The organism is Enterobacter sp. Lyrl_3, assembly GCF_051948675.1.
Lineage (GTDB): Bacteria > Pseudomonadota > Gammaproteobacteria > Enterobacterales > Enterobacteriaceae > Enterobacter > Enterobacter cloacae.
In genome coordinates this window covers 171,022-228,692 of record NZ_JAYJLI010000001.1, presented here as the reverse complement: position 1 = coordinate 228,692, position 57,671 = coordinate 171,022, and the positions used below count along the sequence as shown (strand labels likewise).

At 56.1% G+C, this 57,671-nt stretch carries 49 protein-coding genes (2 of these 49 only partly in view); 39 read left to right on the top strand and 10 right to left on the bottom strand.

Going from position 1 to position 57,671, the window contains the following annotated elements; all coding sequences use genetic code 11:
* A protein-coding gene (nhaB, locus tag VF709_RS01160) for a Na(+)/H(+) antiporter NhaB (protein ID WP_045903159.1) crosses the window boundary here: on the bottom strand, positions 1-55 show its 5' portion. It extends 1,484 nt beyond the left edge of the window; 55 of the gene's 1,539 nt are visible here — the first part of the coding sequence; it begins with the start codon at positions 53-55; the stop codon falls past the left edge of the window.
* Between the two features lie 201 nt (positions 56-256).
* Here nhaB and fadR point away from each other — a divergent pair, with 201 nt between their 5' ends.
* The gene (fadR, locus tag VF709_RS01155) at positions 257-976 is read left to right on the top strand and encodes a fatty acid metabolism transcriptional regulator FadR (protein WP_013096152.1); all 720 of its coding nucleotides are present in this window, start codon (positions 257-259) and stop codon (positions 974-976) included.
* An 81-nt stretch (positions 977-1,057) separates the two neighbouring features.
* On the opposite strand, the gene VF709_RS01150 is transcribed toward fadR, so the two are convergent.
* The gene (locus VF709_RS01150; protein WP_149896324.1) at positions 1,058-2,590 is read right to left on the bottom strand and encodes a SpoVR family protein; all 1,533 of its coding nucleotides are present in this window, start codon (positions 2,588-2,590) and stop codon (positions 1,058-1,060) included.
* 320 nt (positions 2,591-2,910) lie between these two features.
* On the opposite strand from VF709_RS01150, the gene VF709_RS01145 reads away from it, so the two are divergent.
* Together VF709_RS01145 and dadX are read left to right on the top strand one after the other, a co-directional pair.
* Positions 2,911-4,209, top strand: coding sequence for a D-amino acid dehydrogenase (locus VF709_RS01145; protein WP_014832348.1), 1,299 nt, complete (start codon positions 2,911-2,913; stop codon positions 4,207-4,209).
* 9 nt (positions 4,210-4,218) lie between these two features.
* Positions 4,219-5,289, top strand: a complete 1,071-nt coding sequence (gene dadX, locus VF709_RS01140) for a catabolic alanine racemase DadX (RefSeq protein WP_013096156.1) — start codon at positions 4,219-4,221, stop codon at positions 5,287-5,289.
* Between the two features lie 47 nt (positions 5,290-5,336).
* On the opposite strand, the gene VF709_RS01135 is transcribed toward dadX, so the two are convergent.
* Together VF709_RS01135 and ldcA are read right to left on the bottom strand one after the other, a co-directional pair.
* On the bottom strand, positions 5,337-7,070 hold the full coding sequence (locus tag VF709_RS01135) for a potassium/proton antiporter (RefSeq protein ID WP_013096157.1): 1,734 nt from the start codon (positions 7,068-7,070) through the stop codon (positions 5,337-5,339).
* Between the two features lie 97 nt (positions 7,071-7,167).
* A complete protein-coding gene (ldcA, locus tag VF709_RS01130) occupies positions 7,168-8,082 on the bottom strand; it encodes a muramoyltetrapeptide carboxypeptidase (protein WP_013096158.1) in 915 nt (304 codons plus the stop codon).
* Positions 8,083-8,178: 96 nt separating this feature from the next.
* On the opposite strand from ldcA, the gene emtA reads away from it, so the two are divergent.
* Entirely contained in the window at positions 8,179-8,790 is a 612-nt protein-coding gene (gene emtA / locus VF709_RS01125; RefSeq protein ID WP_023621731.1) for a membrane-bound lytic murein transglycosylase EmtA, read from the top strand.
* A 38-nt stretch (positions 8,791-8,828) separates the two neighbouring features.
* Here emtA and ycgR read toward each other — a convergent pair whose 3' ends face one another.
* On the bottom strand, positions 8,829-9,560 hold the full coding sequence (gene ycgR / locus VF709_RS01120) for a flagellar brake protein YcgR (protein ID WP_023621730.1): 732 nt from the start codon (positions 9,558-9,560) through the stop codon (positions 8,829-8,831).
* 206 nt (positions 9,561-9,766) lie between these two features.
* On the opposite strand from ycgR, the gene VF709_RS01115 reads away from it, so the two are divergent.
* Complete coding sequence (locus tag VF709_RS01115) at positions 9,767-10,021, top strand: GlsB/YeaQ/YmgE family stress response membrane protein (protein ID WP_013096161.1); 255 nt, start codon at positions 9,767-9,769, stop codon at positions 10,019-10,021.
* Between the two features lie 113 nt (positions 10,022-10,134).
* On the top strand, positions 10,135-12,237 hold the full coding sequence (locus VF709_RS01110) for a TonB-dependent siderophore receptor (RefSeq protein WP_038419884.1): 2,103 nt from the start codon (positions 10,135-10,137) through the stop codon (positions 12,235-12,237).
* Positions 12,238-12,304: 67 nt separating this feature from the next.
* Here the strand turns inward: VF709_RS01110 and VF709_RS01105 are convergent, their stop codons facing one another.
* Complete coding sequence (locus VF709_RS01105) at positions 12,305-13,990, bottom strand: alpha,alpha-trehalase (RefSeq protein WP_038419882.1); 1,686 nt, start codon at positions 13,988-13,990, stop codon at positions 12,305-12,307.
* A 365-nt stretch (positions 13,991-14,355) separates the two neighbouring features.
* Between VF709_RS01105 and VF709_RS01100 the strand changes: the two genes are divergently transcribed.
* Both VF709_RS01100 and VF709_RS01095 read left to right on the top strand, forming a co-directional pair.
* Entirely contained in the window at positions 14,356-15,714 is a 1,359-nt protein-coding gene (locus VF709_RS01100) for a glycoside-pentoside-hexuronide (GPH):cation symporter (RefSeq protein ID WP_440230686.1), read from the top strand.
* 94 nt (positions 15,715-15,808) lie between these two features.
* Positions 15,809-17,188, top strand: a complete 1,380-nt coding sequence (locus VF709_RS01095) for a carbohydrate porin (RefSeq protein ID WP_013096165.1) — start codon at positions 15,809-15,811, stop codon at positions 17,186-17,188.
* Positions 17,189-17,201: 13 nt separating this feature from the next.
* Here VF709_RS01095 and VF709_RS01090 read toward each other — a convergent pair whose 3' ends face one another.
* Positions 17,202-18,158 carry an AraC family transcriptional regulator gene (locus VF709_RS01090; RefSeq protein ID WP_013096166.1) on the bottom strand — a complete coding sequence of 319 codons (957 nt, stop codon included), beginning with the start codon at positions 18,156-18,158 and terminating at the stop codon, positions 17,202-17,204.
* Between the two features lie 115 nt (positions 18,159-18,273).
* Between VF709_RS01090 and VF709_RS01085 the strand changes: the two genes are divergently transcribed.
* Positions 18,274-19,461 (top strand): MFS transporter, encoded by a 1,188-nt coding sequence (locus VF709_RS01085; protein WP_013096167.1) that lies wholly within the window; start codon positions 18,274-18,276, stop codon positions 19,459-19,461.
* A gap of 41 nt (positions 19,462-19,502) precedes the next feature.
* Here VF709_RS01085 and gap read toward each other — a convergent pair whose 3' ends face one another.
* Together gap and VF709_RS01075 are read right to left on the bottom strand one after the other, a co-directional pair.
* Positions 19,503-20,513: a type I glyceraldehyde-3-phosphate dehydrogenase gene (gene gap / locus VF709_RS01080; protein WP_062728709.1), complete on the bottom strand. Its 1,011-nt coding sequence runs from the start codon at positions 20,511-20,513 to the stop codon at positions 19,503-19,505.
* 78 nt (positions 20,514-20,591) lie between these two features.
* The gene (locus tag VF709_RS01075) at positions 20,592-21,572 is read right to left on the bottom strand and encodes a GlxA family transcriptional regulator (RefSeq protein ID WP_013096169.1); all 981 of its coding nucleotides are present in this window, start codon (positions 21,570-21,572) and stop codon (positions 20,592-20,594) included.
* Between the two features lie 164 nt (positions 21,573-21,736).
* On the opposite strand from VF709_RS01075, the gene VF709_RS01070 reads away from it, so the two are divergent.
* Together VF709_RS01070 and VF709_RS01065 are read left to right on the top strand one after the other, a co-directional pair.
* A complete protein-coding gene (locus tag VF709_RS01070) occupies positions 21,737-22,708 on the top strand; it encodes a fatty acid desaturase (protein WP_149896325.1) in 972 nt (323 codons plus the stop codon).
* Positions 22,701-23,492, top strand: a complete 792-nt coding sequence (locus VF709_RS01065; protein ID WP_149896326.1) for a phosphate/phosphite/phosphonate ABC transporter substrate-binding protein — start codon at positions 22,701-22,703, stop codon at positions 23,490-23,492. Before VF709_RS01070 ends, VF709_RS01065 begins: the two co-directional genes overlap by 8 nt.
* Here the strand turns inward: VF709_RS01065 and VF709_RS01060 are convergent.
* A complete protein-coding gene (locus VF709_RS01060) occupies positions 23,458-25,746 on the bottom strand; it encodes an FdhF/YdeP family oxidoreductase (protein WP_149896327.1) in 2,289 nt (762 codons plus the stop codon). The genes VF709_RS01065 and VF709_RS01060 overlap by 35 nt on opposite strands.
* 861 nt (positions 25,747-26,607) lie before the next feature.
* On the opposite strand from VF709_RS01060, the gene VF709_RS01055 reads away from it, so the two are divergent.
* The 28 genes from VF709_RS01055 to VF709_RS00920 all read left to right on the top strand — a co-directional run.
* Complete coding sequence (locus VF709_RS01055; protein WP_013096174.1) at positions 26,608-27,102, top strand: hypothetical protein; 495 nt, start codon at positions 26,608-26,610, stop codon at positions 27,100-27,102.
* A 23-nt stretch (positions 27,103-27,125) separates the two neighbouring features.
* Positions 27,126-27,629, top strand: a complete 504-nt coding sequence (tssJ, locus tag VF709_RS01050) for a type VI secretion system lipoprotein TssJ (RefSeq protein WP_013096175.1) — start codon at positions 27,126-27,128, stop codon at positions 27,627-27,629.
* 25 nt (positions 27,630-27,654) lie between these two features.
* On the top strand, positions 27,655-28,998 hold the full coding sequence (gene tssK / locus VF709_RS01045; RefSeq protein ID WP_013096176.1) for a type VI secretion system baseplate subunit TssK: 1,344 nt from the start codon (positions 27,655-27,657) through the stop codon (positions 28,996-28,998).
* 17 nt (positions 28,999-29,015) lie between these two features.
* Positions 29,016-30,254 carry a DotU family type VI secretion system protein gene (locus tag VF709_RS01040; protein WP_013096177.1) on the top strand — a complete coding sequence of 413 codons (1,239 nt, stop codon included), beginning with the start codon at positions 29,016-29,018 and terminating at the stop codon, positions 30,252-30,254.
* A 2-nt stretch (positions 30,255-30,256) separates the two neighbouring features.
* Positions 30,257-33,877: a type VI secretion system membrane subunit TssM gene (tssM, locus tag VF709_RS01035; protein WP_149896328.1), complete on the top strand. Its 3,621-nt coding sequence runs from the start codon at positions 30,257-30,259 to the stop codon at positions 33,875-33,877.
* 16 nt (positions 33,878-33,893) lie between these two features.
* Positions 33,894-34,610: a type VI secretion system-associated protein TagF gene (gene tagF, locus VF709_RS01030; RefSeq protein ID WP_013096179.1), complete on the top strand. Its 717-nt coding sequence runs from the start codon at positions 33,894-33,896 to the stop codon at positions 34,608-34,610.
* A gap of 11 nt (positions 34,611-34,621) precedes the next feature.
* Positions 34,622-35,638 (top strand): type VI secretion system protein TssA, encoded by a 1,017-nt coding sequence (gene tssA, locus VF709_RS01025; protein ID WP_058661891.1) that lies wholly within the window; start codon positions 34,622-34,624, stop codon positions 35,636-35,638.
* Positions 35,639-35,713: 75 nt separating this feature from the next.
* Positions 35,714-36,238: a type VI secretion system contractile sheath small subunit gene (tssB, locus tag VF709_RS01020; RefSeq protein ID WP_008502644.1), complete on the top strand. Its 525-nt coding sequence runs from the start codon at positions 35,714-35,716 to the stop codon at positions 36,236-36,238.
* A gap of 3 nt (positions 36,239-36,241) precedes the next feature.
* A complete protein-coding gene (gene tssC / locus VF709_RS01015; RefSeq protein WP_013096181.1) occupies positions 36,242-37,741 on the top strand; it encodes a type VI secretion system contractile sheath large subunit in 1,500 nt (499 codons plus the stop codon).
* A gap of 335 nt (positions 37,742-38,076) precedes the next feature.
* Positions 38,077-38,559: an Hcp family type VI secretion system effector gene (locus VF709_RS01010; protein WP_008502640.1), complete on the top strand. Its 483-nt coding sequence runs from the start codon at positions 38,077-38,079 to the stop codon at positions 38,557-38,559.
* Between the two features lie 58 nt (positions 38,560-38,617).
* Entirely contained in the window at positions 38,618-39,109 is a 492-nt protein-coding gene (locus tag VF709_RS01005) for a type VI secretion system amidase effector protein Tae4 (protein ID WP_013096182.1), read from the top strand.
* Positions 39,106-39,459 (top strand): T6SS amidase immunity protein Tai4 family protein, encoded by a 354-nt coding sequence (locus tag VF709_RS01000; RefSeq protein WP_013096183.1) that lies wholly within the window; start codon positions 39,106-39,108, stop codon positions 39,457-39,459. The genes VF709_RS01005 and VF709_RS01000 overlap by 4 nt, the downstream gene beginning before the upstream one ends.
* 87 nt (positions 39,460-39,546) lie before the next feature.
* Entirely contained in the window at positions 39,547-41,316 is a 1,770-nt protein-coding gene (tagH, locus tag VF709_RS00995; protein WP_013096184.1) for a type VI secretion system-associated FHA domain protein TagH, read from the top strand.
* Entirely contained in the window at positions 41,313-42,110 is a 798-nt protein-coding gene (locus VF709_RS00990) for a PP2C family protein-serine/threonine phosphatase (RefSeq protein WP_013096185.1), read from the top strand. Before tagH ends, VF709_RS00990 begins: the two co-directional genes overlap by 4 nt.
* Positions 42,111-42,126: 16 nt before the next feature.
* Positions 42,127-43,113, top strand: a complete 987-nt coding sequence (locus tag VF709_RS00985; RefSeq protein ID WP_038419867.1) for a hypothetical protein — start codon at positions 42,127-42,129, stop codon at positions 43,111-43,113.
* A 9-nt stretch (positions 43,114-43,122) separates the two neighbouring features.
* Entirely contained in the window at positions 43,123-43,935 is an 813-nt protein-coding gene (locus VF709_RS00980) for a type VI secretion system accessory protein TagJ (protein WP_013096187.1), read from the top strand.
* Complete coding sequence (tssE, locus tag VF709_RS00975) at positions 43,928-44,491, top strand: type VI secretion system baseplate subunit TssE (protein ID WP_013096188.1); 564 nt, start codon at positions 43,928-43,930, stop codon at positions 44,489-44,491. The genes VF709_RS00980 and tssE overlap by 8 nt, the downstream gene beginning before the upstream one ends.
* Before the next feature lie 2 nt (positions 44,492-44,493).
* Complete coding sequence (gene tssF, locus VF709_RS00970) at positions 44,494-46,365, top strand: type VI secretion system baseplate subunit TssF (protein ID WP_038420938.1); 1,872 nt, start codon at positions 44,494-44,496, stop codon at positions 46,363-46,365.
* Positions 46,362-47,405 (top strand): type VI secretion system baseplate subunit TssG, encoded by a 1,044-nt coding sequence (gene tssG / locus VF709_RS00965; protein ID WP_440230671.1) that lies wholly within the window; start codon positions 46,362-46,364, stop codon positions 47,403-47,405. The genes tssF and tssG overlap by 4 nt, the downstream gene beginning before the upstream one ends.
* Positions 47,406-47,443: 38 nt before the next feature.
* Positions 47,444-50,059 carry a type VI secretion system ATPase TssH gene (gene tssH, locus VF709_RS00960; RefSeq protein WP_187170755.1) on the top strand — a complete coding sequence of 872 codons (2,616 nt, stop codon included), beginning with the start codon at positions 47,444-47,446 and terminating at the stop codon, positions 50,057-50,059.
* Positions 50,060-50,083: 24 nt separating this feature from the next.
* Positions 50,084-51,517, top strand: a complete 1,434-nt coding sequence (locus VF709_RS00955; RefSeq protein WP_149896329.1) for a serine/threonine protein kinase — start codon at positions 50,084-50,086, stop codon at positions 51,515-51,517.
* A 20-nt stretch (positions 51,518-51,537) separates the two neighbouring features.
* Positions 51,538-52,341 (top strand): hypothetical protein, encoded by an 804-nt coding sequence (locus VF709_RS00950; protein WP_052123637.1) that lies wholly within the window; start codon positions 51,538-51,540, stop codon positions 52,339-52,341.
* The gene (locus VF709_RS00945; RefSeq protein WP_038419861.1) at positions 52,325-52,789 is read left to right on the top strand and encodes a hypothetical protein; all 465 of its coding nucleotides are present in this window, start codon (positions 52,325-52,327) and stop codon (positions 52,787-52,789) included. The genes VF709_RS00950 and VF709_RS00945 overlap by 17 nt, the downstream gene beginning before the upstream one ends.
* 51 nt (positions 52,790-52,840) lie before the next feature.
* Positions 52,841-53,308, top strand: a complete 468-nt coding sequence (locus VF709_RS00940; RefSeq protein ID WP_045903138.1) for a hypothetical protein — start codon at positions 52,841-52,843, stop codon at positions 53,306-53,308.
* A gap of 65 nt (positions 53,309-53,373) precedes the next feature.
* Positions 53,374-55,302, top strand: a complete 1,929-nt coding sequence (locus VF709_RS00935; protein WP_038419859.1) for a type VI secretion system Vgr family protein — start codon at positions 53,374-53,376, stop codon at positions 55,300-55,302.
* Between the two features lie 11 nt (positions 55,303-55,313).
* Positions 55,314-56,108: a DcrB-related protein gene (locus VF709_RS00930; RefSeq protein ID WP_062857075.1), complete on the top strand. Its 795-nt coding sequence runs from the start codon at positions 55,314-55,316 to the stop codon at positions 56,106-56,108.
* A 2-nt stretch (positions 56,109-56,110) separates the two neighbouring features.
* On the top strand, positions 56,111-57,373 hold the full coding sequence (locus VF709_RS00925) for a polymorphic toxin type 46 domain-containing protein (RefSeq protein ID WP_038419855.1): 1,263 nt from the start codon (positions 56,111-56,113) through the stop codon (positions 57,371-57,373).
* Positions 57,366-57,671 carry the 5' portion of an immunity protein Tsi6 family protein gene (locus tag VF709_RS00920; protein WP_023620604.1) on the top strand. The gene runs 42 nt beyond the window's last position, so only the first 306 of its 348 coding nucleotides appear in the window; its start codon is at positions 57,366-57,368; the stop codon falls past the right edge of the window. The genes VF709_RS00925 and VF709_RS00920 overlap by 8 nt, the downstream gene beginning before the upstream one ends.

The following is a 57,671-nucleotide window of genomic DNA, read 5'->3' as shown; positions in this document are numbered from 1 at the left end:
CAGGAGACTGGCCTAAAAAATTGCGCCACAGCGCGCGCCCAAAAGAAATTTCCACAACAGACGTCCTTCCCCGTCAGGTAAAACAAAACATCAGTATACGCAAAAAATGCGTGGCGGAGGCGGATAAGCGTGTATTGTAAATTTCACGAAAATAAAACAGCGATCCCTCTTTTCTCTCTTTCACGCGCTACCTGCCACAGCATGCCTCTGGTATGATGAGTGCAATTTGCAAAAGCTGTGTAATGGAAATCTCACTATGGTCATTAAGGCGCAGAGCCCGGCGGGTTTCGCGGAAGAGTACATCATTGAAAGCATCTGGAATAATCGCTTCCCTGCGGGATCCATTCTTCCGGCTGAACGCGAACTCTCTGAACTGATTGGCGTCACTCGCACCACGCTGCGTGAAGTGCTCCAGCGACTGGCGCGCGATGGCTGGTTGACGATCCAGCACGGTAAGCCAACGAAAGTAAACAACTTCTGGGAAACTTCCGGGCTGAACATTCTTGAAACGCTGGCGCGCCTCGATCACGAAAGCGTGCCACAGCTGATTGATAATCTGCTCTCGGTGCGTACCAACATTGCGACAATCTTTATTCGTACCGCTTTTCGTCAGCATCCGGAAGACGCGCTGCAGGTGCTTGCCAGCGCGAACGAAGTGGAAGATCACGCGGATGCCTTTGCCACGCTCGATTACAACGTTTTCCGCGGACTGGCGTTTGCCTCCGGTAACCCGGTGTACGGTCTGATCCTGAACGGCATGAAAGGGCTGTATACCCGTATCGGTCGCCACTACTTTGCCAACCCTGAGGCGCGCAGCCTGGCGCTGGGCTTCTACCATAAGCTCAGCAAGCTCTGTACTGAAGGCCTGCACGATCAGGTGTATGAAACGGTGCGCCGCTACGGCCACGATTCCGGTGAAATCTGGCACCGGATGCAGAAAACTCTGCCGGGTGATTTAGCCATTCAGGGCCGCTGAAATAAAAAACCTCTCAAGTGAGAGGTTTTTTTCGCCCGGTGGCGCTTCGCTTACCGGGCCTACAAAACCCGGCAAAAACCATTACAACGTATTCAACCGCGCCGGGCAACGATCCAGCAGCTCCACGCTGCCATCTTCATTCTGCTGCTCCAGTAGCACATCAAAGCCCCACAGGCGATGCACATGCTTCAGCACCTCTTTGCGTCCTTTATCCAGCGGCGCCCGGTTGTGCGGAATATAGCGCAGCGTCAGGGAGCGATCGCCGCGTAAATCCACGTTCCATACCTGAATGTTGGGTTCAAGGTTGCTCAGGTTGTACTGGGAGGAGAGGCGAGAGCGGATCTCTCGGTAACCTTCCTCGTTATGGATCGCCGAAATCTCCAGGTAGTTATTGCGGTCGTCATCCAGCACGGTGAAGAAGCGGAAATCACGCATGATCTTCGGCGACATAAACTGGCTGATGAAGCTCTCATCCTTAAAGTCACGCATCGCGAAATGCAGCGTTTCCAGCCAGTCAGAGCCGGCGATATCCGGGAACCAGTATTTATCTTCTTCCGTTGGCGACTGGCAGATGCGTTTAATGTCCTGGAACATCGCAAAGCCGAGTGCGTACGGGTTAATGCCGCTATACCACGGGCTGTTGTAAGGCGGCTGGAACACCACGTTTGTATGGCTGTGCAGGAACTCCATCATGAACCGCTCGGTGACTTTCCCTTCGTCGTATAGATGGTTAAGGATGGTGTAATGCCAGAAGGTGGCCCAGCCTTCGTTCATCACCTGGGTCTGTTTCTGCGGATAGAAATACTGGCTGACCTTACGCACGATGCGCAGGATCTCACGCTGCCACGGCTCCAGCAGCGGCGCGTTTTTCTCCATAAAATAGAGCAGGTTTTCCTGCGGCTCAGACGGGTAGCGACGCGCTTCGGCAACCGCTTTCTCTTCTTCACGTTTCGGCAGGGTGCGCCACAGCATATTCACCTGGCTTTGCAGATACTCTTCGCGGCTTTTCTGCCGCGCTTTCTCCTCCTGGAGGGAGATTTTCTGTGGACGTTTGTAACGATCAACGCCGTAGTTCATCAGCGCGTGACAGGAGTCGAGCAGTTTCTCCACTTCGTCCACGCCGTAGCGCTCTTCGCAGTCGGTAATGTACTTACGCGCGAAGATCAGGTAATCGACAATCGAGCTGGCATCCGTCCAGCTGCGGAACAGGTAGTTATTCTTGAAGAACGAGTTATGCCCGTAGCAGGCATGCGCCATCACCAGCGCCTGCATGGTAATGGTGTTCTCTTCCATCAGGTAGGCGATACACGGATTGGAGTTGATCACGATCTCATACGCCAGCCCCTGCTGGCCGTGCTTATATAAGCGCTCCGTTTCAATGAATTTTTTACCAAACGACCAGTGCGGATAATTGATCGGCATCCCGACGCTGGAGTAGGCGTCCATCATCTGCTCGGACGTAATGACTTCAATCTGATGGGGATAAGTATCCAGACGATACAGTTTTGCCACCCGGTCGATTTCGGCGAGATAGACATCCAGCAACTCGAAGGTCCAGTCGGGTCCATCGCTCAGACGTGTGCTGTCCTTATTCAGGGAATCAATAGTAGCCATTAGCGCGCCCTCGTTGTGGGAGCTCTCTCTGTCTGGAGAGCCTCCTGATAAGCATAGATCACCGTGTTAAAAAGCGTGCTGGAGCAGAAATTTTTTCTTTGCGATTTCCCGTTTTTGATGCGGCAAAAAAAGCGTTCTTCACAGAATTTTATACTGGTTAAAAATAACGCGCAGCAGGAGATCCCAAATTCGCCTCATCCCCTGATGGTGGGGGATGTGTGAGGTAAGTCACCATAAAAAAGTCGTATGTTGAATAATATTTTCAACTAGGTTATCAATCTGTAATTAGAAGATTGTTCTTTTGCACATATGGAGTGGCTATGCGTGTTGTCATACTGGGAAGTGGTGTCGTTGGCGTAACCAGCGCCTGGTATTTAAGTCAGGCGGGACATGACGTGACCGTTATCGATCGTGAGTCAGGGCCTGCGCTGGAAACCAGTGCGGCGAACGCCGGACAGATCTCTCCGGGCTATGCCGCGCCGTGGGCGGCACCCGGCGTTCCGCTGAAGGCAATTAAGTGGATGTTCCAGCGCCATGCGCCCCTGGCCATCAGCCTCGACGGCACACAGTTCCAGCTGAAGTGGATGTGGCAGATGCTGCGCAACTGCGACACCCGGCACTACATGGAAAACAAAGGTCGGATGGTGCGTCTGGCGGAATACAGCCGTGACTGCCTGAAAGCACTGCGCGCCTCCACCGGTATTGAGTACGAAGGTCGCCAGGGCGGCACGCTGCAACTGTTCCGCACGGCGCAACAGTATGAAAACGCCACCCGTGATATTGCCGTGCTGGAAGATGCGGGCGTACCGTATCAACTGCTCGAAGCCAGCCAGCTTGGGCAGGTTGAACCGGCGCTGGCAGAAGTGTCGCACAAGCTGACGGGCGGCCTGCGTTTGCCGAATGATGAAACTGGCGACTGCCAGCTGTTTACGCAGCGTCTCGCGCAGATGTGCGAGCAGGCGGGAGTAAAATTCCGCTTTAATACCGCGGTCGACAAACTGCTGTCTGAAGGCGGCAGTATCTACGGCGTGAAGTGTGGCGATGAAGTCATTAAAGCGGATGCCTACGTCATGGCGTTTGGCTCCTATTCCACCGCGATGCTGAAGGGCATTCTCGACATTCCGGTTTACCCGCTGAAGGGCTACTCCCTGACCATTCCGGTAAAAGAGGACAGCGGTGCGCCAGTTTCCACCATTCTGGATGAAACCTACAAAATCGCCATTACCCGCTTTGATAACCGCATCCGCGTTGGCGGGATGGCGGAGATTGTCGGCTTTAACACCGAGCTGCTGAAGCCGCGCCGTGAAACGCTGGAGATGGTGGTGGGCGACCTGTTCCCGCGTGGCGGTTTTGTCGAGCAGGCAACCTTCTGGACCGGGCTGCGTCCAATGACGCCAGACGGCACGCCAATTGTTGGCCGTACGCCGTTCAAAAACCTGTGGACCAATACCGGCCACGGTACGCTTGGCTGGACAATGGCCTGCGGCTCTGGCCAGCTGCTTAGCGATTTGATATCCGGGCGCACGCCGGCAATTCCGTTTGACGATTTAAGTGCCGCACGCTATCAATCGGGGTTTACCCCTTCGCGTCCACAGCACCTGCACGGCGCGCATAACTAAGGAGTTGTCATGTCCCGTCCTGTTCTGGCTCAGCTCGATTTGCAGGCCCTGAAGGATAATCTGCAAATTGTTCGCCGGGCGGCGCCAGGTTCACGCGTCTGGTCGGTGGTGAAAGCCAATGCCTACGGCCACGGTATCGATCGTATCTGGAGTGCGCTCAGCGCCACCGACGGTTTTGCGTTACTGAATCTGGAAGAGGCCATTCTGCTGCGCGAGCGCGGCTGGAAAGGGCCCATTCTGTTGCTTGAGGGGTTCTTCCACGCCGACGATCTGCCGCTGCTGGATAAGTACCGGCTGACCACCAGCGTTCACAGCAACTGGCAAATTAAAGCGATTCAGGATGCAAAACTGCATGCACCGCTGGATATTTATCTCAAGGTGAATAGCGGTATGAACCGCCTGGGCTTCCAGCCTGAGCGGGTCCATACGGTATGGCAACAGCTGCGCGCCCTGAAGAACGTGGGCGAAATGACGCTGATGGCGCATTTTGCCGATGCGGAAAAACCGGACGGTATTGCCGATGCGATGGTGCGCATTGAGCAGGCGGCAGAAGGGCTGGATTGCCCACGTTCGCTCTCCAACTCAGCGGCCACGCTGTGGCATCCTGAGGCGCATTATAACTGGGTGCGTCCTGGCATTGTCCTTTATGGCGCCTCTCCCTCAGGCCAGTGGCAGGATATCGCCAACAGTGGCCTTAAGCCGGTGATGACCCTGCGCAGCGAAATCATCGGTGTGCAGACGCTGAAGGCCGGCGACACGGTGGGCTATGGCAGCCGTTACCGGGCGACAGGCGAGCAACGGATTGGTATTGTGGCGGGCGGTTATGCTGACGGCTACCCGCGTATCGCGCCGAGCGGCACGCCAGTCTGGGTAGACGGGGTGCGTACGGGAACGGTGGGCACCGTCTCCATGGATATGCTGGCCGTTGATCTCACGCCATGTCCGCAGGCGGGCATTGGTTCCCCGGTCGAGCTGTGGGGTAACGAAGTCAAAATTGATGACGTGGCTGCCGCGGCGGGGACGGTAGGGTATGAACTGATGTGCGCGCTAGCCCCAAGAGTGCCGGTTGTGACGGTGTAACGTGTCTGTGTGCCGGGTAAGCGTCAGCGCCACCCGGCAAAAAACCACTACTCCACGTCCTCTTCCATCGGCCGCAAACCGACTTTCCGCACTGCGTTATCTTCTTTCTCTGCTACGGTCCAGATCATCCCGGCAAACTCCACCTGGTCACCCACAACCGGGGCCGCACCAAGGCGCTGCTGGATGATTTCGCCCAGCGTTTGCTGGTTATCGTCGCCTTCAGCACCTTCATCCAGCCCATAAATCAGGGCCACATCCGCAAACCTGGCGCTGGCTTCCAGAATAAAATCGCCGAAGAAACGCTGATCCAGCGCCACCGGAGGCGACTGGCTGAACAGTTTACCCAGGGCGGGCAGGTCCCGCTCGCGGCCAATCACACACAGAATATCGCCTTCGCGTAGCCGGGTGCTGCCGGTTGGGTGCAGCAGGACATTATCGCGGAACAGGGCGGCAATTCGCGTTTCCGCAGGCATGTGCAAATCGCGCAGCGATGCCCCCACGCACCATTTATCGGCGCTGAGTTGGTAAACAAATTGTTCCCACGGGTTTTCCGGGTGAATATCCAGCCCCACGCGGGAAACCGGCCAGCCCACAGGAGGAACCACCACTTTGGCTTTTTTCGCCGCCCACCCGAGCGAGGTTCCCTGGAACAGCAGCGAGATCAGCACCACGAAGAAGGCGACGTTAAAGAACAGCCGCGCGTTGTCCAGACCGGCCATCATCGGGAAGACGGCCAGGATAATCGGCACCGCGCCGCGCAGCCCCACCCAGCTGATAAAGACGCGTTCGCGCAGGTTGAAGCCGCGAAACGGCAGCAGACCGGCAAACACCGACAGGGGACGGGCGAAGAAGATCATCCACGCCGATAAAATCAGCGCCGGAACGGCAATCGGCAACAGGTCTGACGGCGTCACCAGCAGGCCCAGCACGAGGAACATCCCGATTTGCGCCAGCCAGGCCAGCCCGTCGAAGTTCTGCAAAATGGCGTGACGGTTGCGAATAGGGCGATTGCCCAGCAGGAAGCCGCAAAGATAAACCGCGAGGATCCCGCTGCCGTTCAGCGCAGTGGTGACGGCAAAAATCAGAATGCCGCCGCTCAGGGCAAGCAGCGGGTAGAGCCCCGAAGGCAGCGATATCCGGTTGATCGTCTGCTGAAGCAGGTAACCCCCGGCCAGGCCGAGCGCAATCCCCAGGCCGAACTGCTGCAGGATATGCAGGACAAACATCCAGCTTAAGCCCGTTTCATGCTGCTGGATCATCTCTATCAGCGTGATGGTGAGAAATACTGCCATCGGATCGTTACTGCCGGATTCAATCTCAAGCGTGGACCCGACGCGTTCGTTCAACCCTTTGCCCCCCAGCAGGGAAAACACCGCCGCCGCGTCGGTTGAGCCGACAATCGCGCCAATCAGTAAACCTTCCATCAGATCGAGATGGAACAGCCACGCCGCCATCATGCCGGTCAGACCGGAGGTAATTAACACCCCGACCGTCGCCAGCGACAGGGCGGGCCCCAGCGCCACGCGAAATGAGCTCGCCTGGGTGCGCATCCCGCCGTCGAGCAGGATCACCGCCAGCGCAAGGTTACTGATCATGTAAGCGAAAGGGTAGTTATCGAAAGGAATACCGCCGATACCATCGACACCCGCCAGCATGCCGATGGCAAGGAAAATAACAAGAATAGGTATGCCGAGACGCGATGAAAATGAACTTAATAAAATACTACAGGTTACGAGCACAGAACCCAGAATGAAAAGACTGATTATCGCTGTGGCATCCAATGTTGTCTTACTCCCACCTCAATGTTAATGCTGTTACTAAAACCCTAACATATTAACGACGGAAACAGCGGTTTATTGAGGGGGATAAACGGCTTTTTTATGCCTTTAAGACCGGATGACCCCCAATCGTTAACCGACTGCCCGTTTCATCATGCTTCAGGATGGCCTGCGCGCCTAACGCCAGGGTGACGGTTTGCTGCTCGTGGCCGAAGTCCAGCCCGGTAATAACAGGAATATCAAGGCGTGAGCGGATGAAATCGACCATCGTTTCCAGCGAGTATCCTGCGTCATAGTCATTCGGCGCGGCACCGGTAAAACTGCCAAGAATAACCGCGGATTGACGTTCCAGAATACCGGCGTAATACAGCTGCAATAACATGCGCTCGACGCGGAACGGATGTTCATTGATATCTTCCAGCACCAGAATGCCGCCGTCAATTTGCGGCAGCCATGGCGTCCCGATGAGCGACACCAGCATTGCCAGATTTCCGCCCCAGAGTTGTCCTTCACACGACCAGTGCGGCCCGTTGCCCTGCCACTCAACGCTGTAGGTCGGGTTTTTCAGGGCGCGCCAGAAGTGTTCCACCGTAAATGGATCAAGCTCGGGTGCCCCGAAATTTCCGGCCAGCATCGGGCCGCTGAAGGTCACCACGTTATGCAGCGCGAGCAACCCCAGCTGGATTACGGTAAAGTCGCTGTGGCCGCAGATAAGCAGCGGATCCTGCTGCTGACGCTTTGCCAGCCCTTGCCAGTCAATACTCTCCAGCAACCGGCTCGCACCATAGCCGCCGCGCACCGCCAGCACGATATTGTTCTCACCCTGCAGGTTCACCAGGCTGTTGATATCATTCAGCCTTTGCGCTTCCGTACCGGCAAAACGCTGCTGGCGGCGGGGGATAATTGTCTGATTTTCTACCGGGTAACCGAGTTCCAGTAAGCGCTCAACGCCCCGCTGTGCCGCCTCCTGGTTGATGCAGTACCCGGACGGCGCGATAAGATGAAACTGAGACATGGCAATTCCTTGCTGAATGAGAATCTAATTGTCTATATCATGCCGCTTATACGTTGCCTGCTTCAAGGGCGATGACCGGCTATAAGGATAGATGACGTGAAATTGAGATGGTTTGCTTTTTTGATTGTGTTGCTGGCTGGCTGTAGTTCAAAACATGACTATCAAAACCCGGCATGGAACCCGGAAGTGCCAGTAAAACGGGCCATGCAGTGGATGCCGATCAGTGAACAGGCAGGCAAGGCCTGGGGCGTCAGCCCGCGACTGATCACGGCGATCATTGCCGTGGAATCCGGCGGTAACCCAACGCTTGTCAGCAAATCTAACGCCGTGGGGCTGATGCAGCTTAAGGCCTCAACCGCAGGGAGAGAGGTCTACCGCTATATGGGCTGGCGTGGTCAGCCGTCAACCAGCGAGCTGAAAAACCCGGAACGCAACATCTCCATGGGCACGGCCTATTTGAGCATTCTGGAACACGGCGTGCTGAAGGGAATCGAGGATCCAGAAGTGATGCAGTATGCGCTGGTGGTCTCTTACGTGAACGGCGCGGGTGCGCTGCTCAGGACGTTCTCATCGGACCGTAAGGAGGCGATAGAAGAGATCAACGACATGGACAAAGACGAGTTCTTTGAACACGTGGTGAAAAATCATCCGGCACCACAGGCTCCGCGTTATATCTGGAAAGTTCAGAAAGCGATGGATGCCATGTAATGCCGTTGTCGGGCGGCCTGTGTGCTGCCCGGCTCCTGTCACAACACTTTATTCGCCCGCTCCCGCGCCTCTCGCTCCAGAGAATAGATAATCCGCTGCAGTTCACGCTCTGCGCCCGGCCCGACGTTCAGGAAGCGGAAGCTCAGACGCGGCGTGACGATCGTTTCATTTTTGCTGTCGACCACCTTACGCTCGCTGATGGCAATCAGCTGCGCATCAAAGTAAAAACGCCCCCAGCCTCCCATATCCAGTTCGATTTGGGTAAATCGCATGCCTTCTACCAGTCCGTCAGGCTTTGGCGTATCCATCAGCGCACCCATGCCGCCCAGGGAGAGGTCAAAAAGGCGAAAGCGGATCTCTTTTTTGTCCGGCATTTTGGCCTTACCAAAATAGGCAGGATGAAGCGGGGCACTGATACGAAAATATTCACGGCGCTGAACAAACCAGAGGTTGGCCGGCAGCGGGGTGACAAACGCCGGAAGACCACCGTATTCGCTCAACTCCAGGCGCGGCAGGACAAACTCCACTTTTGCGCCGTGCGTTTCTGCCATCACCGAGATTTTCTCCGCCCGCAGCGCGGCGCGGTTTTCATGCTCCTGGCTGCCCAGGTCAATGACCAGCCTCTCTGCAGAAGCATCCAGGATCTTGCTGATGAATTGATTGTTTGACCAGCTGATGCGCAGCGGCACCTCGCCTTTTTGCAGGTCGCGCAATACCCCTAATACAGCCAGCGGATTTTGCTTCAGGAACTGCTCACTGTAATTACTCACGCCGGATGGCTCCTTGATAAATGACAGACTGTCTCTGCGTTATCGGCAGCGTGAAACGAAACTTAATACAAACCGGTGAGTTTTTTTCGCAGTACAGAGAAGTTAAGTCGGTGAGATGAAATCGGTTTTACCGTGATGACCTATACTTACGTTACCTGCGCGGAAGGTTTTCTGCGCATGCGTTAAACCTGCAAGAGGGCATCGCTATGGGTATTATCGCGTGGATCATCTTTGGTCTTATTGCCGGGGCTATCGCTAAACTCATCATGCCGGGAAATGATGGCGGCGGCTTTATATTGACCTGTGTTCTTGGGGTTGTTGGTGCGGTTGTCGGCGGCTGGCTGGCGACCATGTTTGGCTTTGGGGGCGACATCAGTGGATTCGACCTGCACAGTTTCCTTGTGGCTGTGGTGGGCGCCATTGTTGTCCTGGGCATATTCAGGTTGCTCCGACGGGCATAGATGACACAAAACGGCTCTCGCGACAGGGCCGTTTTTTTTGTCGTGATATTGATTTGCTAATCGAAATGATAATAATTGTCGTTCCTAGTTACATATAATCACAAGACGACATTATGAACACCTCACGTTTTGCAGTATGCGCGTTGGCAGGAGCCGTGACGCTGGCATTACAGGCACAGGCATTTGCTGAAGAATCCACCATTCTTGTCACCGGCTCTGAGCAGGGCAGCGTTCTCCCCGCATGGACAAACAGCGCAACCAAATCGGCCGTTGCCGAAAGTAAAACGCCGCAGGTGATCGATACCGTCTCTGCGCAGCAGATCGCGCAACGCCATGCCAACTCCGTGAACGAAATCCTGCGCTATGTTCCGGGCGTTTCGACAGAGCTGCGTGGCAATACCACCTACATGAGCGAATATAAAATCCGTGGTTTTTCCGTTGACCAGGAGTTCTACAACGGACTGCAACTGCCGTATAACGTCACCGGAAATACCAAAGCGCGCATCGATCCACTGCTGATTGAAAGCGTTGATATCCTCAAAGGGCCATCTTCTGTGCTCTACGGCGGTGGCTCCCCGGGGGGGCTGGTAAATATTCAGGGTAAAAAGCCACAAAAAACCGCCCATACCGAGTTGGGTTTCAACACCGGCAATCGCAATCTGAAGGAGGGTTATCTCGACTCGACCGGACAAATTGCCGACAGCGACTGGAACTACCGACTGCTGGGCAAAGCCACGGAAAATGACGATCAGCCCCATACCACGCGCTATGAAAATTATCTGGTTGCCCCGTCCGTGACCTGGGAGCCGGACAGCAAAACGCGTCTTACGGTTGATGCACTGGCGCAAAACTCCCCGAGCCTGTCTCCATCCAACCCGTTGCCGCTTGCTTATCTGCACTCGAAATATGCCGACCGCCGGGATTATGCCGGGGATGAGTGGAGCGGTTTCAAACAGCGTCAGTGGATGCTGGGCTACAGCTTTGAACATGAGTTTGACAGTGGCTGGGGCTTTAACCAGAAAGCACGGTACTTTGATGTCGACACCCACCAGCGCAGCGTTTATGCCACGGGGACGGGGAGCGCGGTCTACCAGCTTAACCGGTTTGCTTACACCACGGATGAAGATCTGAAGAGCTTCAACATCGATAACCAGGTCACCAAAACCGTGGCGCTGGGAGAGTGGAAACACCACCTGTTGGCCGGGTTTGACTATCAAAAGATGGACTCTCACTTCTACTACCGTTATGCCTCAACAACGCCTGGCATCGATATGCGAAATCCTGACTATTCGCAGATCAACGAACGCGATCTCGGGTTGTATACGGGGCAGAAAAATCGTCTGAGCTATCAGCAAAACGGCTATTACCTGCAGGATCAGGTGGAGTTTGGCGGTTTAAATCTGCTGGCCAGCCTGCGTTATGACGATTACCGCTCGGTAACCACCAATTATATGCAGAATGGCGACAAGGCGTGGGTCTCGCAGGACCGCGTGACCAAACGCCTGGGCGCGCTTTACGCGTTTGAGAATGGGCTTTCACCGTTCATCAGTTACTCCGAAGGGTTTGCCCCGGTGTCGCCGCAGGGGACGCTTACGGCTAAAGACGTGAAGCCAACCACCAGCAAGCAGGTGGAAGGCGGGGTCAAATACCTGCTGGCGGATTACGCCACAACCTTTACCGCCTCGGTATTTAATATCCGTCAGAAAAATGTCGTCACCTCCGATCCGGGCTTCCTGAATTACAGCCAGACCGGAGAAGTGGAATCTAAAGGGGCTGAGCTCTCAATCGTCAGCCGCCCAGCGGATAACGTGACCCTGATTGCCAACTATGCCTACACCCATCTGATCAATACCGAAGATGACAAATACCAGGGCAAACGGCCAACGCAGGTGCCGGAGAACGCGTTCAACCTGTGGGGGGATTACACCTTTGACAACACGCCGCTGAGAGGGCTGATGCTGGGGGCAGGGGCGCGCTACACCGGACCCATGGAAATTTCACCGAACAACGATGCGGGCAAACTGGGCGGCACCATGCAGTACGATCTGGCGGCCTCCTATCGTATGGGGGAAATCCTGCCGTCGCTGGAGGGATTAACGCTGAAAGCCAGCGCGCAAAACATCACCAACAAAGAGACGCTGACCTGCTACGACGCGACAAACTGCTGGATTGGGCGTGACCGGACGTATCAGTTGGGGGCGAGCTACAGCTTCTGATTATCGTTTCCCTCTCCCGCAGGGAATGCAGGCCGGGTAGGCGTTAGCGCCCCCCGGCATTGTTCACTTACTGCGCCGTACTTTTCACCGGCGCAGCCTCATCATTCGCCGCAGGCTGATTCTGCGGCACGCTGTCACACGGTTTCTCTTTCGGACAGACCAGATCCAGCATCTTCAGCGTCACGCCGTTGCTCCAGCCGAATCCATCCTGTAGCGGATACTCACCGCCGCCGCCGCCCGTACCGGTGGAGGAGACATCATATTTCTCCACCAGTTTCTGCTCGCGATCGTAGGTATGCTGAACATTTTTCAGGAAGCGCCAGGTGACATCCATCGCGACCTTGTCCTGTCCATAATTCTGCAACCCTTCCGTGGCTACCCACTGCAGTGGCGCCCAGCCATTGGGGGCATCCCACTGCTGGCCGCTGTTCACGGTGGTGGTGGTGATGCCGCCCGGTTTCAGCAGACGTGAGGACGTCGCTGCAGCCACTTTATCCGCGCGATCCTGTGCTGCGGCCTTCACATACAGCGGGAAGAGGGTTGCAGCCGTGAGCTGATTACGCACCTTCTTACTCTTCAGGTCGTAATCCGCATACCATCCCTCTTTATCGTTCCACAGATACTTCTCCATCGCCTTCTGGCGCGCCGTGGCCAGGGCTTCATATTTGCTCGCGCTGGCGGCATCGCCGCTCTCCTGGCTTGCCCGGGCGAGCAGTTTTTCCATCTTGAACATCAGGGCGTTCAGATCCACCGGCACAATACTGGTGGTGCGGATGGTGCCCAGCTTTTGTGGATCGTCCATCCAGCGGGAGCTGAAGTCCCAGCCTGAGGCCGCCGCAGAGCGCAAATCGCGGTAGATTTCGGTTGCCGGGCGGTTAGGGTTGCTTTTGGCGGTGGTGATATCGTCAAGCCACGACTCCGGACGCGGCGTGTCGCGGTCATCCCAGTAGCGGTTAAGCAGCGAGCCATCCTCCAGCTTCACCACGCGTTTGTTGGCCTCTCCGGCCTGCAGCGCATCTGCGCCCTCCATCCAGTAGGCGTACTCCTTTTCCATCTGCGGACGGTATTTCTTCAGCGCCTCGCTGTCGTGCGTGGCCAGCAGTTCCACCATCAGCGAGAAAAATGGCGGCTGGGAGCGGCTCAGATAGTAACTGCGGTTGCCGTTCGGAATGTGCCCCCATGTATCCAGCTCGTAGGCAAAGTTGTCCACCATATCGCTGATTTTGTCCCAGTGGCCGCTTTCCGCCAGCCCTAACATGGTGAAATAGCTGTCCCAGTAGTAGACCTCGCGGAAACGCCCGCCCGGCACAACGTAGGATTTTGGTAAGGGCAGGAGTGAATCCCATTTGTTACTGGCTTTATCGGTGGTACGCGTCAGCACAGGCCACAGCCCGTCAATATGCTCACGCAGGCTCTGCCCCGCAGGAGGAACATATTTTTCCCCTTCCGCGGGAAGCGTGAAGTTCATATCAACAAAATGGCGTAAATCAAACCCGGACTGACGACGCTGCATGCGGTAGTCGGCCAGGATCGTCAGGGGATCGCTTTTCGGTACGGCATCGGCAAAGGTTTTTTGATCGGGGAAGAGTTTGGCGCTCTGGACATCGTTGAAAAGAGGGCCGAGCAAGATATCCGGTGAATTTGTCTGGCCAGAGTTCATCTCTTCCGCGTTGCCTGTCGCGGCAACCGCGAGCAGCGCACTGCCCAGAACCAGAGGTAAGAGGCGAGGGCGCAGCTTTTGAGGTGTTATCATTGGTGCTTCTCCTTATTTCGCTGAGCAGCGGTCACGCTGTAATCATTCACCAGAAAACCTTAGTCGAATATTCCGCGCTTCGCGTGTCGAACATCGCACTTTGCACAAATCCAGACAATTTACCGTTGCGTTTAATGCCCCGGTGGCGCGGCTGAAATATTGATATTGTGAATGGCTGTAGGCGAGAAAATAAATTGCGATCCGTTACGCATAATTTTCCGGATAAAGGCTTTCTTTTAATTATCCCGATCACATAAAGCAAAAAACATAACTTCATGGTGAAAAAACATAATGGATCGCCTCGTTGCGCTCAGGCGAAATTATTGCCAAAGCAGAAACCGGTTTCATCAATAAGGAGTAACGTGATGTCAGTGAGTGAAAAAATTCCGGTCCGGGAAAAAATAGGCTACAGCCTTGGAGATGCCGCGAGTCATATTGTTTTTGACTCCTCGGTCGCCATTCTGGCGTATTACTATACGGATATTTATGGCTTACCCCCGGCCGTAATGGGAACCATGTTTCTTTTGGTCCGCTTATTAGATGCCATTACCGACCCCGTTATGGGAGCGATTGCCGATGCAACATCCACTCGCTGGGGACGTTTTCGCCCCTGGCTGCTGGCGATATGCGTTCCTTTTGCGGTGAGTTGCGTGCTGGTATATTCCATACCTGATTTTACTGAAACCGGGAAAATTTATTATGCCGTTGGCGCGTATATATTTATGACCCTGATGTATACCGCCATAAATATCCCGTATTGTTCTCTGGGGGCGGCGCTGACGTCCGATCCGCGTGAAAACCTCTCGTTGCAGTCCTGGCGCTTTGCCATTACGCCAATTGGCGGGGCGCTCGGCACCGCGCTGATTCTGCCCCTGGCGGACTATCTCTACCCCGGCGACAGGGCGACCGGTATCCAGGTGGCGATGGCGCTTTTTGGCGCAATCGGCTGCGTGATGTTTATCATTTGTTTTGTTACCACCAAAGAGCGCGTCCAGCCGATCAAAGAGGAGAATCTGAACATCGCCCGGGACGTTAAAATCCTCTTTCGTAACGATCAGTGGCGCATTCTCTCGATCTACAACTTTATGATGCTGGTGGCGGTGGTGATCCGCGGTGGTGCAGTGGTCTATTACGTGAACACTGTTCTCAACAAGGGGGCTGACGTCATCTCGTTCTTTATGCTGGGCGGGATGCTGGCCTCGATGTTTGGTTCGGTTCTGGCGCAGCCGTTCGGGACCCGTTTTTGCAAGGTTAAACTCTCGTTCTGGATCAAAATTCTCAACGCTGCGTTAGGTGTGGCCTGCTTCTGGCTGCCGCTGGAGTTCTGGGTCATTCCACTGATTGCCCATGTGTTCATTCAGATTGTCCAGGGCGGTAACGGCGCGTTGCAGTGGTCAATGATCACTGATGCAAATAATTACGGTGAATGGAAAACCCAACGTCGTATTACAGGTATGAATGTTGCGGCCAATATTTTCGTGATTAAGTTGGGTGTCGCCGTCGGTGGTGCCATTCTGGGGTGGGTGCTGGCCTGGTTTAATTACCAGTCGAACAGTACAGTACAGTCAGAATCCGCCATTCAGGGCGTTATTTTATTGTTCACGTTAATCCCATCACTCTTTTATTTACTCACCGCATTCTCGATCAAATTTTATAAATTAACTGAAAACGTCATGAATGGCGTGGTGAGTGATTTAAACAAAGGCGAATTCGCTAACTCTTAATAGTTGAAGCAATAAGCCGATAATTCATTTGAATTATCGGTGAGGTTCTCTGTGTCCGTCAGGAAATAATGATTAATTCACGAGGATGGAGTCGATGAAAGTGAAATACCTTGCACTGCTCGTCAGTGCGTTTTGTTCTACCGCAGCAATGGCAGCAAATGATACCCAACGTCTGGAAGATAAACTGGCGCAACTGGAGGCGCGCCTCGAAAAGGCCGAAACAAGGGCAGCAAAGGCAGAAGCACAAATTCAGGTTCTTGAGCAACAGCAGCATCCCGTGGTAGCTGCAAATCCTGTGGTGGTTGAATCCACAGAGCCTGCGACAGCGCAAACGGCACCTAAGCTTACGTTATCCGGCTACGGTGATATTAAATTTTATGGTGACGTTGAATTTAATATGGATGCGGCCAGCAAGACCGGCAGTTTAACGTCCATGAAAACGACAGCCAATAAAGACTGGGCACCCGGTAACCATGAACGCTGGGATATTAACGGGCGTTTGCTGCTGGGGTTTGACGGCTATAAGCGAATGGAAAACGGCAATTTTGCCGGTTTCTCCGTACAGCCGCTGGCGGACTTAACGGGCAAAATGAACCTGGATGACGCGGTCTTCTTCTTTGGCACGGAAAACGACTGGAAGGTAAAAGTTGGCCGCTTTGAAGCCTATGACATGTTCCCGCTAAACCAGGATACCTTCGTTGAATATTCCGGCAACACCGCTAACGATCTCTACGGCGATGGTTACGGCTATATCTATATGATGAAAGAGGGGCGGGGGCGTAGCGACAGCGGCGGTAACTTCCTGCTGAGTAAAACCTTGGGCAACTGGTATCTCGAGGTTAACACGCTGCTGGAAGACGGCAGCTCGCTGTTTGTTGACCAGCAGTATCATGGCATGGACCTGGATAACGATAAAAACGTCGCCTACGTCCGTCCGGTGATTGCCTGGCAGGAAGGAAACTTCTCGACCGCCATCGCGATGGAGAGCAACCTCGTCAACAATGCCTACGGCTACCACGATGCGTCCGGAAGATGGGTCGACCAGTCTGACCGCACCGGCTATGGCTTTACCATGACCTGGAACGGGCAAAAAACCGATCCGGATGACGGTATCGTGGCGAACCTGAATACCGCCTACATGGATGCTACCGACGAGACGGATTTCACCGCGGGCGTGAATGCCTTATGGCGCAATGTTGAGCTGGGCTATATCTACGCGCATAACCAGATCGATAATTTCAACACCGCCAACTTTAATGCGGATTGTGATGGCGACTGCTGGGTGACCGATCCCGGTGATTATGATATTCACACCATTCATGCGTCGTACCTGATCCCGAACGTCATGAAGATGAAGAATTTCAATATCTATCTTGGCGCGTATGCTTCGTGGGTTGAAGCACATCCGAATGACGGCGATGACCGTAACGACGATCGCTATGGCGGGCGCGTGCGCTTCAAATACTACTTCTGATGTCCTGCGCCAGTCAGGCCTCTTCCGGGGTCTGGCTGGTCTCCCGCAGCGTGCCCGGCGCATGGCCGATTATTCGCTTGAACGCCCGGCTAAACGCCGCAAGGGATCCGTACCCCAGGCGCAGTGCGACCGTTTCAATAGGCTGATTTTCATGGCGAATGTACTGAATGGCCAGGCGCATCCTCAATTCGCTGAGGTATTTCGCCGGGGTGGTGCCCGTCGCGGCGAGAAAACGTTCCGCAAACACCGAGCGGGAGGTGCCAGCCTCTTTTGCCAGATCCGCCACGCTCCAGTTCAGACCTGGCTGCTGGTGCATGGCGTAAATGGCCCGGCTCAGACGCGGGTCACGCAGTACCTGCACCCAGCCGGTGGCTTTTCCGCAGCCTCCTTCAACCCAGCCCCGCACGATTAGCGCCGCCACCACGTCCGCCAGCCGCGCGAGGATCCCGGCGAATCCGGCCTGACGCGTCATGGATTCGCGCTCCATCGCCGCCAGCAGCGGGTGGATCTCCGGCCAGGTGGACATCAACCGGCTCACCATCATCACCTCCGGCATCGCTTTAATTAGCGGCTGCATTCCGCCCAGTTCAAAGTCCATGCATCCGCTGAAAATCACGGTGTTCTCGCTGTCCGGGCAGGGTTCGCAGGTGATGGCGCAGACCGAGCCGCAGATAGGCTCGCTGGGAAACGCGCTAACCGGCGTGATGGTTGCTTTCTCGTCAGACAGCAGGGCGTGCGCATTACCGTTCGGAATAAAAAGGGCATCGCCGCCGCTTAAGGTGAACGTTGCGCCACTCTCCATACGCAGCAGGGCGCTGCCGCGGCTGACAAAATGAAACTGTGCTTTGCCCGGCGCCTGGTGGAACGCCACGCCGAAAGGCGCGCTGGCTTCAATGCGGCGGTATTTCACGCCCGACAGGCGCATTCCGCGCAACAGCTCGCTGATCAGATCGGGGGACTGAGCGGTCATGGCAAAACTCCGGACGAATAATCAATAAGTGGAGATTATATGTCATAGATCGTCCAGGGTGAACACTCTATCCTTTTGCGACAGTTGTCACATTTTCATAACGGGAGATCAACAGATGAGTTCATGTGTCGCGGCGAGAGAGGCTGTTGTGCCTGCAAAACCCGCCTGGCGGGCCGTCTATTCACTGGGGCTGGGGGTGTTTGGTTTGATCACGGCGGAGTTCCTGCCCGCCAGTTTGTTAACGCCCATGGCCGCAAGCCTGGGCGTAACGGAAGGGATGGCTGGGCAGGCAGTGACCGCCACCGCGCTGGTCGCGCTGGTCACCGGATTGCTGATCACCCCGGCGACCAAAAGTATCGACCGTCGCTGGGTACTGATGTTTTTCTCGGTGCTGCAAATCGTCTCCAGCCTGCTGGTGGCTTTTGCACCCACGCTGCACGTACTGCTGATGGGACGCCTGCTGTTAGGGATTGCCATCGGGGGATTCTGGGCGATGTCGACCGCCACGGCGATGCGTCTGGTGCCCGCCGATAAAGTGCCGAAAGCGCTGGCGGTGATCTTCTCCAGTGTGTCGATCGCCACGGTGGTCGCGGCCCCGCTGGGCAGCTATCTTGGCAGCCTGATTGGCTGGCGTAACGTCTTTATCCTCTGCATTCTGCCGAGCATGCTGGCGTTGCTGTGGCAGCTCTGGGTACTGCCGTCAATGAAGCCGGAGAGCAGCGGCAGCCTGGGGACACTGTTCCGCGTGCTGCGTCGTCCGGGAATGATCGGTGGAATGCTGGCGACCATTCTGATCTTCAGCGGTCATTTTGCCTTCTTTACCTATCTGCGTCCGTTCCTTGAAACGGTGGGGCAGGCAAGCGTGGAGAGCATCTCGCTGATCCTGCTGGGCTTTGGGATTGCCAACTTTATCGGTACCTCCGTAGCCGGACATCTGCTTGCGCGTAATCTGCGCCTGACGCTGGCGCTGGTACCGTTCGCCATGGGCGTGCTGGCACTCACTATGGTGGCGTTTGGTCATCTGGCGATACTGGATGGATTGCTGGTGGCGATGTGGGGCTTTGCGTTTGGTCTGGTTCCGGTGGGCTGGTCAACCTGGCTTGCCACGACGGTGCCAGATGAAGCCGAAAGCGCAGGTGGTTTGCTGGTAGCCTCTATCCAGCTGGCAATCAGCGCCGGTGCTGCCGTGGGCGGGGCGGTATTTGACCTCAACGGCGCCAGCGGCGTCTTTGCCGGAAGCGGTTTCCTGCTGGTAACGGCGATGGTGATTGTGTTGATGGGCGTGAAGGTTAAGGCGGAGTGAATTATTAGCCGGGTAAGCGCAAGCGCCACCCGGCTTAAACCTTACAACCCTTTCTTATCCATCAGCACCGCCAGATCCACCAGGCGGTTAGAGAAGCCCCACTCGTTGTCATACCACGCCAGAATTTTCACCATCCGACCACCAATCACCAGGGTGGAGAGACCGTCAATAATCGAAGAGCGCGGGTCGCCCTGATAATCGCTGGAGACCAGCGGTTCATCGCTGTATCCCAGAATGCCTTTCAGTGGGCCGCTGGTCGCAGCTTTGCGGAACGCATCGTTCACCTCTTCGGCCGTAACGTCACGGCTCAGCGTCACCGTTAAGTCCACAATCGAGACCACCGGAACCGGTACGCGCAGGGAATAGCCGGTCAGCTTGCCGTCCAGAGACGGGATGACTTTCCCCAGTGCCTTCGCGGCACCGCTGGAGTACGGCACAATCGACAGGGCTGCCGCACGTGCGCCGCGCAGATCTTTTTCCGGCTGGTCGTGTAGCGCCTGACTGTTGGTATAAGCGTGCGTGGTGTTCATCAGGCCATGCTCAATACCAAACTGCTGATGCAGGACCTGAGCGGCCGGGGCCAGGCCGTTCGTGGTGCAACTCCCGTTGCTCACTACCACGTGCTTAGCCGGATCGTACTGCTCGTGGTTAACGCCCATCACCACCGTCAGATCGTCATTTTTACCCGGCGCGGAGATGATGACGCGCTTCGCCCCGCCGTGGGTGATATGCACCAGCGCTTTTTCGCGCTCGGTGAAGAAACCGGTCGCTTCAATCACCACGTCAACGCCCGCATCCCGCCAGGGAATATTCGCTGGATCGCGTTCGCTAAAGACGGTAATGCGCTGGCCGTCAACCTGCAGCGCGCCGTCCGCCGCTTCAACGGGGGCCGGTAGCGTGCCGAGCAGGGAATCATGCTTAAGCAAATGGGCGAGGGTTTTGCTGTCCGTCAGATCGTTAATCGCCACAATCTGCAGGTCCGGATTGCCCAGTGCCGCGCGCAGGAAATTACGTCCGATACGGCCGAAACCGTTAATGCCGACCTTAACCATAATGCACTCCTTATCTCTGTTGTCTGGAGTCACTGTAGGCTTCAGGCCGGATGGCGTAAACGACAAAAAAGGATCACATTACGCCATTTTGCGGCAGTGAAAACGCTGACGGTATTCACCGGGTGTGAGGTGGAGCTGTTTTTCAAATACGCGACGCAGGTTGATGCTGGTGCCAAATCCGCTTTTCTCGGCGATAACGGACAGCGGATCGTCGGTCTGTTCAAGCAACTGTCGGGCTGCGGCAAGGCGCGCTTCGGTCACATAGCGTGCCGGAGACGCCCCCGTGTCGCGGGTGAATACCCGGGTGAAATTGCGCGGGCTCATGGCTACTTTTTCCGCCAGCTTTTCGACGCACAGATCGGCCGTCAGGTTTTGCAGGATCCAGGTTTGCAGCTCGCTGATGGGGCCGGAGGAGCCGGACTGCGACAGGTTATAGCGGCTGAACTGTAGCTGTCCTCCCGGGCGGCGCAGATACATCACCATATCCTGCGCCACGTCGCGCGCGAGGCTGAAGCCATAATCGTCTTCCACCAGCGCCAGGGTCAGATCAAAGCCGGAGCTCACGCCACCGGAGGTCCAGATGGGGCCATCCTGAATATAGAGCGGTCCTCCCTCAACACGGATGGTGGGGTACTGCGCTTGCATGGTTTCCAGCAGCCGCCAGTGGGTGGTTGCCCGACGGCCGTCAAGCAAACCGGTCTGGGCCAGCAGCATTGCACCACCGCAAATGGAGGCGATCCGACGCGCATGGGGGGCTGCAAGATGCAGCCAGTCCACCACGGCGGTGCTCTCCTGCTCGTTCATGCCGCGCCCGGTAATGATGATGGTATCAAGCGGCTCACGGGGATCCAGCTCCGGCAGGCGATAATCTGCCAGCAGATTGAGACCAGACTGGCCGTGGATCACCTGGTGCGGCTGGGTCGTGGCGATGATGATGCGATAGCAGGGCTGCGCAAGGCCTCCCGGATGCAGGCGGTTGGCTTGCATCAGAATGTCGGCGATGCCAGCGGCTTCAAACAACATGCCGCCGTCAGGAACAATAATCAGGATCTTCTTCATGTCCTGGAAAGTACCTTTATTGCAAAATAAGTCAAGCGGAGGGCAAGGGAGTTAACGGGCGCTACGCGCCTTTCTGGCAAAGCAAAGTGATTTAAGTTCTTTGTTATTTCAGGCGTTATCCCGGATCGTCAGCATATTATCTTTGGCGAAACGGCTCTGAAGGAATGGGTAAACGAAGCTCCCTCTATTTACATCCGCAGCAACGCGACCAAATTCACCATCTCGCCTCGGGGTTTCTCTGGCGAACCGAACTGCCCACGTGGCTATTGATCGCCACCATTTATGGCGGCTGGTTCTCGACGCTGGCGTTCTGGCACACCCTCGGTCTGCTGCCTGCCACGCTGTTGCTGATTGGGTTTACCGCCTGGTATATGTCCCTCCAGCATGAATTGATCCACGGCCATCCCACGCGTTTCGTGTGGCTGAACCAGCTCTTTGGCACGCTGCCGCTGGCGGTCTGGTATCCGTATGGCCTGTACCGGGATTCTCATCTGGCCCACCATCGTCACGACCATCTCACCATTCCGGTGGATGACCCGGAGTCATACTACTTTACGCAGGCGAGCTGGGCGCGATTGTCGCCCTGGCAGAAGCGGGTGATCCACGCCCGAAACACCTTTACCGGGCGACTGTTGCTGGCGCCGCTGCTGGATATTCTCCAGACGCTGGGCAGCGCGGTGGCGGCGTTTCGCCATCTGCAACTGCGGGCGATGGTGATGTGGCTTGTGCATATAGCGTTATTGGCGCTGCTTTTTACCTGGATGATGCACAACGGTTTCTCTCCGCTCTGGTTTGTGCTGGCGGTAAGCTACCCGGCGCTGGCGCTTACAAAAGTACGCTCTTTTCTCGAACATCGCGCGGCGGACGACCCGCTGGCGCGTTCGGTGATTAACGAAGCAGGCTTGTTCTGGCGCGTGCTGTTTTTAAATCTTAACTACCATTCAATACATCACGATTTACCCGGCGTGCCCTGGTACGGGCTGAAGACGATCTATCTGCAAAACCAGCAGGCGTACCGGGAGCGTAACCACGGGTTTCTGGTGAGAGGGTATGGCGAATGGATGCGGCGGTTCTGGAAAACGTCGGTGGACGTCACCGTACATCCCTTGCGTCAACAGGAGGAAGGAGATGAGTAACCGGCTGGCGTTTCCGATGTATGCGGTGGATAGTACAGATACTCTTGCCCTGTGGCGGGCCGTCCAGCGTCTGCTGGTGGCGCGTGGTCTGCCGGTGGATAAGTTTATTCCCGGCAGGCCTGAGCCTGACCTGCTGGCACACTGGCAGCAGCCTAATCTTATCCTGAGCCAGACCTGCGGCTACCCGCTGATGACACAACTGCCGGAGGTGCAGGTCGTCGGCTGTTTTCACTACCGGGTACCGGGCTGCGAAGGCATTCACTACCGCAGTTTTCTGGTGGTACGTGATGAGGATAAACACCGCACGCTGGCTGATTTTCGCGGACGGCGGGTGGTATGTAACGCGCCCGATTCCCAGTCTGGCTACAATGCGCTGCGCAACCGCGTGCCGTCACGTGCGTTAAACACCTGGTTCTCAGAGGTTATCTTTAGCGGCAGCCATCGCCAGTCGCTGATCGAGGTAAAACGTGGGGGAGGGGATATCGCAGCGATCGACTGCGTGACGTATGCGCTGTTGCAGCGGCATGAACCGACCCTGCTGGCGGGGCTAACTGTGATTGACCAGACACCCCTCACGCCAGGACTGCCGCTGATCACTGCGTCCGGCACCACCCCCGAAACGCTTCATGCCATCCGTGATGCGCTAACCACGCTGGTGAGCGCCCCGGAATACCGGGGCGTGTGTGATGCGCTGTTTATCGGCGGGTTTAGCGTCGTGGCGCGTGAGGCCTGGTCTGTGTTAACCGGGATTACAGCGGACGGATCTCTTTCGAGCGCAGGGTGAGGCGGACGGGCACCGATTTATACGACGGCGTGCCGCTCTCTTTATCCAGATAGTCGAGCGGAACCAGCACGTTAGCCTCAGGATAGTAGGCCCCGACCGAGCCCGGAGCGATGGCATACGCCACCACAGTGATATCCTCCAGACGCTGAGCGCTGCCTGGCAGGGCGGTTTCGATATCCACCCGGTCGCCGTGCTCCAGTCCTGACTGCGCCATATCCGCTTCATTCATAAACAGCACGTCGCGACGGCCAAAGACGCCCCGGTAGCGGTCGTCGAGAGCGTAAATCGTGGTGTTGTACTGGTCGTGACTGCGCAGCGTGATCAGACGCAGGACGTTATCGCCTTCACCGCTGGCATCCTCATTGACCCCTTCAAATACCGAGAACATCGCTTTGCCTGTCGCCGTCGGCCAGATACGTTTCGTGGGCGGCAGCGGCATACGGAATCCACCGGGTACCCGGATCCGCGCGTTATAGTCCTCAAAGCCCGGAATGGTCTGCTCAATCAGATCGCGAATGCGATCGTAATCCGCAACCAGGTGCATCCAGTCCACGCGGGTTGTCTTCAGGGTCGCTTTCGCCATGCCGGCCACAATAACCGGTTCAGCGCGAAGCAGAGGAGAGGCGGGTTTCAGCTTGCCTGAGGAGGCATGAACCATCGACATGGAATCTTCAACGGTAATGGACTGACGTCCGCTGGCCTGCATATCCAGTTCCGTGCGGCCAAGGCAGGGGAGAATGAAGGTCTCTTTACCCACCAGCAGGTGCGTACGGTTCAGCTTGGTGCCAACGTGCACGCTCAGATCCAGCTTACTCATCGCCGGGAAGCCGTTTTCGTGATCGGGCATCGCCACCGCAAAGTTGCCGCCGAGGCAGATAAGCGCTCTGGCACGACCGTCAATCATGGCCTGGGTTGCCTGCACTGCGTCGTGGCCATGGTGAGAGGGCGGCTCAAAGCCAAACACCTCCTTAAGTCGGTTCAGAAATGCCGGGGTTGGTTTCTCGCTTATCCCGACGGTACGGTTTCCCTGAACGTTAGAGTGGCCGCGCAGCGGACAGATCCCCGCACCGGACTTGCCTATATTGCCGCGCAGCAGCAGCACATCGGCGATCAGGCGGACGTTGGAAGTCCCTTTATTATGCTGCGTAATGCCCATGCCGTAGGTAATGATGGTGGCATTCGATTTCGCGTAGGCATCGGCGACCTGTTTCAGCGCCGCCTGGCTCAGCCCGGACTCGCGCTCAATGGCGTCCCAGCTCGTTTGCGCAATGTCTGCCGCAAAGTCTTCAAAGCCCTGTGTGTGTTCAGCGATAAACGCGTGGTCGAGCACGTTGCCACGCCCGGCTTCCATTTGCAGCAGGTGTTTGGCGATGCCTTTTAGCGCGGCGGCATCGCCACCGGCTTTAACCTGAAAGTAGGTAGAGGCGATGTCGGTAGAGCTGTAGGTTGCCATCTCAATCACGCTCTGGGGATCGGCAAACCGTTCCAGCGCGCGCTCGCGCAGCGGGTTCAGGACGATGATCGGCACGCCGCGGCGAGCCAGTTCATGCAGGGTGCCCATCATACGCGGATGGTTGGTGCCGGGATTATGCCCGATGGAGATCACCAGCTCCGTCTTGTCAAAATCGTCCAGCGAGACGGTGCCTTTCCCGATACCAATGGAGCGCGGTAAACCGACGCTGGTGGCTTCGTGACACATGTTGGAGCAGTCGGGAAAATTATTGGTTCCGTACTCACGGGCAAAAAGCTGGAACAGCCAGGCCGCTTCGTTGGAGGCGCGGCCGGAGGTATAAAACTCCACCTGGTCTGGTTCAAGCCCACGCAGAACCTCGCCGATGCGTTCGAAGGCATCCTCCCACTCAACGGGGCGGAAGGTGTCACTTGCCCGGTCATAGCGCAGGGGATGGGTCAGGCGCCCGTATCCTTCCAGCTCAAAGTCAGATTTTGCCAGTAACGACGTAACGGTGTTATGAGCGAGGAACTCAGGAGTCACCCGTTTGCTGGTGGCTTCCCAGGTGACGGCTTTTGCCCCGTTCTCGCAGAACTGGAACGTGGATTTATGCTCTTTGTCTGGCCACGCGCAGCCCGGGCAGTCGAAGCCGTCAGGCTGGTTGGTGCGCAACAGCGTGGCGGGAGCATCCAGGGCATCCATCTGTGTTCGCACGGCAATTGCCGTCGCTTTTAATGCTCCCCAGCCGCCTGCAGGGCCGTCGTAAGGTCTGATGCCGGGAACGGCACGTCGTTTGTTATTCATTCCAGATTACCCTGTTAGACCGCCGGTCGTGCATGATGCGGCTGAGAAAAATTAAAGAAATCATAACAAATTTTTATCATGTCGATAATGTGTCCTGACAAGGTGGCGTGAAGGCGACAATGTTAGTGACAGTAAAATTTCAAACGAAAGGCGGGCAGGGGAACCTGCAATATATTTACCCGACGATGCTGAAGGCGATAAAGTGAACAATGCGCCGGGGAATAAAGATGTAGTCCTGCTTAACTGTTAATTCACTGCGGGTGGTGTAAATCGTGCCTCTAAGGGATTAAAGGCACCAGGTTATTTTGCGCCGTAAAATTAATTTTTTTCATCGTCTATGAATTGTCTTAATTCAGGGCGGAAAAGTCATCGCTATTAAAGATACGCTATCAATGCAACAAATAATTCATGGAAGATATATTCATACTCCCCCTGAAAAAAATCCCCATTCTACTAATTATGGTAGTGGCGATAATAGCAGTATTGCGTTAATGACAATGGTTCTCTTTTGATTTTTTTGTTTCTCAATCAATGGTTTGTGTTAGAGGAACGCGTAATAATAAGACAAATTCAGCAAAGTAAGCTTTTTTTCTCAGATTAATCCTATAATGAGTCGGGTGCTTCATTAAGCAGCAGTTGTGAGGAAGGAAATATTGAATTGGTGACAAGCTCATGTAAACTTGTTTACCGTTTGTCAAAATATGTCAGGAAGACGCTGGGCCTTATTCTGAAGGGCTCGTGCGGTAGCTATGCCCGAATAATAGTAACGCCCCGAAAATATCCTGGCTATTTTAACGATAGCACTTAAGTCAAACTTCATCCCCTTTATCTCATCATCGAAATATCGCTACGGAAAAGCATATGAAAATGCGCGTATTGTTTTCACTTCTGTTTGTAATGGCGGTGGCGGGCTGTAAAGCGCCGCAGAAACCTGTGATCACCGACGATACGATCGTGACCAGCCAGGTCAACGGCGTCACCTTAACCCACCGTCATGCCATCACGCCTCCTGCTGAGTTCACTCAGGTTAACGAGCCATACCGTGCCATGTATCCGGCCTCCCTGATGAGCCGCCCTGATTTCGGTGGGAAAGTGGTCAGTACGCTTGTCACCGGTAAAACCTACGTGGTGCTGGGGCAGGTTGAACACTACTGGATGGCGCTTGCCGATGAAGGACAAGACCAGCTGATTGGTTACGTTCCAATGCGTGCGGTAATCAAAGCCGATCAGTACGAAGCCACCGTGCGTAAACAGGCTATTCGTCCTAAGGCGCGTAAAAAAGCGACCTGTGTCGATGTCGATGGTAACAGCAAAGCCTGCAAAGACAGCGCTAACGGTACCTGGATCCTGAACTAAACGGCTTTTCTGAGCGTATTTTTATGAATAATAAAAATTTTCATAAGCTGTGGTTCGTCTTTTACGCGGTGATATTCGCCCTGGTCAGTGGTTGTTCGTCGTCTTCACACAGCGACCCCTCCCGCTACAATCTGCAGTTTCAGGCTCATCCACAAATCAATGATTCTGCGCCGCTTAAAGTCAGAGTGCTGCTGTTGAAGTCCGATGCGGATTTCATGTCCAGTGACTTCTATTCCCTGCAGAACAACGCGTCAGCCACGCTTGGCGCGAATCTGCTGAACAGCGATGTTTTCTTCCTGATGCCGGGCCAGCTTTCGAAAACCCTTAGCGGACAAAGCTCACCCGAGGCGCGCTATATCGGTGTTATGGCCGAATATCAGATGCTGGATGGAAAGAAATGGCGTGTCTCACTCCCACTGCCTGTTCCGGGCGAAAACCATCTCTACCAGTTCTGGAAATGGTCATCCGATGAACTCCAGGCCAATGTCTTTCTCGACATAAATGGCATCCGGGTCATCAGCCAGTAACGCGCTTAAAAACAGGAAACCTATCATGACCAAAGCAGAGAAGGTCGTCTGGACCGAAGGCATGTTCCTGCGTCCACACCATTTTCAACGGACAGAAAGTTATCTGCTCAACCACGTTCGGGAATGGGGTGCGCTGCAGCGATCGTATCTTTGGGGCTTCCTCGATGTTGAACTGGACGAAGCGATGCTTCGCCAGGGCTGCATTGCCCTGAGCTATGCCAGCGGTGTGCTACCCGACGGTACGTTTTTCCAGGTTCGCAATGGGCGCAATGGCCCAGCCCCGCTGAAAATTCCTGACAATCTCACCAACGAAAAGGTGGTGCTCGCGCTGCCGGTACGTAGGGGAGAGCGTGAAGAGGTTATTTTCAGCGAAGAGCCCGCGTCACTGGCGCGTTTTATCGCCTTCGAACAGGAGGTGGAAGACGATAACGCCATGTCGGTGGGGGATGCCACGGTGCAGTTTGGCCGTTTACGTCTGACCCTGATGCTGGAAAAAGATCTGACGGCCGAATGGACGGCGATTGGCATCGCGTTTGTCGCGGAAAAGCGCAACGACAACCATGTGCGTCTGGATAGCAGCTACATTCCGCCGATGCTGAACGCCTGCAACAGCCCGCAACTTTACAGCATGGTCAACGATCTCCACGGCTTGCTGGTGCAGCGCAGCCAGCAGATTGGGGGGCGTTTGCGCCAGCCTGGCCGCTTTAACACCTCAGAGCTGATCGAATTTACGCTGCTGTCGCTGGTTAACCGTCACCTGGGCGAAGTCTCCCATTTAAAAACGCTCCCGCTACTGCACCCGGAAACGCTCTGGCGCAGCTGGCTGCCGTTTGCCACGGAGCTTGCCACCTGGACCTCGCAACGCACCGCCGAAAGCGTGCTGCCGATTTACGATCACGACGACCTTGCGGGATGCTTCAGCAAGCTGATGCTGATGCTGCGTCAGGGGCTGTCGCTGGTGATGGAAGATCAGGCCATTCAGCTGCCGCTGAACGAGCGCTCCCATGGCCTGAACATCGCCACGGTGCCGGAGACCAGCATGGTGCGCGAGTTCGGCTTCGTCCTGGCGGTCAAAGCCAACGTGCCGGGCGAACACCTGCAAACCCATTTCCCTGCCCAGATGAAAGTCGCGCCGGTGTCGAAAATCCGCGATCTGGTTCAGTTACAGCTGCCGGGCATCATGCTGCGCGCCATGCCGGTTGCGCCGCCGCAAATCCCATGGCATGCGGGCTACAGCTACTTTGAGCTGGAGAAGGGCAGCGAGCTGTGGCACGAGATGGATAAGTCCGGTGCATTCGCCCTGCATCTCGCAGGGGAGTTCCCGGGTCTTGATATGGAGTTTTGGGCCATCCGTAGCCCGACTGAATAATAAAGCGAGCGCTTAATATGCAGGAACGACAGGATACCGGCAGTGATGCCGCGTTTACCGGAGCCAGTAGCAACAATCAGCTGGTGGCGGCCGCCAATCCGCTGCTCAACGCGATTCCGCAAATCCGTCATTCGGTGTCTCATGACGATCAGGTGGCACTGCGCCAGCGTCTGATCGACGAGATTCGCCGTTTTGAAGTCCGCTGCCAGCAGGCAGGGCTGGCGTATGAGGTGATCGTCGGGGCGCGCTATTGCCTCTGCACGGCGCTGGATGAAGCCGCGGCGCTGACCCCCTGGGGCAGCAGCGGTGTCTGGTCAAGCAATGGTCTGCTGGTCACGTTTCATAATGAAACCTGGGGCGGCGAAAAGTTCTTCCAGCTGCTGGCGCGTCTGTCGCAGAACCCGCGTGAACATATCCTCCTGCTGGAGATGATCAACTACTGCCTGCTGCTCGGTTTCGAAGGGCGCTATCGGGTTCTGGATAATGGCCGCACCCAGCTGGAAACTATAAAGCAGCGGCTGTGGCAGATGATCCGTGGCGTGCGCGGCAGCTATCCGGCACCGCTCTCTCCACACCCGGAAGATCGTCCCGTGCTGCGCAAGCTGTGGCGGCCGATGGTGCCGCTGTGGGCCTGTGTCGCGCTGGCCGGGTTTATCGCCTGCCTGTTCTACATCATTCTCAACTGGCGTCTTGGCGACAACACCAACCCGGTACTGGCGAAGATTTACCAGTCTCAGCTGCCTGAAACCACCATTCAGCAACCTGCGCGTCAACTGCCTGCGGTGCTTAACCTGCGTGGCTTCCTGAAGCCGGAAATCGACGCCGGTCTGGTGGCGGTGAAGGATGAAGCGGATCGCAGCGTGGTGATCCTGAAAGGAGACGGGCTGTTTGCTTCTGCTTCTACCGTGGTGCGTGACCGCTATGAGCCGGTCATCAACCGGATTGCCCAGGCGATGAACAACGTCAGCGGCAAAATTCTGGTGGTGGGCTACAGCGATAACGTGCCAATTCGCAGTGCGCGCTTCGCCTCCAACTATGAACTCTCTTTGGATCGCGCCCGGTCCGTGCAAAAAATGTTGCAGGGAAGCCTCTCGCAGCCTGACCGCGTGAAAGCGGAAGGGCGGGGAGAGATCAATCCTGTGGCGCCAAACAATACGCCTGAAAACCGCGCCCGTAACCGCCGTGTGGAAATAACTCTGCTGGTGTCGCCTGAAAATACGCAGGCTGAGCTGAACGGATTGCCGCAAGGAAACTAAGGATGCTGACGACTCTTCTTTCTATACTGACCAATCGCATTCTGTGGAGCTTCCTGGGCGTTACCGCGCTGTCGGCGGTGATCTGGATGATTGGTCCGCTGTTATCCATCGTGGATACCCGCCCGCTCGAATCTGAACAAAACCGCATCATCAGTATTGCGGTGGTTTATCTGCTCTGGGCGCAGGGGCATATTCTGCCGCGGCTCTACAACGCCTGGCTGAACCGCAAGCTGATGGACAAGCTCAATGAAAACACCGCCAAACCGGACGCGGCCGATCCCCAGAAGCGGCTGAACAGCGAGGAGCAGATCCTCGCCGGACGTTTTGATGAAGCGGCGCAAATGCTGAAAAAAGCCCACTTCAGCAAAGCGGGACACGGTGCCCAGTGGACGCAGCGCTTCAGTACGCAATATCTCTACCAGCTGCCGTGGTACGTCATTATCGGCGCACCGGGCGCCGGTAAAACCACGGCGCTGGTCAATTCCGGCCTGCAATTCCCGCTGGCGGATCGCTTCGGTAAAACCGCTCTGCGCGGCATTGGCGGCACCCGCAACTGCGACTGGTGGTTCACTAACGAAGCCGTCCTGCTGGACACCGCGGGGCGCTACACCACTCAGGAGAGCGAGCAGGTTCAGGATGCCGGGGAGTGGCTGGAATTTATCGGCCTGCTGCGTAAGTATCGCCGCCGCCAGCCTATTAACGGCGTCATTATCACCATCAGCATTTCCGATCTGCTGACGCTCTCCCCGGAAGCCGCGCGCCAGCAGGCGGTCAACCTGCGCCAGCGGCTGTCTGAGCTGCATGAACAGCTGGGTATCCGCTTCCCGGTTTACGTGATGGTGACCAAGGCGGACCTGCTTAAAGGCTTCCGCGCCTGGTTTGCTGACTACGACAAAGCGCAGCGCGACCAGATTTGGGGCTTCACGCTGCCGTGGGAACAGACCAAACACGCCGATTTCGACCTGATGGGGAACTTCCACCAGGAGTTCTCGCTGTTGCAGCAGCGTCTGGACGCCGGGCTGCCGGAGACCATGCTGAAAGAGCATGACGCCAAAACCCGTGCCGAAGCGTATCTCTTCCCGCAGGAGTTCGCGGCGCTGCGCCCGCTGCTGGCTGACTACCTGAGCACGGTCTTTGCCCGCTCTAACTTTGAGACCGAGTTCTCCCCACGCGGAATATACTTCGCCAGCGGCACCCAGGAAGGCATGCCGTTCGACCGCGTCATGGGTGAACTGAACCGCGCCCTGTCACTGCCGGAAGGGGCAGAGGCAGAGAAGTGGGATTCGGTCAGTAAAGAGGCGCCGATCCCTGGTGCAAAAGGGCAGAGCTTCTTCATTAAAAACCTGCTGCAAAACGTCATTTTCCAGGAAGCCGGTATTGCCGGTGAAAACCGCTGGTGGGAACTGCGCAACCGCGCGGTGATCTGGTCCGGATACGCGGCGCTGCTGGCGTTGCTGGTGATCCTCGGCGGATTGTGGCTGACCAGCTATGCCAAAAATAAGGCCTATCTGGAAGAGGTGGACGCTAAAGTCCCGCAGCTGGAGCAGCAGAGTAAAGCGTTACAGAATCAGCCTCAGCGCGATCTGTTCGCGCTCCTGCCGCTGCTGAACAGCCTGGTCGATCTGCCGAAAAGCGAGGCCTTCGATGTCAACGACCCGCCGGTCTCCCGCCGTATGGGGCTCTATCGCGGGGATGACGTCAGCGATGCTTCCCAGTCGCTGTATCAGAAAGCGCTGGATCAGATGCTGCTGCCCGCCGTGGCGATGCATATCACCACCTGGCTGCGTAACGACAACGGCAGCGACGTGGAATACAGTTACGAGGCGCTGAAAGCCTACCAGATGCTGTATCAGCCTAAACACTACGACGGCAAATTCCTGCATTCCTGGGTGATGCTCAATTTGCAGCGTAATCTGCCGCAGAACGTGACGCAGGCGCAGCTGCAACAGCTGGAGTGGCACCTGACGCAGTTGCTGGAGCCAAAAATTCAGGCCTCGCCGTATGCGCAGGACGAAGCGCTGGTGGCCCGCGAGAGGGCGCTCATCAACCAGCAGCCGCTCTCCACCCGCGTGTATGGGCGTCTGAAGCGTCTGCTGGAGCATGACGAAAACCTGAAGCCGGTCTCCCTGTCCGACCTGGGTGGCCCGCAGAGCGAACTGGTGTTCTCACGCAAAAGCGGCAAACCGGTGAGCGAAGGCGTGCCGGGGCTCTACACCCCGGACGGTTACTGGAAGAGCTTTAACAGCCAGATTGACAGCGTGACCACGGCGCTGCACGAAGATGATGCCTGGGTTCTGGGCGCGACCACCTCCGGGGAAGACAAGCAGCAGATCGATAACGCCGTGCGTCAGCTCTACATGCGCGACTTTATCGCAAACTGGGATCGTTTCCTCGCCGACATTCAGCTTAACAACAGCGCCGATCTCTCGCAGCGCATCAACACGGCGCGCCTGCTCTCCGGCGCAAACTCGCCGCTGCGCCGTCTGGTGCAGAACCTGAGCCAGGTGCTGACGCTGTCGCGCAACGCGCCAGCGCCGGAGGACGCGGGGAAAGCGCAAGACCAGAGTAACCGCGCCACTCGTACCCTCGAAGCGCTGTTCAGCAATAACGACAATGCCCAGACGCAGGGGGCAGTAGTGACGCAGGCACCTGAACAGCTGGTGACCGACCATTACGCGCCAATGATCGAGCTGGCTCAGCCGCTGGAGAAGGGCGGCAAGACCATCGTCTTTGATGATTTCCTCAAGCAGGTGGATGAGCTGTATCGTTACCTGACCGCGGTGCAGGACGCTGCCAACAGCGGCATGCCAGCCCCGGGTGGTGAAGCAATCAGCCGTCTGCAGGCCAGCGCCGGGCGTCTGCCGGGCGGGCTGCAAACCATGTTCAGCAACATGGCGGTGGGGGCCAGCAGTGATACCCAGCGTCGCGATCTGGAAAACGTCCGTAAGCGCATTAACGTCGAAGTGGGCGGTTTCTGCCGTCAGGCAATTGCCGGTCGCTACCCGCTGGTGCGCAGCGCCAGCACCGAAGTGACGCCGGACGATCTGGCACGCATGTTTGCGCCGGGTACCGGGCTGATGGATACCTTCTTTCGCGACAACCTGACCAACAAAGTGGATACCACTCAGGCGAACTGGCGCTTTATGCCGGGGATCGACGGGAAAACGCTGCCGGGAAGTGAAGGACTGCTGCGACCGTTCCAGCAGGCCCAGTCCATTCGCGATGCCTTCTTTGCTAACGGTGCGACGACCCCCTCTTTCAAGGTGACGGTGCGTACCGTGCGGATGGATAACACCATTCTTAACCTGACGCTGGACGTTGACGGCCAACTACTGCGTTACAGCCACGGTCCACAGGCGGTGCAGATCATGAACTGGCCAGGGCCAGGCGGCACCAACCAGGTGCGTATGCAGCTGGGTCTGGCCAACGGCAGCACCGCGACGCTGGTAACCAACGGCGCCTGGGCGTTGAACCGCTTCTTCGATAAAGCGCGCACCAGCCCTGGGGCAGGTAGTCTGAGCCGTCAGGCCACGTTCAACGTCGATGGCCATCAGGTCACGCTGGAGTTTGCGCCGAACAGCATTCGCAATCCGTTCCAGCTTCCTCGTTTCTCATGCCCATAACCGCAAGGACAGCCGTATGACGAATACCCCTGCGATGAACCGCTACAGCTGGTATGGCAAATTACCCAGCGCCGGAGATTTTTTGCAGCGTCGCTTTCCTGACACCCTACAGCGTCAGTGGTCACACTGGTTTCAGGTCGGCCTGCTGGCCTGGCAACAGGAAGAGCAGCGCAGCGGCGAACGCCAGTTTAACAAGGCGCCGGTGTGGAACTTTGTTGTCCCGCCGATGCTGGGCAGCCAGATGATCCAGATGGGCTGCCTGCTGCCGGGCCGCGACAGCGTGGGCCGACAATACCCGATCTGCATTCAACTGAGTTTCGCCCCGTCAGAGTGGTCGACCAACCTGCTCAGCCAGGCTGAAAGCTGGTATCAGCAGATTGGCCGTCTCGGGCTGCATGCGGTGCGCAACAGTTTTTCCGCCTCGCAGCTGGATGAGATGCTGATGTCGATTCCGGCGCCGCAGCCCGTCGAGCCGCAGAAGCGTTCCGACATCCTTGATGTGATTGGTTATGACGAAGACGGCCAGAGCACGCTGGGCTGGCCTCAGGCGGCGGAGTGTTTTGACCCGCTTCGTCAGACCAGCTACTGGTGGACCAACCGCTGCGACGGCTACCCGCTCTACACCCACGTCCACAGCGGAAACTTCACCGGGCAGCTCTTTACGCTGCTGTTCGATCCGGCTGGCGGCGCCCGACCAGGCCGTCACGGTCTTTATCCGCCTATGTTTGAATAAGCAGGGATCACATGAATATCGAAGAATTTCTCGCGCCGATAAGCCCCGAAAAACCCTGCGGCGACAACCTTGAGTACGACGCCGATTTTCAGGCTATGGGACAGGCAAGCCAGGGTAAAGCGGAACAGCAGTTCGGCGACACGATCATTCCCGCCGAGCCCGCTGACTGGAATACGGTAGAAAAGCTCGCCACCAGCCTGCTGGGGCGCACCAAAGATCTTCGCGTCATGCTGGCGTTAACCCATGCCTGGACCCGACGTCGTGGGCTGCCGGGCTACGCGGACGGCCTGCTGCTGGTGCAGGAGGCGATCACCCGCTACTGGGAGCCGCTTTATCCACTGCTGGAGGAGTATGGCGAAACGGACCCGTTCTATCGCATTAACGCCCTTGCCGCGCTGAGCGATAAATCTGACCTGACGGTCGCGCTGCGAAACGCCTCGCTGCTGCGCTCAAACGGCGATGAAATTTCGCTGCGTGACGCGCAGGCATTGCTGGATGGCAGCAAAACCGAATGCCCGGATTATCCCGGCGGCCGCCCAAGACTGATTGACGAACTGGCGCGCGGCGACCAGCCAGGTACAGAGGCCGTCATCCTGATTAATGAAAGGCTGCTGGCCATTCGCGATCTGCTCAGCGGTTACCTTGGTGAAAGCGGCGTACCGGAAATGGAGCAGTTGCTGAAAACCGTGGGCCTGGTTGCCAGTGCCTGTCAGGTGACCGACATCAGCAAGCTGCTGACCAATCGGGATGCGCAGGCGGAACACCACGCTGAGCCGCAGACGGTGGCCACCCAACCCGCGCAGCAGGTCACCGACTGGCGCAGCGTGCAGGTTACCAGTCGCGCCGACGCCCAGCTGATGCTGGAGAAAGCGAAACAGTATTTTGCGCAGTACGAACCGAGCCACCCCGCACCGCTGATGATTGAACGGGTGCAGCGGCTGTCAGAACTTAACTTTATGGACATTATTCGCGACCTGGCGCCAGACGGCGTTAACCAACTGGAAAATATCTTTGGACGCCGCGAATGACGCGTCCAGGCATTATGACGACGGGCACGGAGCTTGTCGTTTCACCTTCACCGCGCATCTTTGATGGAGAACATCATGGCAATGAGTAACAGTGGGCAGAAATTTATCGCACGTAACCGTGCCCCCCGCGTGCAGATCGAGTACGACGTAGAGATCTACGGTGCAGAACGTAAAATTCAGCTGCCGTTCGTGATGGGCGTTATGGCCGATCTGGTCGGCAAACCGGTGGAAAATCTGCCGGCCGTCGATGAGCGTAAATTCCTCGAAATCGACATTGATAACTTTGACGAACGCATGAAGGCGCTTAAGCCACGCGTGGCGTTCCAGGTGGATAACACCCTGACCGGCGAAGGCAAGCTCAACGTCGATCTGACCTTCGACAGCATGGACGACTTCCTGCCGGATGCGGTGGCACGCAAGGTTGAGCCGCTGAACAAGCTGCTGGAAGCGCGTACTCAGCTTTCCAATCTGCTGACCTACATGGACGGTAAAAACGGCGCGGAAGAGCTGATCGCTAAAATTCTGCAGGATCCGACGCTGCTCAAATCCCTGAGCCAGTTGCCGAAAAATGACGAAAGTGCGAAAGGTAGCGAGGAGTAATCGATGAGCAACCAGACTCAACAACACGAGCAGCAGGCAGGTCAGGCGTTCAGTCAGGACGAGTTCAGCGCACTGCTGAACAAAGAGTTCCGTCCTAAAACTGACCAGGCGCGTTCCGCCGTCGAGAGCGCGGTAAAAACTCTGGCGCAGCAGGCGCTGGAAAACACCGTTACCTTCTCCAACGACACCTATCGCACCATCCAGAACCTGATTGCGGGTATCGACGAACAGCTCTCTCAGCAGGTGAATCAGATCATTCACCACGAAGAGTTTCAGAAGCTGGAGAGCGCCTGGCGCGGTCTGAGCTATCTTGTGAACAACACTGAAACCGACGAGATGCTGAAGATCCGCTTTATGAGCATCTCCAAGCAGGAGCTGGGCCGTACCCTGAAACGCTATAAGGGTGTGGGTTGGGATCAGAGCCCGATCTTCAAGAAAATCTACGAGCAGGAGTACGGTCAGTTTGGTGGTGAGCCGTTTGGCTGCATCGTCGGCGACTACTACTTTGACCACAGCCCGCAGGACGTTGAACTGCTGGGTGAAATGGCGCGTATCGGCTCTGCGGCTCACTGTCCGTTCATCACCGGTACCGCACCGGGCGTGATGCAGATGGAGTCCTGGCAGGAGCTGGCTAACCCACGCGATCTGACCAAAATCTTCCAGAACACCGAATATGCCGCCTGGCGTTCACTGCGTGAATCGGAAGATGCCCGCTATCTGGGCCTGGTGATGCCGCGCTTCCTGTCGCGCCTGCCTTACGGCATTCGTACTAACCCGGTCGACAGCTTTGACTTTGAAGAGCAGACCGACGGCGCGAACCACAACAGCTACGCCTGGGCGAATGCCGCTTACGCGATGGCGGCCAACATCAACCGCTCCTTCAAAGAGTACGGCTGGTGCACCTCAATTCGCGGCGTGGAGTCCGGCGGGGCGGTTGAAAACCTGCCGTGCCATACCTTCCCGAGCGACGACGGCGGCGTGGACATGAAATGTCCGACCGAGATCGCCATCAGCGACCGTCGCGAAGCCGAGCTGGCGAAAAATGGCTTTATGCCGCTGGTTCACCGCAAAAACTCCGACTTTGCTGCCTTCATTGGCGCGCAGTCGCTGCAAAAACCGGCCGAGTACCACGACCCGGATGCCACCGCCAACGCGCGTCTGGCCTCCCGTCTGCCGTACCTGTTCGCCTGCTGCCGCTTTGCGCATTACCTGAAGTGCATCGTGCGTGACAAAATCGGCTCCTTCCGCGAGCGCGAAGAGATGGAACGCTGGCTGAACGACTGGGTCATGAACTACGTGGACGGTGACCCGGCCAACTCCTCTCAGGAGACCAAGTCCCGCAAGCCACTGGCCGCTGCAGAAGTCCAGGTGCAGGAGATTGAAGACAACCCAGGCTACTACGCCGCGAAGTTCTTCCTGCGTCCGCACTACCAGCTGGAAGGTCTGACCGTTTCTCTGCGTCTGGTATCTAAACTGCCATCGCTGAAAACGAAAGACGCGTAATTTTTGTGAGTTTCGCCCGGCGGCGCTACGCTTGCACGGGCCTACAATGCAACGTGAAATATATTGATATCGCTGCACAGCGTAGGCCGGGTAAGCAAAGCGCCACCCGGCAAGAAAGTCTGGTCCTGAGAGGTTCCGGAATAACGTTCGGTAGTAAAAGACTTCTCATTCTTTCCTTTTATTCGGGAGGGAATGTAAGACTGTCAAATGACACGGGTCATTTGATGTGAGGCAGAGGTAAAATATGGACGGTTTTATTCAGCCCCATGCTTTCCTGTTTGCCATATAAGTGCTTTTTCGAAAGCAATATTGTTCATCCACGAAGAGTAGATATTATGGCTATTGATATGTTTCTGAAGGTCGAGGGTGTTACGGGCGAATCTAAAGATTCTAACCACACCGGCTGGACTGATATTACCTCCTTCTCCTGGGGCGCTTCCCAGCCAGGTAATATGAGCGTTGGCGGTGGCGGCGGTGCCGGTAAAGTTAACTTTAACGATCTGCACGTTAACGCTCTGATCGACAAATCCACCACAGCAATTCTGAAACACTGCGCCAGCGGTAAACACCTGACCAAAGTTGAGCTGTCCGTCTGTAAAGCCGGTGGCCAGCAGGTGGAATACTCTCGCATTACCCTGGAAGACGTTCTGGTAACGTCTGTTCAGTACACCGGTGCAGACAACGGCGATACCGTTGGTGTGACCTATGCATTCCAGGCTGCGAAAGTGAAACAGCAGTACTGGGAGCAGACCACCTCTGGTGGTAAAGGTGCTGAAAGCAGCGCTGGCTGGAACATCAAAGAAAACAAAGAAGCATAATAGTAGTGGGTCCGAAAGGGCCCACTTTTTCCTGAGCTTCTTTTCAAGGAGAAACAAGATGTCTCATATGCGTCCTGCTTTTGGTGCCGCCTGGAACCGATTTAAAGAAGTGAACGTCAACGTAGAACAGGTTGGCAAGTTATTGGGGGGGAAAGTTCAGCATAATATAGATGCTGGTATTTTTAAAAATGCCTGCCCCATTCGTATGAGCTATGTTTTAAATTATTGTGGCATTCCAGTTCCTTCTAATAGTAAATATGCAACTGTGACCGGGAGCGACAAGAAGCGATATATGTTCCGTGTTAAAGATATGATTGCTTTTTTACCCACGGTATTGGGAAAAGCTGACATATCTGTTTCTTCTCCAACCCCAGCACAATTTGCGGGCAAGCAAGGTATTATTATTTTTACCGGGCATGGCTGGCTTGATGCAACCGGGCATGTAACACTCTGGAACGGAAATATTTGTTCGGATGATTGTCATTTCCTTGGCTCACCGGGTAATGGTTCATTTATCCCTACTAACGCAACCTTCTGGAGCCTGAAATGAAAAAGCCATTGCTCTTTGTCTTAGCCTTCGTTGCCTCCGCCGCAAATGCCCAGACGTTGCCTGATATCAGTACTTTTTCTCAACAACAAATCTTCGAAAACTGGGTGCAGAATCGATGCATCGGTAAGATTGCGGACAGTAAAAGCCTGAAAGAAGATGCTGACGCCAGCGCCGCGGCATGGCTGGAAGCAAGCAATCTGCCTGCTGAGAATTTTGAAAAAGCTGATGAGGTGATTGTTTCTTTACTGAAACAGAAGGTAGGTGGTACCGAGCCAGGTCATTATCAGATATTGAAGTGCACCTTGATCGCTAATAGTGACGCTATTCGGCCACTCAAATCCTCAAAGTAGTAAAGATGAAATCGGCCCCAAACGCCGCCGTTCTCACCCCCGAGAGCGGCAGCGTTTGAGCGCTAATCATACCAGCAGGAATACGCCATGCGATTCACGATTATTTCTACGAAACCCGGTCATCAGCCGCCGCAGAGCAGTTGTGATTTTTATGCCCCCGGGGGCACTATTGGGCGCGGTACGGATAACAATCTGGTACTGCCGGACAATGACCGCACCATCTCGCGCCTGCAGGCTATTGTTCACGTTGACGCCCAGGGCGAATGCCGCGTGACCAACCGTGGCAGCGTCACCCGCGTGGTTTTGAACGACATCCCGCTGGAGCGGGGGCGTCAGGTAGAGCTGCAGGACGGGGATATTCTCGGTATTGATGACTACCGCATCGAAGTGACGGAACTTATCCACGACACGCAGCCGGTGAGCCGCATGGCCGCCAGTATGCAGCAGCAGGCTCGCCCGACAGTGGCGCCGACACCTGCTCCGCAGCCAAAGCCAGCCAGTGCCGCACCGCGCGGCAAAGCGGAGCCAACGGCCGTGCCGTCGGAAATCTGGGATAGCCTGATGCAGGAGTTCTCTATCTCTGACAGCATCTCCAGCAACCGTGCGAAACCGCAGCCTGCGGCGTCTCACGATCCTTTCTCGCAACCCGCGGCACCCGAGCGTAACGCTGAAGACCCGCTGGCAATGTTCAACGACAGCGAGCCGAAGCTTGAGCGTAAGAATGTCGATCCCGACACGCTGTTCAGCGATGAAGCGTTGTTCAAAAAAGAGAGCATTTTTGACGATGTCACCCCTTCAACGCTGGTGCCGCCGGTAGAGAGCAAACCTGCGCCTGCAGAAGAGGCGACGGATGAACTCGACCCGCTGGCCCTGTTTGGTGGTTCGGCCAGCGCGCCAGCCGCGCGTAACGATGATCCGCTCGGGCTGATGGGCGGGGCGCCATTAACCCATCCGGATGAGATCGTGCCTGAGCCATCTGCACCCGCGCCAGAGCCAGAGGCCGTACCGCAGGACGATCCGCTGGCGGATTCTCCGCTGTTTGCTCCTGAGCCGCAGGATCCACCGCGTGCGGAAGAGGAAGAGCCGGTACGTACCGATTACGCAGGCTTTACTATGCCTACACCGCAGGCCGTCGCACGCAGCAGCGCACAGACGCCGAAGGGACGTCTGCGTATCGACCCGGTCAAAAACGCGGCTGTGCCAAGCGCTACGGCGCAAAACGGTGAGAAAGGCGAGGTGCTGCAGGGCGAGCTGCTGGAGGCGCTGCTGGAGGGGATGGGCCTGAGCGAAATGCAGCCGGTGCCGCAGTTTGACCGTGAAAATATGCGTCAGTTGGGCCAGATCCTCGGCATGTTCTCGCAGGGCACCGTGGCGTTGCTCTCTTCGCGCTCTATCCTCAAGCGCGGCGTAAAAGCCGATATGACCATGGTGCTGGACGATGCCAACAACCCGTTCAAGCTGCTGCCGACCGGGAAAACGGTCCTGATTCAGATGTTCGGTACGCCGATGCCGGGCTTTATGCCACCCACCAAATCAGTGCGTGACGCGCTAATCGATCTGCAGGCGCATCAGCTGGGGATGATCTCCGGTATCCGCGCCATCATCGCCGCGATGCTGCAGTCCTTTAACCCGGAGCAACTGGAAGAGCAGGCGAAGCAGAACGGCATGACCTCTCGTCTGGCGCTGCCGGGCAGCCGCAAAGCCGCGCTGTGGGACTACTTTGTTCGCAGCTATGGCGAGACGGCCGGTGAGATTGAGGATGACTTCCACACCCTGTTTGGCGAAGCGTTCCTTCATGCTTATGACATGGAGGTCAATCAGTACAAAGACTCACAGAGCGGATCGGAAGAAAAATGAATATCGCAACGGCTTCTCTCTCCCGCCAGGGAACGCGCGCCAGCAATCAGGACCAGACGGGAGAAACCATAGGGGAACGTTCAGCCTGCTTTGTCGTCTGTGACGGCATCGCTGGTCTGCCGGGCGGTGAGGTGGCCGCTGAACTGGCCCGCAATAGCATCATCTCCCGTTTTGATGGCGACAAACACCTCAACGCGCAGCATATTCGTGACTATGTGCAAACCGCGAATCGCACCATTCTCAGCGAACAGCAGGCGGTGCAGGACTATCGCCGGATGGGTACCACGCTGGTCAGCCTGTTTATCGACCGGGATTACCGTCTGGCCTACTGGGCACACGCCGGGGACAGCCGTCTGTACCTGTTTCGTCGCGGCTGGCTGTGGCATGTCACCACCGACCACAGCCTGGTTCAGCAGATGAAAGATGCCGGTCACCAGACCGATAACCTCAACAGCAACCTGCTGTATCTGGCGCTGGGCATTGAAAACGGTGGCCCGGAAGCGAGCTACAGCGACGTGGTGCAGGTTGAAGACGGCGATGCCTTTTTACTCTGCACCGACGGTTTCTGGCACGGCGTCAGCGAAGAGCAGATGAAACAGTCGCTGCATATGGTCAACACCCCACAGGAGTGGCTGACCTTAATGAACCAAATCATTCAAAAGAATGCTGAACAGGAGGGGAATGCTCAGGATAACTATACGGCGCTGGCGGTATGGATGGGCAACCCTCAGGACACCACTTTGCTGCATACGCTCTCTGACGCAGCACAATTTCTTCCCTGCGGAACTGACTAGACACACAAGGAACGATATGAAACTTTGGCTATCGGGTTTGGCACTTCTGGCGGTGGCCTCCACCGCCCAGGCTGAAAATTTCCGCATCGTGCAGTCTCCTGCGCAGAAGCTGGATATCTGGATCGACAACATCAAAGACAACACCCCGCAGAGCTGGTGTAAATCAGAGATTGCGCTGCGCATTGTGGCGAACGGCAATAAAGACGTTTCAGTGCTGGAAAACTTTGTTCCGCGTCTCGGCTCGCTGCTGGAACACCAGTGCAGCAAAGTGAATAAGCTGAGCTGGGCCCTCAACGATCCGGCAGGGACTACGCTTGCGCAGGGAACAGCAGACAAAGCTCAGGAGTGGAAGCTGGTGGTGAAACAGCAGCAGACGGCACCCACTGCGACCCAGACCAGCGGCGCGTTACTGCCACCTGACCAGAACGCTGAAACCAACACGGTGGCCGCTGACCGCACACCGTGGCAGGAGTTTACCCTCCAGGACGGCTGCCATCTGCGCACCTTCTGGGAAGGCGGATCTTCCGCGCCGGCGCTGTTTATTCCGGATTCCGACACGACCCGCTGCGGCAACGGCAGCTGGCTGAGCGGCCACACGGTTATCTCGCAGACCCGCAGCGGCGGTCAAAAAGAGATAGCGGTGACCTACATTCACGGCTTCCCGGTGATGGGGCTGAATCAAAGCGTCGACCCGGAACATGCCCTGATCACCTCCGTCAACAAAGAGCGTATGGTCTTCAGCACCCCGAACAGCGACCAGAGCTGGATGATCCTGCCTTACGACAGCGCCCTGAACGGCTGGAAAAGCAACGGCACGGTGGCCGTGGAGATCTCGCGTGAAACCGCCAGCGACGATGCAAAACTGCAGGCGCGTATTGCTGCAGTGAAGAAGGTCTGGAGCGCCTGGGTTACCCCTGGCACCACGTTGAATATTGTCCTGATTGATACCCTGCGTCCTCAGCTGCGTGACCCGGCAGTGGGCGCCTGGCGCGCGGCAAACTAAGGAATGGCTATGAATACGCTCTATCAACATCTGGCGGGCGAGTCGCTCAGCGACGCGCTGGTGCGTCTTGAAAACGAGATTAAAGCCCGTCCGGCGGATGCCGATCTCCGTGCCGCGTTTGTGCAGTTTCTCACCCTCAGCGGTAACTGGACGCGCGCGCTGACCCAGCTGAAAAGCTGGCTGGCGCTTAAGCCGCAGGCGAAACCCACCGTCACCCTGCTGGAGCAGTGCATTCAGGGAGAACTGCAGCGCGCGCAGGTGATGGCGGGAGAACGTCGTCCGGCCATGCCGGAAGCCCAGTGGCCATGGCTGACCACCCTTGCTGCCGCGCTGAGCGAGAGCGATGAACGCGCTCACGCGCTGCGTCTGGAAGCCCTTGAACAGGCGCAGGCGAGCGCGGGGCAATGGACGCTAGAGAATGATGAGACGCAGACCTTTGAATGGCTGATGGACGGCGATGCCCGTCTGGGGCCGGTGTGCGAAACCCTTGTTAACGGCCGTTACTTCTGGCTGCCGTTTAGCGCTATCGCAGAGATCCGTTTCCAGACGCCGGCCAGCGTCACCGATCTGGTCTGGCGTCATGCGCTGGTGCGTTTGACCGATGGGACGGAGCAGGTGTGTCAGATCCCGGCGCGTTATCCTTTTGCAGCCGATGCCTCTGACGCCGTTAAACTCGCACGCACCACCGAGTGGCTGCCGCTCGATGATGACGGCACTCTGTATGAAGGGTTGGGGCAGAAAGCCTGGCTCAGCGAGCAAAGCGAAAGCCCGCTGCTGTCGCTGAGTCTCGTTACTTTTGCAACGGATGGAGCCCATGAGTAATCCTGCTGGCGAAGGCGATCTGCTGCGCAGCGGCTGGCAAGCCCGCAGTAAGCAGGAGAAGGTGGGGGCGCGCGATAAAATGCAGCCCTCGCTGCTCGATCGCCTCACCGATAACGACCCGGAGAAAAAGCGCGAGTCGGCCAACAGCAACCTGATCACCCATGCCGCGCTGCGTCGCAACGTGCTGCGGGATCTGCAGTGGCTGTTTAATACCATCAATCACGACGCCTCCGGCGATTTGAGCATGCTGCCACACGTAAGCCGTTCGGTAGTGAATTTTGGCGTTGCGCCGCTGGCCGGAAAGCGCATGTCGGATATCGAATGGCACGACATTCAGCGCAAACTCACCGAGGCCATTGTCAACTTTGAACCCCGCATTTTGCCCCAGGGGCTGCAGGTCCGCTGTGTGTCGGACACCTCCTCGCTGGATCTGCACAACGTGCTCTCCATCGAGATAAAAGGGCGTTTGTGGTGTGTGCCGTACCCGCTGGAGTTTCTGTTTCGTACCGATGTCGATCTGGAAAACGGCCACTTTGAACTGAAAGATGCGGGGTGATCGTGGAAAGTAAACTGCTCGAATATTACAACCGTGAGCTGGCCTATCTGCGTGAGATGGGCGCCGAATTTGCCGAGCGCTATCCCAAAGTGGCCGGACGGCTGGGCATGCGCGGCATCGAAGTGGCGGATCCGTACACCGAACGACTGATGGAGGGCTTTGCCTTTCTGACCTCGCGCGTGCAGATGAAAATGGACGCGGAGTTTCCGCGCTTCTCCCAGCGCTTGCTGGAGATGATTGCGCCGAACTATCTCGCGCCCACTCCGTCCATGGCGATTGCTGAAATTCAGCCTGACAGCAGCCGTGGCGATTTGAGCAACGGTTTTATCGTGCCACGCGGCACAATGATGGACAGCCTGGCGCTGAAGAAAACCGGCGTGACCTGCAGCTACACCACGGCGCATGAGGTGAACCTGCTGCCGCTGAAAATCGACAAGGTTGAGCTGGGCGGTGTGCCTGCCGACCTGCCCCTGACACAGCTTGGTCTGGGCCAGCAGGGGATCAGCAGCGCCTTACGGATCCGCATTGCCTGCGACGGTCCGCAAAACCTCGGCCACCTTGATTTTGACCGGCTGGAGTTTTTCCTTAGCGGCCCGGATATCGAGGCGTTAAAGCTGCTGGAGCTGGTAATGGAGCACCATGTCGGGGTGGTCTGCCAGACCGTCAGCAAACATCCGCAGCGTGATGTGCTGGCGTCTGATGCCTTGCGTCAGGAAGGGTTTGACGCGGATCAGTCGCTACTCCCGGACGATCTGCGCAACTTTGACGGCTACCGTCTGCTGCAGGAGTACTTTGCTTTTCCGGCCCGTTTCCGCTTCATCAGCCTGAGCGGGCTGAGCAAACTGATCCAGCGCTGCGAAAACGAAAAAGCCTTCGATATCTTCATTCTGCTGGATAAAACCGATGAACAGCTGGAGCGCGTTGTCGATGCCAGCCATCTGGCCCTGCACTGCACGCCAGTGATCAACCTGTTCCCGAAGGTAGCGGCGCGTCAGAAGCTGAGCGAAGGCCAGCATGAATACCATCTGGTGGTGGATAACATCCGCCCGCTGGATTACGAAATTTACGCGGTAAACAAGATATACGGCAGTGCGGATGGTCAGCGCGACGACCAGACGTTTCGTCCGTTCTGGAGCACCTGGAGCGGTGATGCGGGCAACTACGGGGCCTACTTTTCCCTGCGCCGGGAACAACGCGTGCTCTCTGAGCACGCCCTGCGTTACGGCACCCGCACCGGCTACATTGGCTCGGAGGTCTTTGTCTCGCTGGTGGATGAGCAGCATGCACCCTGGCAGGAGAACCTGCGCTATATCTCCGCCGAGGTGCTGTGCACCAGCCGGGATCTGCCGCTGATGCTGCAGCAGGAGCTGGGACAGTTCATTATGGCTGACTCCATGCCGGTGAAGTCGCTGACCTTGCGTAAGGGGCCGACGCCGCCGCGTCCGGCGCTGGCAGAAGGGTTCAGCACCTGGCGGTTGATCAGCCAGCTACAAATGAACTACCTCAGCCTGATGGACAGTGAAAACGAAGAGGGCGCCGCCGCGCTGCGTCAGCTGTTAGGGCTGTACGCCAATCTCGCGGAGACGCCGGTTGCGCGTCAGGTAGAAGGGGTTCGTCACTGCGTGCTGGAGCCGGTTCACCGCCGCGTGCCCGAGCCGGGACCGGTCGTCTTCGCCCGTGGCATCGGCATTACCCTGACGGTGGATGAACGTGCGTTTTCCGGTGCCAGTCCCTGGCTTTTCGGTAGCGTGCTGGAGCGGCTGTTTGCCCGTCTGGTGTCGATCAACAGCTTCACGGAATTCACCCTGAAAAGTCAGCAGCGCGGCGAGATTGGCTACTGGGCGCCGCGTATGGGCAAAAGGGCACTGGTATGAGCGACGTTGTCACTGCGCCACTGAAGGTTCATCGTCTGACGCCGCTGCCGGACAGTTTCTGGCGCGGGGTTCGCGAGACGCCATGGCGCTACGATCTGTTCCAGCTGTTAAGGCGCATTGATGCTCAGGGCGGGGAGCGCTACCCGCTGGGGCGTGCGCCGCTGCCAAAATTCGAGCCGCTACGCCTGGGCCAGCAGCCGTCGATGAGTTTTGCACCTTCGACGGTGGCGCAGGTACGCCAGCGCGAAGGCAACGGGCTGCACGAGGTCTCCATTCTGAGCTTCGGCCTGTTTGGTCCTAACGGGCCGCTGCCGGTTCACATGACCGAGTATGCCCGCGAGCGGATCCATCATCATCAGGACACCAGCCTGAGCGCGTTTGCCGATCTGTTCCATCATCGTCTGACGCTGCTGTTTTATCGCGCCTGGGCCGATGCGCAGCCTGCCGTCTCCCTCGACCGCGCCGACAATAAACGTTTTGAGGGATATCTGGCGTCGTTGATTGGTATGGGGCAGCCCGGCCAGATGGACAAAGGCAGCCTGAGCGCCCATGCCCGCTTTACCCACGCCGGACACCTGACCCGCCACGGACGGGATCCTGAGGGCCTGGAAAAAATCCTGCGTAACTATTTGAAAGCCCCGGTCAAACTGATCGCCAACGTACCGCAGTGGATGCCGCTTTCACCGCGCGAGCAGGCGCAGCTGGGAGCAGGACGCCGCGTGCCGCGGATGGGCGAATCTGCGTTTCTGGGCGTGGCGGTCCGCGACGTGCAGCATAAATTTCGCATCGAGATTGGCCCACTCAGCGCGGAAGAGTACAACCGGTTTTTGCCCGGAGAAGTATGGGTAACCGAACTGCGGGACTGGGTACGCCAGTACGCAGGGGTGGAATTTGAATGGGAAACACGGGTGATCCTGCGCGCTGACGCCGTGCAGGGCGCCACGCTCGGCAGCACCGGGCGATTGGGGTACAACACCTGGCTGGGCCTTCAGCCACAGCCTGTCCCGCGTGGCGATCTGGTGTATCGCGCAGAGCGGTAATCCTTCCGTATACCGAATCATTGTTAATGGAAACTAACATGTCAGAAATTAGCCGTGCCGTGCTTTTCGGCAAACTGGATACGCTGTTATTTACCTCTCTGGAAAGCGCCACCGCGTTCTGCAAGCTGCGCGGCAACCCCTACGTCGAGCTGGTGCACTGGCTGCATCAGTTGATGCAGCAGCAGGATGGCGATCTGCAACAGGTGATCCGTCATTTTGCCCTCGACGAACAGCAACTGACGCGCGATATCGTGGCGGCGCTCGATGCCCTGCCGCGCGGAGCCAGTTCCGTTTCCGATCTCTCCGAACATATCGACAGCGCCGTCGAGCGCGCCTGGGTCTATGGATCGCTGAAGTTTGGCGTCAGCCGTATCCGCGGTGGCCATCTGCTGATCGGCATTCTGAAAACCTGGAATCTGGCGAACGTGCTGAAGAGCATCTCGGCGCAGTATACCCGTCTTAACGTCGAGGTGCTGATTGAGCAGTTCGATACTATCTGTGCCAACAGCAAAGAGACGCAGCAGGCCGCTGCCGCAGTGGATGCGCCAGCCGGTTCGGTGCCTGCTGCCCAGGGAACGCTGGCCCAGTATGGTCAGGACCTGACCGCCCGTGCCCGTGAAAGCAAAATTGACCCGGTAGTTGGGCGCGATGAAGAGATCCGCCAGATGATCGATATACTGATGCGTCGCCGCCAGAACAACCCGCTGCTGACCGGGGAAGCCGGCGTCGGAAAAACGGCGGTGGTGGAAGGGCTGGCGCTGCGCATCGCCGACGGCGATGTGCCGGAGCCGCTGCAAAACATTCAGCTGTGGCTGCTGGATATCGGTATGCTGCAGGCCGGTGCCGGGATGAAAGGCGAGTTCGAAGCCCGTCTGCAGGCATTAATCAATGAAGTACAGTCCAGCGCCACGCCAATCATTCTGTTTATCGATGAAATCCACACCCTGATCGGTGCGGGCGGTCAGCAGGGCACCGGTGATGCCGCCAACCTGCTGAAGCCAGCGCTGGCGCGTGGACAACTGCGTACCATTGGCGCCACTACCTGGGCGGAATACAAAAAATACATCGAGAAAGATCCGGCGCTGACCCGTCGCTTCCAGACGGTGCAGGTACATGAACCCGATGAGGCCAAAGCGGTTCTGATGCTGCGCAGCACCGTGTCGCCGCTGGAGACCCACCACCAGGTCTTACTGCTCGACGAAGCGGTTAGCGCAGCCGTGAAGCTTTCGCATCGCTACATTCCGGCCCGCCAGCTGCCGGATAAAGCCGTTGCTCTGCTGGATACGGCCTGCGCCCGCGTGGCGGTGAGCCAGAGTGCACCTCCGGCGCAGCTGGAAGATTGCCTGCGCCATCTTGCGGCGCTGGACGTAGAAATTGAGATAGCGGAGCGCGAAGCGCGCGTCGGTGCAGGGGAATCTGAGCGCGTCACGGCATTAACCGCAGAGCGTGACGCGTATGAGGCGAAACGTGAGGCCCTGGCCCGGCGCTGGGAAGACGAGCGTAGCCTGGTGCAGGAGATCATTCGCCTGCGTGCCGCACTGTTTGCGGCGGGCGATGACGACACCGCTGAGCTGCGCAGCCAACTGGCAGAGCAGCAGCAGGCGCTGAACGCCTTACAGGGTGATGAACCGCTGCTGTTTGCCGCTGTGGATGAAAACGTGGTGGCGGCCGTAGTCTCTGACTGGACCGGCATCCCGCTGGGCCGGATGGTGAAAAACGAGATTGATGCGGTACTGAACCTCGCCGACACGCTGAACCAGCGGGTGATTGGCCAGCGTCACGGTCTGGATCTGATTGCCCGCCGGGTGAAAACCTCCCGGGCAAAACTCGACGATCCGAACAAGCCGGTTGGCGTGTTTATGCTCTGTGGCCCGTCCGGCGTGGGGAAAACCGAAACCGCGCTGGCGCTGGCGGAGTCGCTGTACGGTGGTGAGCAGAACGTCATTACCATCAACATGAGTGAATTCCAGGAAGCGCACACCGTTTCCACCTTAAAAGGTGCACCCCCGGGATACGTCGGGTATGGTGAAGGCGGGGTGTTAACCGAGGCCGTCCGTCGCCGTCCTTACAGCGTGGTGCTGCTGGACGAAATCGAAAAAGCGCACCCGGACGTACATGAGATCTTCTTCCAGGTCTTCGACAAAGGCTGGATGGAGGACGGCGAAGGTCGTCACATTGATTTCCGTAATACGATTATTATTCTGACGTCTAACGTCGGGACCGAGCTTATCAGCGCCATGTGTGCCGATCCGGAACTGATGCCGGAGCCGGAGGCGTTAAGCGGGGCGCTGCGCCAGCCGCTGCTGGAGGTGTTCCCACCGGCGCTGCTGGGCCGTCTGCTGGTGGTGCCGTACTATCCGCTGAGCGACGCGATGCTGGGGCAAATTGTTCGCCTGCAGCTCAAACGCATTCAGCGTCGGCTGGAAGAGAATCACAATATTATTTCCGAGTTTGATGACAGCGTTGTAGAACAGATTGTTCAGCGCTGTACCGAGGTGGAATCAGGTGGACGTATGGTGGATGCGATCCTGACAAACACCTTGCTGCCTCAGATGAGTCAGATATTACTTACCGCCAGCCGCAGCGACGAGCAGTACCGACGTCTGCATGTCACCTGCGAGCAGGGCGAGTTTCACTGTCAGTTTGCCGCGTAATAATCATCAAGAGAACTGTAAAAGATGACGGATAATGATAACAATCGGACTGTCCCAAACGCGCTCCCGGTCGGGTATCGCTTCAACGAGTTTGAAATTAAAGAGGTGATTGGCGGCGGCGGATTCGGCATCGTCTATCGCGCCTGGGATCACCAGCTCGAACGCACTATCGCTATCAAAGAATTTATGCCTTCCTCGCTCGCCGTGCGCGGCGACGACATGACGCTGGTACTGCGCAGCGAACGCTTTGGCAAAGCGTTTTCGGCGGGGCTGAACAGCTTCATTCAGGAAGCCCGCCTGCTGGCGCGCTTCAACCACCCGAACCTGCTGCACGTGTTGCGCTTCTGGGTGCAAAACGATACGGCTTACATGGGCACGCTGTTTTACAGCGGCACCACGCTTTCTCGCCTGCGCGAGGAGAAGCCGGAGCTGATTAACGAGGCATGGATCCGTCGTACGCTGCCGATGCTGTTTGGCGCAATAAAGACCATCCATGACGAGGGCTATCTGCACCGCGATATTTCGCTGGATAACATTCAGATCCAGGATAACGGCCTGCCGGTGCTGCTGGACTTCGGCTCCGCGCGTCGCACCATCGGTAACCTCTCTGACGAAACCGAAACCATGCTGCGTCCGGGCTTTGCGCCTATCGAGCAGTACACCGACGACAACGAAAGCGAGCAGGGACCGTGGACGGATATCTACGCGCTCGGCGCGGTGCTGCGCACCCTGATCGTGGGCTCACCGCCACCGGTCAGCGTGGTGCGTTCCATTCAGGATACCTGCAAACCGCTGGTGGAAATCCAGCCGCAGGGGTACTCCCTGTCGCTGTTGCAGGCTATCGACCGTGCCCTGGCGTTGCACATGGAAGACCGTCCGCAGTCTATTGATGAGTTCGCGGCGTTAATCGAGATGCCGGTCGCCGGTATCGATGACGTGCTGACTGCTAAAAAACCGGGCACCATGCTGGTGCCGGTGGAAGAAGAGGCACCGGCTTCGGCATTTGACTGGCGTCGTTACAAGATCCCCGGGATGGTTGCCGCGGGTGTGCTGGTTGGGGTGGTCGCTGGCGCGATGCTGTTCAGCGGCGGCCACGATGCACCAGAGCAGGCTGCGCAAGCGCCGGAAGCATCCCGCACGACGGAAACCGCATCGAACGCGCCAGATGTCAAACAGGAGACCGCGAAGGTAAGCGAACAAGCGGCAACGCCTGCGACAGCGCAACCGACGCCGCCACCGGTTGAAGCCAGCCCGATTGCTCTGGTCTACATTCGCATCCTTGACGGCGAGACGTTGAAAGTGAACGGCGAGCCGAAAGCGCTGCGTCCGGCGAACAACGGCTATGCATCGCTCAAGCTGCCAGCGGGTGAGGTGAGCATTGAACTGCAGGGCAACGGCAGAACCCGTAGCCAGACGCTGGATATCGTGAAGCCTGGCACCTGGCTGGTGAATCCGTAGGAATATAAACAGGAGATCTTATGGAAGTGTACGATCTTAGAAGCCAAAGACTTCATCCAAAGGAATTCGAAAAGATTGTCTCTCCTGTGTATGCACGGAGCGATGTAGGACGTGAATTTGTCGTGGTTCGTGGAGTATCTAATCCATTTCACAGCATAGACGGCCTGAGTATACGACATCGCTTCGAATTTAACCCAAATGCGGTATTCGATCCGCTATATGCTCAGAACCTGAATAAGATTGAGCGATTAATTGACTCAGGGGAAGTGGTTTTAATTGCTCAACGCCAACGTACAAAATCCACTTACCCTTTTTTCATCGCTGAATCGGGTGATTTATTTTGTGTTGATCCGGCGATCTACAACTCGGCTTTTGTAAATTACATCATCGAGCGCTATCGCCATAATGTTGCTCTGTTCGGAAAACCGTCTCCAACGAGAGATACGTTTGTTCCCGCCACGGCTCAATATGGGCCTGGATATTGGAAGACGGTAGACAATGATTATCATGGCACAAAAAATGTTGTGATTATGGCGATAAACCGACTGACAAGTATGGGGGATGAGGGGCGAGTTTTTGGATCTGACGGCAAAGATTATATGAATACGTCACGTGATAAAATTCAACATTGGACGCCTTTACCTGCTGATTTAGATAGTGTTTCTCGTGCCTTAATATCGGAAAAGTCTGTAATCAGGCGATATGGTGAAGCACGATCGATTTATCAAAAGTATCAGGAAGGGGATGATGCCTGGGCTGTAAGTGGTAAATCATGGCAATGGATACCGGGAGTCAGAGAAGAAGATTATGAATTTAAAAAATAAATTATGGTATTTCTGGGGATGTATGGATGTCCTGGCAGTCATGCTTTATTTTGTGAATACAATTCGGCAGGGTAGAATTCCATTTATTTCTGATATCGTGGCGTTTAGTGGCCTTTCCAGCGATGTTGCAAGCGGTGGTTATAGCGTTCTGGTATTTCTTTTTTTTATTTTGGATTTAGCTCTCTTACTTTCGCTATTTGCTTCTGCCTGGTTCTTCTTTAAAAGAAAAACATATGCGATTAAGTTTGCGATTATCCAAGAGGTTTTGCGGTTTATTTCTTTCAGATGTTCAGTAACGCTATTTCCTCTGTTAGTAACCGTGTCTGGAATATCAAACACTTGGCTGAATTTAGGGTTGTTTGTTTTATCTGAGTGTCTGAAATTATATTCTATGCTCTATTTGATGAGCAACAGGAAAACAGAACGTAGTTTAAATGACTCGCGTTGATTGCTGAAAATAAATTTTCTTTGCGAAATTTAAATTACGTTGGTGCCCAGTATGACTGCGAGAGAAAAAATATTCTACTTTTGGGGTGTCATGGATGTCATTGGGGCTGTGTATTACGCCATTGATTCCTGGGGTTTTCTGGGTGGAGATTGGGTTTCAGCATTAGTGAATCTGGCTTTGCTAGTGTACATGACATGGTTCGGAGGGGTAGATGATACGTTGCAGGGGACGTATTACCTTGTTTATGTGTTGATACCGCTGGTGTTGCTTTTTTCTGCGTGGTTTTTTTTCAAGAAAAAGCATTATGCTGTCAAGTTTTCATTGTCGCTTGAGGTTTTGCGCATTATCACTTTACGAAGCTCAGTACCTTTTTTCCCTATGATTGCAGGTGGATTAGGATGGGGCGGATTAAAAGTAAATATCTCTCTTCTTGTCCTGTCTGAAATAGTAAAGATAGGTTCACTTATTTATCTCATAAAAAGTCAACCCGCCATAAATAAGTCGGCTGAATCAGAATAGTATTCAGCATGTCAGATCTACTGACGTAATCATTTGTGTCGCATAAGCCATATGGAATAACGATTATGCTCAACCGAATTACCGTTCAGCTCCCGGTCGAGGGGCTGCTTTTCTGGAAACTCTCCGGCCGCGAGGCGATGTCCGAGTCGTTCGCCCTGACGCTGACCCTGCTCGGCACGGATGCGCGTATCGACCGCAGCAAACTGCTGGGCCAGCCGGTCACGGTGACCATCCCGACCCAGAACCTGCTTACCCCGCGCTACATCAACGGTAAAGTCACGCGTGTGGCGGTGAGCGCCGTTGAGCTGACGGGAACGCGCTATGCGGTGTATCAGCTGACGGTGGAGCCGGACCTGTGGCCGATGAAGCGCGACCGTAACCTGCGTATCTTCCAGGGGCAGACGGTGCCGCAGATTGTGAAAACCCTGCTGGGCGAGCATCAGGTCAACGTGGAAGATAAGCTCACCGGCAGCTACCGGGTGTGGGACTACTGCGTCCAGTATCAGGAGTCGAGTCTCGACTTTATCAGCCGCCTGATGGAGCTGGAGGGAATAGCGTATTACTTCAGCCACGAGGCCGACAAACACACCCTGGTGCTCACCGACGCCGCCACGCAGCATCAGCCGTTCAGCGGTTACGAGGTCATCCCCTATCACCAGACGCCGTCCGGCGGTAGCACGGACGAAGAGGGCATCAGCCAGTGGGCGCTGGAGGACAGCGTCACGCCGGGCATTTACAGCCTCGACGACTACGACTTCCGCAAGCCGAACGCGTGGCTGTTCCAGGCGCAGCAGAACCCGGCGTCGCCGAAGCCGGGCAGCATTGACGTGTACGACTGGCCTGGACGCTTTGTGGAGACCGGGCATGCGGAGTTCTACGCCCGCATTCGCCAGGAGCGCTGGCAGGTGGAGCATCAGCAGATTCAGGCCACGGCCACGGCGGCGGGTATTGCGCCGGGCCACACCTTCACCCTGACCAACGCACCGTTCTTCAGCGATAACGGTGACTATCTGGTGACGGCGGCCGGGTATCATCTGGAAGAGAACCGCTATGCCAGCGGCGAAGGGGAGACCATTCACCGTATCGATTTCACGGTTATCCCGGCGTCGGTGTCGTTCCGTCCGGCGCAGTCCACGGCGTGGCCGCGCACCTACGGCCCGCAGACGGCGAAGGTTGTCGGGCCGCAGGGAGAAAGCATCTGGACGGACAAATACGGCCGCGTGAAGGTGAAATTCCACTGGGACCGTCTGGCAAAAGGGGACGACACCAGCTCCTGCTGGGTGCGTGTGTCGAGCGCCTGGGCGGGCCAGGGTTACGGCGGGGTGCAGATCCCGCGCGTGGGCGATGAGGTGGTGGTGGACTTTATCAACGGTGACCCGGACCGTCCGATTATCACCGGGCGCGTGTACAACGATGCCAGCATGCCACCGTGGGCGCTGCCGGCGGCGGCGACGCAGATGGGCTTTATGAGCCGCACGAAAGATGGCTCCGTGGATAATGCCAACGCCCTGCGGTTTGAGGACAAGGCGGGTGCGGAACAGGTGTGGCTCCAGGCCGAGCGCAATCTCGATATCAACGTCAAAAATGATGAATCGCATGCCACGGAAAAAAATCGAACCCAATATGTGGGAGAGGATGAAACCTTACGGGTGGCAAAAAATCAGAAGGCAGGGGTTAAAGGGGATGTGGTCTGCCTGACGGGCAACAGCCGCAGCGATAAAGTTGTTAATAACTTTATTATTTCAGCGGGCAATACGTTGAGGCTGGAGTGTGGTGAAAGCGCCATTGAATTATCAAAAGACGGGAGCGTGAACATCATTGGCAATAACTTTAACTTTACCGCAAAACAGAGTGCACAAATAAACACGCTTTCCGGGGAATTGCATCTTAACCCTGCTGATGGCAGCAATGCCATCGATGCGCCAGGGGCATCCCACCAGACGGCAATCCAGCAGGAAGTGGATGGTTTTTTTGTTATTAATGCCAACAAATAAGAGTAACTCAAATGGCTGAATATATTCTCCAGGAAGCTACCCTGGCGTTACCAGATGTATATAAAGACAGAACCATGAATTTATTTACCCTGAGCGAAAATGGTGCCAGTGAGTTTACCTTCGTTGTTTCTCGTGCCAGTGTAAAAAAAGATGAGAGTGTGCATGATGTGGCAACTCGTCTGGTGCGTGAGTTAGAAATTACCGTACCAGATTTTAACCTGACGTCCTCGCATATGACCACTGTTGATAATCACGCGGCTGCGGAGCTTTTTTATCATTTTAAAAATGATGGTACGACCGTTTTTCAGAAGCAGACCATTATTTTAATGGACGAGCATCCCGCTGGGCGAAAAATGGTGTGTTACATCGGTACCTGTCCTGGTGAGTTTAGCGATTATTATCACGATCAATATCAAGCAATTATCCGCAGTATCAAGTTCCATAAGCCAGCTCCGACCGAAACCAGAGATATGCTTGAGGCCAACACAGAGGGGCCATTTTTTGCACTCGATAGCGAGAGTAAGATACTCAGCGTGTTTAAAAACATTCAGGAGCTTTACGGGCATCTTTCGCTTCAGCGGGCGAAAGAGGGACACTATTTACTTTTTGATAAGCAGGGGGCACCTTTAAGTATTGCGCCTGTCCCGGGCAGTCAGCCTCTTCGTTACGCGCTGTGGACCCTTTCTGCAGAAAAATCCCACCACTTAGTTTCACAGCTTTCTGTTTGCCGCCAGGTCTCAGGTTCTGACGACCTTAACTCAACAGATCAGATCCGCAAGTATCTGATGGCGCAGAGAGCCAAATAGTCATGTCCGAATGTCTGGCCGCACGTGTAGATGACGAGATTGCTCATACAGCCTCAAAAGGATGGATGATCGCTGGGCTTGTAGGTGGGGCAATTCTGGGAGCAGCTGCCGTTGTTGTTACCGGTGGGACCGCTCTGGTAGCCGTTTCTGCTGTCGCCGCAGGGGCGTGTGCTGCCGGTGGTTTGGGTGAGGTCCTGGGAAGTATGTCATGGGCACCGCGTCACACTACGGGTACGTTGAAAGAAGGTTCGCCCAATGTTTTTATCAACAGCCGAAAGGCTATCCGCGCTCATCTATCGGCCGGAGAGTGTGACGAACACAGCGGCAGCCTGCAACGGGTTGCCGAAGGTTCGATAAAGGTTTACATCAACAACTTTCCTGCTTCTCGCACTGGCGATAAGCTGACATGCAGCGCTGAGATTAGCCAGGGTTCGCGTAATGTTATCATTGGTGGAGGCAAGGTCCAGACCGATGAAATAAGTCCTGAAATTCCTGAATGGGTAAACTGGACGATGCTCGCCGTTGGTGCCGGAGCGGTGGCGGTGCTGGCCAGTCCGGCAATCGCACTTCTGAGCACTCTCGGTGCAATGTGCGGTGGAACTATTGGTAGTTATGCGGGTGGGATGCTTTTTGGCGAAGGTAGCGACGGTCAGAAATGGGGGATGCTAATCGGCTCCGTTATCGGCGGCGGGGCTGGCATGAAGGGCGGGGCACGATTTGATGCGTGGCGTGCTGGTAAGCCTGTTCTCGAACCTGTTAAGCCAATTGTTTCGGCCCGAAGAGCTGAACTTAATAAAAAATTTGGACGCACGGGCGATCTCAATAGAGATATTACAGCCAGAGGAAATAAAGAGCAGGCAAGAAACTGGCTCGAATCTAAGGGTTTCACACCGCAACAGATTCGTGACTTTGATAATGGTATTGATTATACAAATAGAGTGAGTGTTGAAACAATAAATAGAAATAAAACACTCTATCAAAACCAGGTGCCAGGAGGACGACAGGGAAACTGGTATGCTCTTCGAGAAGATGTCAAGCCAACAGAGTTAGGTATTAATCCAAAAGGCACTATTTATGGCACTGATCAAGTTGTTGATAAAATAGCAAAACCTTATGTTTCACAGCAAAAAGTCGAGATGTTACGTAGTACTTCTTTGCCCGCGCTTGATACTTGGTCAGTGAAAGATGTACCCTACCAGACAAAGGGTGGGGCAATACAGATGCTTTCAAGCGAAAAGGATATATTTAAGGTGACTCATGAGTAAAGAAAATTACACCGCGCTGGATTATATCAATGATGCTATTGATGCAATCAATCATCGATTGGAAGAAAATCCAACATTTTCTTTATATATTATGGCAAAGAATCAGTTGGAATATATAAAATCCATTCTAACTGGTGCTGAAAAGGATAAAAGTAAATTACACACATTGAATCTTGGAGTGCTTGCGTCCAAAGAGTTTGATACTACCGATGTCGAACTTGCTCAGCATTTGTCCAATGCTAATTATATAGCTTCTCAGATGGGACAAGGATTGAAGGTTATTCTCCCCCATGAGCAA

Coding starts and splice junctions, on each gene's coding strand:
- VF709_RS01085 (WP_013096167.1), top strand. CDS start 18,274: ATGAGTTCATGTGTCGCGGCGAGAGAGGCTGTTGTGCCTGCAAAACCC.
- VF709_RS00940 (WP_045903138.1), top strand. CDS start 52,841: ATGACTGCGAGAGAAAAAATATTCTACTTTTGGGGTGTCATGGATGTC.
- VF709_RS00985 (WP_038419867.1), top strand. CDS start 42,127: ATGAAACTTTGGCTATCGGGTTTGGCACTTCTGGCGGTGGCCTCCACC.
- VF709_RS01055 (WP_013096174.1), top strand. CDS start 26,608: ATGAAAATGCGCGTATTGTTTTCACTTCTGTTTGTAATGGCGGTGGCG.
- VF709_RS00925 (WP_038419855.1), top strand. CDS start 56,111: ATGTCCGAATGTCTGGCCGCACGTGTAGATGACGAGATTGCTCATACA.
- VF709_RS01075 (WP_013096169.1), bottom strand. CDS start 21,572: ATGAAGAAGATCCTGATTATTGTTCCTGACGGCGGCATGTTGTTTGAA.
- VF709_RS00950 (WP_052123637.1), top strand. CDS start 51,538: ATGGAAGTGTACGATCTTAGAAGCCAAAGACTTCATCCAAAGGAATTC.
- VF709_RS01110 (WP_038419884.1), top strand. CDS start 10,135: ATGAACACCTCACGTTTTGCAGTATGCGCGTTGGCAGGAGCCGTGACG.
- VF709_RS00980 (WP_013096187.1), top strand. CDS start 43,123: ATGAATACGCTCTATCAACATCTGGCGGGCGAGTCGCTCAGCGACGCG.
- VF709_RS01115 (WP_013096161.1), top strand. CDS start 9,767: ATGGGTATTATCGCGTGGATCATCTTTGGTCTTATTGCCGGGGCTATC.
- ldcA (WP_013096158.1), bottom strand. CDS start 8,082: ATGTCTCAGTTTCATCTTATCGCGCCGTCCGGGTACTGCATCAACCAG.
- VF709_RS01145 (WP_014832348.1), top strand. CDS start 2,911: ATGCGTGTTGTCATACTGGGAAGTGGTGTCGTTGGCGTAACCAGCGCC.
- VF709_RS01070 (WP_149896325.1), top strand. CDS start 21,737: ATGGGTAAACGAAGCTCCCTCTATTTACATCCGCAGCAACGCGACCAA.
- VF709_RS00990 (WP_013096185.1), top strand. CDS start 41,313: ATGAATATCGCAACGGCTTCTCTCTCCCGCCAGGGAACGCGCGCCAGC.
- tagF (WP_013096179.1), top strand. CDS start 33,894: ATGACGAATACCCCTGCGATGAACCGCTACAGCTGGTATGGCAAATTA.
- tssJ (WP_013096175.1), top strand. CDS start 27,126: ATGAATAATAAAAATTTTCATAAGCTGTGGTTCGTCTTTTACGCGGTG.
- tssG (WP_440230671.1), top strand. CDS start 46,362: ATGAGCGACGTTGTCACTGCGCCACTGAAGGTTCATCGTCTGACGCCG.
- tssC (WP_013096181.1), top strand. CDS start 36,242: ATGAGCAACCAGACTCAACAACACGAGCAGCAGGCAGGTCAGGCGTTC.
- tssH (WP_187170755.1), top strand. CDS start 47,444: ATGTCAGAAATTAGCCGTGCCGTGCTTTTCGGCAAACTGGATACGCTG.
- tagH (WP_013096184.1), top strand. CDS start 39,547: ATGCGATTCACGATTATTTCTACGAAACCCGGTCATCAGCCGCCGCAG.
- VF709_RS00935 (WP_038419859.1), top strand. CDS start 53,374: ATGCTCAACCGAATTACCGTTCAGCTCCCGGTCGAGGGGCTGCTTTTC.
- VF709_RS01095 (WP_013096165.1), top strand. CDS start 15,809: ATGAAAGTGAAATACCTTGCACTGCTCGTCAGTGCGTTTTGTTCTACC.
- VF709_RS01105 (WP_038419882.1), bottom strand. CDS start 13,990: ATGATAACACCTCAAAAGCTGCGCCCTCGCCTCTTACCTCTGGTTCTG.
- VF709_RS01150 (WP_149896324.1), bottom strand. CDS start 2,590: ATGGCTACTATTGATTCCCTGAATAAGGACAGCACACGTCTGAGCGAT.
- tssB (WP_008502644.1), top strand. CDS start 35,714: ATGGCAATGAGTAACAGTGGGCAGAAATTTATCGCACGTAACCGTGCC.
- gap (WP_062728709.1), bottom strand. CDS start 20,513: ATGGTTAAGGTCGGCATTAACGGTTTCGGCCGTATCGGACGTAATTTC.
- VF709_RS01040 (WP_013096177.1), top strand. CDS start 29,016: ATGCAGGAACGACAGGATACCGGCAGTGATGCCGCGTTTACCGGAGCC.
- VF709_RS00955 (WP_149896329.1), top strand. CDS start 50,084: ATGACGGATAATGATAACAATCGGACTGTCCCAAACGCGCTCCCGGTC.
- VF709_RS01060 (WP_149896327.1), bottom strand. CDS start 25,746: ATGAATAACAAACGACGTGCCGTTCCCGGCATCAGACCTTACGACGGC.
- VF709_RS00945 (WP_038419861.1), top strand. CDS start 52,325: ATGAATTTAAAAAATAAATTATGGTATTTCTGGGGATGTATGGATGTC.
- VF709_RS00930 (WP_062857075.1), top strand. CDS start 55,314: ATGGCTGAATATATTCTCCAGGAAGCTACCCTGGCGTTACCAGATGTA.
- tssK (WP_013096176.1), top strand. CDS start 27,655: ATGACCAAAGCAGAGAAGGTCGTCTGGACCGAAGGCATGTTCCTGCGT.
- dadX (WP_013096156.1), top strand. CDS start 4,219: ATGTCCCGTCCTGTTCTGGCTCAGCTCGATTTGCAGGCCCTGAAGGAT.
- tssM (WP_149896328.1), top strand. CDS start 30,257: ATGCTGACGACTCTTCTTTCTATACTGACCAATCGCATTCTGTGGAGC.
- VF709_RS01005 (WP_013096182.1), top strand. CDS start 38,618: ATGTCTCATATGCGTCCTGCTTTTGGTGCCGCCTGGAACCGATTTAAA.
- VF709_RS01090 (WP_013096166.1), bottom strand. CDS start 18,158: ATGACCGCTCAGTCCCCCGATCTGATCAGCGAGCTGTTGCGCGGAATG.
- VF709_RS01010 (WP_008502640.1), top strand. CDS start 38,077: ATGGCTATTGATATGTTTCTGAAGGTCGAGGGTGTTACGGGCGAATCT.
- VF709_RS01100 (WP_440230686.1), top strand. CDS start 14,356: ATGTCAGTGAGTGAAAAAATTCCGGTCCGGGAAAAAATAGGCTACAGC.
- VF709_RS01000 (WP_013096183.1), top strand. CDS start 39,106: ATGAAAAAGCCATTGCTCTTTGTCTTAGCCTTCGTTGCCTCCGCCGCA.
- fadR (WP_013096152.1), top strand. CDS start 257: ATGGTCATTAAGGCGCAGAGCCCGGCGGGTTTCGCGGAAGAGTACATC.
- tssA (WP_058661891.1), top strand. CDS start 34,622: ATGAATATCGAAGAATTTCTCGCGCCGATAAGCCCCGAAAAACCCTGC.
- VF709_RS01065 (WP_149896326.1), top strand. CDS start 22,701: ATGAGTAACCGGCTGGCGTTTCCGATGTATGCGGTGGATAGTACAGAT.
- tssE (WP_013096188.1), top strand. CDS start 43,928: ATGAGTAATCCTGCTGGCGAAGGCGATCTGCTGCGCAGCGGCTGGCAA.